Genomic DNA, 57,671 nt, shown 5'->3' with positions numbered 1-57,671 from the left:
GCCAAAAAGCATAATCTGGTGGTGATTGAAGATGCCTGTCAGGCACACATGGCCGAGATTGACCATCAGAAAGTAGGCACCTTTGGCGATGCGGGCTGTTTCAGCTTCCAGAACTCCAAAAACATGGCCATTGGGGAGGGGGGAGCCATTGTGAGCAACAACGACGCCTTTATGGATCGGTGTTTTTCGTACCATAATTACGGGAACCCCTACGGTACGGTGTCGGGTGTGATTGGTATTGGTACGCTTATTCAGGGTACCAAGTTGCGGCTGACCGAGTATCAGGCGGCCATTGGACTGGCCCTGCTCAAACGGCTCGATGCCGAAACGACCACGCGCAACGAAAATGCCGCTTACCTGAAAGCTAAAATTGAAAAAATCCCCGGCATTGTGCCGTATAAGCTGTACGCCGACGTGACGCGGGCCGCGTTTCACCTGTTTCCGTTCCGGTTCCATCAGAACGAGTTTAAGGGACTTTCGCGCGAGTTGTTTATCAAAGCGCTCACGGCCGAGGGGGTTCCGTGCCTCAAAGGGTATGCGCCCTTGAACAAGATGCCGTACCTGGACGATACCTTCAAATCGAAGAATTACCAGAAAATGTACCCGAAAGAGATGCTCGATTTCAAGGCCTATCTCGATCGGAACCAATGCCCTCAAAACGACCGCATCTGCAACGAGGAGGCCGTTTGGCTGACGCAAAATATGCTGCTCGGTACGCGGCAGGATATGAACGATATTGCCCGGGCCATCGAGAAAATTTATACACAGGCCGACAAACTAATGGCGCAGAAATGAAGCATACTTCGTTAGTTGTCAGTTTGTTGCTGACTTTTCTGTTCGCGATTAGTGCCAATGCGCAGGGCTGGAAAGCGGGCGTGGCCCGCGCCGTGATTACCCCGCAGGGGGCCATCTGGCAGGGCGGCTATGCCTCGCGTACGCACGCATCCGACGGGAAGCTGCATGACCTCTGTGCGAAGGCCCTGGCTCTGCAGGACGCCAACGGCAAGCGGGCCGTGCTGGTTACTACCGATCTGCTGGGTTTCCCGAAGCCTATGTCGGACCGGATTCGGCAACGGCTGCAACAATCGCTCGGGCTGGCCAAAGCCGACGTGATCCTGAACAGTTCGCATACGCATTCGGGGCCGGTACTGGGCAAGGCGTTGCAGGATATTTACCCGGTTGGTCCGCCCGAACAGGCCACCATCGACGCGTACACCCGATGGCTCGAAGATCAGGTGGTGCAACTGGTCACCAAAGCCTTCGCCGACCTCGAACCGGCCGAGTTGTTCAGTCAGAACGGCGTGACCCGGTTTCAGGTGAACCGACGCAACAATAAGGAAGCCTCGCTCCGCGAACAGACCGAACTGCGCGGCCCCAACGATTACGCCGTACCTGTCCTGAAGGTGCTGAACCGCCGGGGTGTGCTCAAAGCGGTAGCCTTTGGGTATGCCTGCCACCCAACCGTGCTCGATTTATATCAGCTGTCGGGCGATTGGCCGGGCTTTGCCCAGCTCGAACTCGAAAAAACCTATCCGGGGGCTACGGCTCTGTTTTTTCAGGGTGCCGCCGGTGACCAAAACCCTTTGCCCCGCCGAACTATACCCCTGGCCCGGCAGTACGGCCGCGAGATGGCGGTGGCCGTGGAGCGGGTACTCGATGAACCCATGCGGGCACTGCCCGCCCAACTGGGTACGGCCTACGCCGAGATCGACCTGAAGCTGAACCCCGTACCGTCGGATGCCGACCTGACCCGGCTCACCACCCACAAAGACGCTTACATGCAGCGCTGGGCTACCCGGATGCTGGCCGAAAAAAAGGCGGGTGTCCAGTTTATCAGCAGCTACCCGTACCCGGTGCAAGTCTGGAATGTGGGCGGGCAATCCCTGTTTAGTTTCGGAGGGGAGCTGGTGATCGAGTACGCGCTGGAGATCAAAAAACGGTTTGGACCCGATGCCTTTGTGCTCGCTTACAGCAATGATGTTATGGGCTATGTTCCGTCGGAAACGATCCTGAAAGAAGGTGGTTACGAAGGCGATTCCTCGCAGATGGTGTACGGCCTGCCGAGTACTTGGACCACCGGGCTTCAGGCGCAGATTCTGGCCGAAGTTGAACGACTGGCCGGACCTCTCGGCCTGACCAAAGCCGCCCCGAAGTAAGTTTTTCATTCCCGTTTCTATCCATCATGTCTTTACGCGCTATTCCGCATTATTCGGGCTTCCCGCTCGCTCACGATACCTACAATGCCATCACAGCCGCGAGCGACGGCAACATCTACTACGTACTTTGCTCAGAGTCGCCCACCGAGGGCGGCAAAATGTACCGGTACAATCCGGCTACGGCCACCTCCGAGTGCCTCGCCGACCTGACCGAAATCTGTGGTGAAAAGGGGGCGCAGGCCATTGCGCAGGGCAAAAGTCACGTTCGGTTTTACGAGCGCGACGGCAAGCTCTATTTCGCAACCCACATCGGGTATTACGAAATGATCGACGGTATGGAGCGACTGCCCGTCAATACGCCCGAGGGGCTATCGCTTTACCCCGGCGGCCACTTTGTTTCCTACGATTTGCAAACGGGGCAGTTCGAGAAGCTGGCTACTGCGCCCCACGGCGAGGGAATTCTGACCATGACCCTCGACCGCGACCGGGGGCATTTGTACGGCATTACGTGGCCCGTGGGCTACTTCATCTGGTACGACCCCGCCACCGGAATCCTGAAAAATCTCGGCCCGGTATCGGCACAGGGCGAGGCTGGTACCCCCGGTACGGATTACCGGGTGCTGTGCCGGAGTATGCTTGTAGACCCCCGCGACGGAACCGTGTATTTCTCGACAGCTGAGGGCGAAATTCGGAGCTACACGCCCGGAGCTGATGCCCTGAAACTGGTAGAAGAGGTCGATTTGCGGCTCGATTACTTCGGGCAGTATGATCCTACCCGTCCGGGTAGTATGGGCTACAACTGGCGCAAGATTTTCTGGTACGCCCCCGAACAGGTTGCCTACGGCATTCACGGTAATTCGGGGTATCTGTTTCGGTTCGACCCGAAAGAGCCCCGCATCGAGCTGGTGGAGCGGCTTACTTCGGAGCCCTCACGCCGAAGTGGCATGTTCGATCAGTTTAGCTACGGCTACCTGGGTTTCCAGCCCGGCCCGGATGGAGAAACCATCTACTACCTCACGGGTGGACCTATTTACGAAAATGGCAAGCGGGTAAAGGGCGTCGATCAGATTGCCAAAGGGGCAGCCAAAGGGCTCGAAAACCTGCATCTGGTCACTTACCATTTGCCTACCCGAACCTACCGCGATCACGGCCCTATTTTTTACCCCGACGGTTCCCGGCCGACGTACGTCAACTCTATTGCCGTGGGCCCCGACGGGACGGTGTACACCCTGGCCCGGTTCTGGCACGAAGGCCACGAAATTCAGGATCTGGTGCGAATTCTGGTCGATAGGTAGCCAGCCGATTAGTTGACAACCGCTAGCCAGGAGCGAGGTTACCTTACCCGGGGCCGCCGGGCGATGACCGCCGGGTGGCCCCGATCTTTCCAAACAAGATATCATTGTTTTAACAGAACCATAAGGATGCTCCGCGTATACTACAACCGTTAGGCGCATTACAGACGTAGAGTGCGTTGGATAATGGGCCGCCCGAAAGTTGCGTTTTGCGGGTAACTTTTGTTAATTTACTCGTAACACAACGTAGGTTTACCCGCGTTCGCTGTGGGTGGATAAAGGCAGTTGACTCATTTATCCATCGGGTAGAGGAGTGCAAACCTCGGGAGTCGTTTTCCCCGCGAAGAGGTCCGGTACGAGCGGGCCACGATTCCTGCCCTCACATCTGTTAGTGAGGGTATTCGGGCGGGAGCATCATGAAATGGTCGTTTATCATTGAACAAAAGCTAAAAGCTGCCGGACTGCTCTTCGGGATTATGGTTGTGACCGTGCTGACGTCGCTCAGCATGAAACACGCCATTCAGGATATGGATCAGACGGTAACGTCGGTGTATGTCGATCGGCTGCAACCCGCCATCGATATTGTGTACCTGAGCGAAAACCTGTACATCAAACGGCTCCTGCTCGACGATTTTCTGTCGGGCCGGACGGGCCTGACGGCGACCGATGTACGTCAGAAAATAAGCCAATACGACGCGCAAAGCCAGAAAATGGTCGATGAGTTTCGTAAAACCAAACTGGCCGAGGGCGAGGGTGTGCAACTGGATGGTTTCCAGAAACGCATGGCCGACTACGCCCAGTTGGAACACCGCGTGCTGAGTTTGCACGAATCGGGGCAGGCTGCGGCAGCGGTACAACTGCTGTACGGCGAAGGCAGCGTGATTTTTGGGCGGGGTATTCGGAACCTGCACGAGCTGGCGCATATTCAGGCCGCCACGGGCCGCGAAGCCGTCGACCAGGTACACCGGCAGGCCGCAGGCGGTTCTATCAATGCCATGTTGCTGGTAGCCTTAGCCCTGATTGTGGGGTTTGTGATTCAGGCGCTTATTTACAACTCGAAGCTGGTGAACCGACCGGTGCAAAATATCCACTTAAACTAACGGGAGTTAGGTATAGTGTACTGGTTTCCTGTATTTAGCCAAGTGCTGGCAGGTAGACCAAAAATGTGGCCCCCTCGCCGGGTTGGCTGCGGGCTGTGATGGCTCCTCCGTGATTTAGGGCCACTTTTTCGCAAATGGCCAGTCCAATACCGGTTCCGGCAAACTCGTGCTTGCCGTGCAGCCGCTGAAACACCTGAAAAATACGGTCGGTGTACTTATTCTCGAACCCGATACCATTGTCGGTCACGCGGATGCATTCGTACCAATCGGCCTGTCGGGCGGGTTTCAGATGGGCGGGCAGATCCCGCAAGGCAACCCGCTCACTGCGTATATTGATATGCGGTACGGTGTTGGGCCGCCGGAATTTGATCGCGTTGGTGAGCAGGTTCTGAAACAACTGACCCAGCTGCGAGCCGTCGCCCAGCACCGTAGGAAGCGACCCGATAGTAACCTGTGCTCCTGTCTCCTCAATCGTGAGCGAGAGGTCGTCCAGCACCCGGGCGGCTATGCGGTTAAGGTCGACGGGGAGGGCTGGCTCCTGACGGGTAGACAGCCGGGAGAACAGGAGCAGATCTTTGATCAGAATAGACATGCGGGTGGCGGCCGACTGCATGCGGTTGATAAAGTCGGCACCGGGACCAAGTTGGTCGGCGTACTGGTTTTTCAGGATGTCGCCAAACGACTGAATCTTGCGCAGGGGCTCCTGTAAATCGTGCGAGGCCACGTAGGCAAACTGCTCCAGGTTCCGGTTTGATCGCTCCAGTTCCTTGTTGATCTCATTTAGCTCGTGCGTGCGTTGCTGCACACGTTCGTCCAGTTCCAGCGAGAGTTCCCGGTACCGGGTTTCGCTCGCTTCGACCTGCTGCTGGGCCAATACCTGCTCCGATACATCGGTGGCTACGTTCAGAATGGCGTAAATCTGGCCGTTTTCATCCCGGAGGGGCTCGTACGTGAAATTGAAGTAGAAGCTGCTCAGTTTACCATCCACTACCAGGTCGGCCCGGTCTTTGGAGGCATGGTAGGGTACACCCGTTCGGTACACCTCGTTGAGCAGCTCGATAAACGGCTGGCCATCGAGTTCGGGCAGGGCTTCGTGCAGCAACATGCCGTTGACGTACTCGCCTTTGCCCCATAACTTCTGCATGCGCTCATTGGAGTACTCGATCACCAGATCCGGGCCCATATACAAAGCAATAGCCACGGGCGCGTCTTCGATCAATTGCCGGAATCGGCGTTCGCTTGCTTCGATCCGTTGGCGGGCGTTTACCTGCTGGGTCACGTCGGTAGCCACCACCAGAATCCCCGTGACGGCGTTTGGGGTAGCTCCGGCCGGATCGGTGCCGCCCTGAATACCACGTTGGGGGTGGTAGCTTAGGTCAACGTAGATGGTTTCGAGCCGGTCGTTTCGAACCACCCTCGCCGACATCTCATGGGCTACGTAGGCTTCGCCCGTCTCGATCACGTTTCTCAGCAATTCGTCGAAACCCTGTCCCTGTAACTCGGGTAAAGCTTCGAGCAGGGGCTTACCGGCAAGCTCTTCGGGCGTGCGCCCTACCAACTGGGCGTAAAATGGGTTGACCATGCGGAAGGTCAGCTGCGGGTCGCTATGCAGCAGGGCAATGCCGACCGGGGCCTGTTCAAACGAGTCGAGCAACTGCCGCTGGCTCTCTTCAATATGCTGGCGGGCCATAATCTGGTCGGTCACGTTTTGGGCGATCCCCGCAAACCGATATACCTGCCCCGATGCGTTGAAATAACCCCGGCCCATAAACCGAACCCAGCGGACCACACCGTCGGAGGCTCCAACCGTGCGGTAGGTCATGTCGTAGGTGCCATCGTGCTGCGGGTCCATAGCTTTATGTACGGCCTCATCAACGCCCGCCCGGTCGTCGGGGTGGATAAACTGTACGGCCTGCTCGTAGGTGTACGGCAGGTTGTCGGCAATGCCAAACAGCCCTTTGCTCCGGTTGTCCCAATGGATGAGGTTTGTGACGGGGTCGAGGTTCCAGACGCCGAGCTGGGCGGCTTCGAGCGCAAACCGCAGCCGCTCTTCGCTTTCGGCGAGGGCCTGTTGCGCCACTTGTTCGGTTTGGCGGGTCAGTACCTGATCGGTCACATTGAGGGCCGACATGAGCACCCCGTAGATGGTACCCTGGGGGTCGCGCAGGGGCTGGAACGTCAGGTTATGATACTCAATTCGGGTGACCCCGTTTTTCACGTAGGCATACGGCACCTCGCGCTGATGCAACAATTGTCCCTGTTGGTACACCTGTTGCAAAACGGCCCGTGTGGAGGCTGAAATGGATTCGGGCAGGGCTTCCTCCGGTCGTTTGCCAATAATACTCGAATCATGCCCAAGTAGGGCTAGCATCCGGGCGTTGGCGATCTGAATCTCCATGGAGTCGCCAATGAATACGGCTTTGGCGACCGGCGACTGTTCGATCACGCTCTGCACAAACAGGGCGCTCCGTTCCAGTTGTCGGTGGGCTTCGGCCTGTTGGGTCACATCGTGAAAAACCAGAATCAGTTCGTTATTCCGGTAAAGAATAGCGGTATCGTACCAGCTTTCGGTACCATAGGCCCGGTAGCGAAACACCAACCGGCGCGATTCGCCAGCCTCGGCCACTTCCCGTAGTACGTCGAAAAGCCCCAGTAATTCGGGGGAATGGTGAATAGCCAGAAACCGTTCGCCCGTCAGGTCGGACCCGGCCCGGATGGATTCGGGTGCCCAGTTAGTTTGTTTGTAGACAAAATCAACGATAGCCCCCTGTGCGTCGCGAATGGGTGACAGGAGGCTGATGCCGATCTGTGCCGAATCGAATACGGCCGGTCGTGGCTGGGGAGTCAGTTCCGTGGGAGGTGAGATCGGCAGGTCGGTAGCCGTAATCAAAACCCCAGCTACTTCGTCGTGCTCGTTGCGGATTGGACTGTAGCTCAGCGCCCAGCTTTCGTCGGTTGTTCCTCGTCGGTAGGTGTATCGGTCCAGAAAAGCCCCCTCGTTGAGGGCAAATACGCTTTCAATGTGCGGTTGGCTCACCTGCCAGAAGTGTGGCCATACCTGGGCGGTAGATTGGCCGGGGAAGGTGTCAAACTGTCCGGACGGGTCTATACGATCCCGGAAGGCATCATTGTAAAACGCAATTCGGTCGGGGCCCCAGCAGAGCAGCATCGGCACATGTGCCGTCAGTACCATCCCGACGGTGGTACGTAGGGGGAGTGGCCAGGTATCGGGCGTGCCTACTACCGTAGCCGACCAATCGCCCGAACGCATAAGCAGGCCCATTTTTCCACCACCGGCCAGAAATCGGTAAGAAGCGGTAAGCGGATTTGGTTTCATACAGGTTCATTCCATAACGTGAAGCATTCGCGAACGGGCCAGCCCTATACCGGGTTGGTGGGATGCATGCAATGTTGCCAGTAGTCGATAATCAGTTTGAGCTGTTGTTGCATACTGGCATAATCGGTAGCCTTTTTGTAAAAGCCCTGCACGGTAGCATCGTAGGCTGTTCGGATGATCTGGGGCGTAGCGGCCGTGGTCAGAAAGATAAACGGAATGTTTTTCTGAGCCAGATGCTGGTTGGCCAAAATGCGTTGCCGCAGTTCAAGGCCGTTCATCAACGGCATATTGATGTCGCAGAGAATCAGAAAAGGCTGATCGGTGGTGGTTTCGAGGTATTGCAGAGCCGCTTCGCCGTTGGGGAAAAAGCGAACTTCATTGGGAACCCCTAAATTCTTAAGTGTTTCGCCAATCAGATATTGGTCATCTTCATCATCTTCAACGGATATGATGGGGCCTTTCAGAGACATACGTTAAACAAGCGGCTACGCAAAATGCGGTTTGTGGATACCCTAGCCAGTCCGTTGCCGATGCGCGGGGCAGGCTATGCGATCACTAGTTACTCAAAACAGTGAAGCAAAGTAAAGATAATTTAGAAGAATATTTTGCGCCGGGGGGCTCAGGGTCGCCGTAACTGTTAAAAACTGATTAATAGGCCTTCCGGGCAGCTAATTCCGCCCGGCAGATGCGGCCGCGTTGCCCTGCCGGACTGGGCTGACCGGTTAGGGTTGGTTGGGGTGTTTGCACGCCTTGTCTGCCCACCGTATCTTCACTCAGTTGTTAGCGGAAATATACCCAGCGGGTTCGTCCCTAAATTAGCTAAACGTTTAATGACGTTTTCGAGTTAATCTCCCTAACTATCCCCTGTTCAACGTTTAATGACTGCCTTTCATGATTCTTATTGTTGATGACAGACCCGAGAATATCCTTCCGCTGAAGCGAATTCTGGAGCTGCATCAGTTCTCGGTCGATACCGCTGAGTCGGGCGAAGAAGCGCTTCGGAAAGTGCTGAAAAACGCATACTCCGTTATTATTCTGGATGTGCAGATGCCCGATATGGACGGCTTTGAGGTCGCCAACGCGATTGCCGGTTTTAGCAAAGCCCGCGATACGTCGATTATCTTTCTCTCTGCCGTCAATACTGAAAAGAAGTTTATCAAGAAAGGCTATACCGCCGGGGCTATCGATTATCTGACCAAGCCGGTCGACCCCGACATTCTGGTGCTGAAAGTAAGAATACTCAAAAAACTGTACGAGCAGCAGCAGGAGTTACGCACCGCGCAGGAGCAGCTTCGGCGGGAGGTGGAGGTCCGTAAGCAGGCGCAGGAGGCCCTGACCGAACGTATGCAGGAGTTGCAGGCGATGCTGTCGTCATTACCCCAGATGGCGTTTACGATCTCGGGCGATGGGCAGATCGAGTACGTGAATCAGCACTGGTTCCGGTACGCGGTCGATGCACAATCGTTTCCGGCCACCCACGCCGACGATACTATCTGTGACGATTGGAAACGGGCGCTGGGCGAGGGCCTTGAGTTTAACCGGGAGGTGCGGCTGAAAGAGCTGGCTACGGGCGATTACCGCTACCATCTGCTTCGGATTATCCCGATTGGGCAGGTCGATCAGCCTACGCGCTGGATTGGTACCTACACCGATATTCATCCCCAGAAACAGGCCGCCGAACTGCTGGAACAACAGGTGGCCGTGCGCACCAATGAGCTGCGCCAGAAAAACGCTGAACTTGAGCAAACCCACTTTGAACTCCAGCAGTTTACCTGGGTTATTTCGCACGATCTGAAAGAGCCGCTCCGCAAGGTGCAGTTGCTCAACGATACCATTAAAGAGCGGTTTTTGGGCGATAACCCCGAGGCCCGTTCGTACATTGAGCGATCTATCCGGTCATCGTCGCGGATGTCGACGCTCATCAACGACCTGCTGGCCTACTCGCAGTTGTCGGTACCCGAGCCGTTTGAACCTACCGACCTCAACGCTTTGATCGACGGGCTCCGGCATGACTTTGGAACGGCTATCGAGGGGAAAAAAGCGGTTTTTCACGTGACGGAGTTACCCGTTATCGACACGATCCCGTCGCGCATCCGGCAGGTGTTCCAGAACCTCATCAGTAACGCCCTCAAATTTGCCAAACCCGACCAGTCGCCCATAATCACGATTCGGGCCGAACGGGTGCGCCAGAAAGCCATCGATAGCCCACCCATGCCCGATGGTGACTACTGCCGGATTACGGTTGAGGACAACGGTATTGGCTTCGATGAGAAGTTTCTGGACCGGATCTTTGTTATTTTCCAGCGGCTGCACGACCCGTCGAGTTACGACGGAACGGGCATCGGGCTGGCTATTGCTAAAAAGAACATCGACAAGCACCACGGACTGATTTCGGCCCGCAGCCGCGTGAACGAAGGAGCCCGTTTTATTCTGGTTTTGCCCATCCGCCAACACCAACCAACCGATATAGCCTCTACTCCAGAGTCGCTTTAACCCCATTTGTATGCCTCCATCCACTACCACCAATTCGGTTATTCGACAGTTGCAGGCCGTGTTTACCGTGTCGACGCTGCTGCTGCTCGTCAGCCTGACGGCATCGTTTTACAGTATTCAGAAGCTGATTGAAAATTCGGAGCTGGTAAACCACACCAATCGGGTGCTGATTGAAGCCGAGAACGTAATCTCATACATCAAAGACGGCGAAACCGGGCAGCGGGGCTATATTATCACGCTCGACCCGGTATTTCTGGATATCTATAACGGCAGCTACGAGAAAGTTGAGAACAGCTATAATCAGCTACGCCAGCTTACAGCCGATAATCGGGCGCAGCAGCAGAATTTGATTGAGATCAAGCGATTGTACGAGGCCCGGTATGCACAGATGCGCCGGGTGCTGAACCTGACGCAACGGGCCGATGGCTTTGGCCGCGACACCGCCCGGCGGCATACCGAAATGACCCGGGGCAAGCTGATCATGGACGACCTGCGGAAGGTGGTTAATCAGTTGAAAGCCGACGAAAACAAACAGTTGCAGGCCCGCACCGAAGCCCAGCAGTTGTATATCCGGTACACGCCCTTTTTGCTGGTCATTGCGGCTCTTATTTCGATGCTCATCACGGCGTTTGCCTATATGCGCATCAAGCGGGACATGGATATCCGGATGGCCCAGCAGGAGGAAGCCGAAGCAAAGTACATCGAAACCAGCCGCCGGATTGCCGTGATGGAAGACCTCACTGAGCAAATTGCCGGGGGCGACTACGCAGCTCGCAGCACCGACGAGCAGGACGACGAGCTGGGGCGCATTGCCAAAGCCCTTAACCAGATGACGGCCGCGCTGGAGCAAACCTTTACCGACCTGAACCGGCGCAACTGGTTGCAGGAGGGGGCCGTGCTGGTGAGCGATGCCATGCGGGGCGAGAAAGAGGTGAAAAAGCTCGGAAACAACCTGGTCAAAACCTTGGCTGAATACCTGAATGCGCCGATGGGTACGGTGTACCTGAGCGACCGCGACGGGCGTTTCCGGCTGGTGGGAAGCTATGCCGCCGGTCAGGTCCCAGAGGTCGTGGTGCCCGGCGAAGGCTTGCTGGGGCAGGTGATTCTGGACAAAAAAACGAAGCTGATCAACGCCGTGCCGCCCGATTACAGCCGCGTGGCCTCGTCGCTCGGTGATGCGGTGCCTGTGTCGCTCCTGATTACCCCGCTTCTGTACGGCTCCGATTGCATCGGGGTAATTGAGCTGGGTATGCTGCATACGCCCCGCCCGGTTGATGTCGATTTTGTAGAAACCAACCGCGAGCCCATCGCCATCGGGTTCAATGCTGCGCTCGACTACATCCGGCTCCAGAATTTTCTGGAAGAAACCCAGGCTCAGTCGGAGGAGTTGCAGGCTCAGCAAAAAGAACTGGAAAGCCTCAACGCCGAGCTGGAGCTACAGGCGCAGAAACTACAGGCTTCGGAAGAAGAACTGCGTGTACAGCAGGAAGAATTGCAGCAAACCAATACCGAGCTCGAAGAGCGCGGCACGCTGCTTGAAGAACGCAATAGCGAGATTCAGAAAAAAGCCGACGAACTGGAGGTAGCAACCCGCTACAAGTCGGAGTTTCTGGCCAATATGTCGCACGAGTTACGGACTCCGCTCAACTCGATTCTCCTGCTCAGTCGTCTGCTGGCCGAAAACATCGATGAAAACCTCAACGACGACCAGATTGAGTACGCCAAAGTGATTCAGTCGTCGGGCAATGGGTTGTTGGGCCTGATCGACGAGATTCTGGACCTTTCGAAGATTGAAGCAGGCCAGATGAAGCTCGACTACCAGACCGTGGCCGTGGGCGACGTGGTGGAGGAGCTTCACGCTCTGTTTGGCCTGATGGCCAAAGAAAAGGGGCTGGCGTTTACGATTGAGGTAGCTCCTGACGTACCCAAGACGCTCCATACTGACAAGATGCGGCTGGGGCAGATTCTGAAAAACCTGCTCTCAAACGCCCTCAAATTCACGGCGCAGGGGGGCGTATCGCTCACCATCTCGCGCGACGCGCCCGACCCAACCCGGTTGTGTTACACCGTTCGCGATACGGGCATTGGTATTGCGCCCGAAAAGCAACCGCTGGTGTTCGAGGCCTTCCAGCAGGCCGACGGCTCTACCAAACGTAAATATGGCGGCACCGGCCTCGGTTTGTCGATCAGCCGCGAACTGGCCAAACTCCTCGGGGGCGAAATAAGCCTCAAAAGTGAACTCGATAAGGGGAGTGAGTTTACGGTCCGGTTGCCCATTGACCCGGTAGCGACGCCCGAACCTGAAACCGCGCTGCCTGCACCGGTACCCGCCCCTGTGACCGCGCCCACGGCGGTCATATCGCCCAGCCCGGCACCCGCCCGGCCCGAAAGCCAGTTTATCAGTACGGTCATCCCCGAAGCGATTCCCGACGACCGCAATGCGATTCAGGCCGGCGATAAAACGCTGCTGATTATTGAAGACGACGTGGCCTTTGCCCGTTCGTTGCAGGACTACGCCCGCAAAAAAGGCTACAAGGTGATAGTGTCGGTGCGGGGCGACGAAGGCCTCCAATTGGCGGCTACCTTCAAGCCGCTTGGTATTCTGCTCGACATTCAGTTGCCTATTATGAGCGGTTGGGAGGTGATGGATGCCCTCAAGGCAAACCCGCAAACCCGCCCGATTCCGGTGCACATGATGTCGTCGCACAAGCTTCGGAAAGAAAGTCTGCTCAAAGGGGCCATTGATTTTGTGGATAAGCCGATGGCGTTCGATCAGATGCAGGACGTGCTGGGCAAAATCGAGTACGTGCTCAACCGGAAGCATAAAAAGGTGCTTATCGTGGAAGATAACCCCAAGCATGCCAAAGCGTTAGCTTATTTCCTCGAAACGTTTGACATCAGCTCCGAACTGAAAAGCAACATACCGGAGGGCGTGGATGCGCTCAAGCGCAAGGAGGTCGACTGTGTGATTCTGGACATGGGCGTGCCCGATAGCAAAGCCTACGAAATGCTCGAAGAGGCCCGTAAAGACCCCAGTTTCGAAAACCTGCCGATTATTGTGTTTACGGGCCGTAGCCTGTCGATGTCGGAGGAGCTGAAGATCAAGAAATACGCTGATTCGATCATTGTAAAAACGGCCCATTCGTACCAGCGTATGCTCGACGAGGTATCGTTGTTTTTGCACTTAGTGGAAGAGAACAAGCCCAACGGCAACACGGCCAACACCGGCGCGGCCAAAAAGCTGGGGGCCCTGAATCAGGTGCTCGACGGTAAAACGGTGCTGGTGGTTGATGACGATGTGCGGAATATTTTCTCGCTTTCGAAGGCCCTTGAACAGTACAAAATGACCGTAGTGGCTGCGCTGGATGGCAAAGAGGCCCTGCAAAAACTGAAAGAGAACCCGGATATTCAGGTGGTTTTGCTCGACATGATGATGCCGCAACTCGACGGCTACGAAACCGCCCGCGCCATCCGCGAACACTACCAATGGCGCGACCTGCCCGTGATTGCCGTGACGGCCAAAGCCATGACCGGCGACCGCGAAAAATGTATTCAGGCCGGTGCTTCGGACTATATCACAAAGCCCGTTGATATCGATCAGCTTATTTCGCTCCTACGCGTGTGGCTTTATGATCGGCTGTGAACAATGAACAGTGAACAACGAACAGTGAACAATGAACAGTGAACAGTGAACAACGAACAACGAACAGTGAACAATGAACAGTGAACAGTGAACAACGAACAATGAACCCTAAACCCTAAACTCTAAACAGGGAGTAACCAAGTAGTAAGGAGGTGCTTATGCCAAAAAAACGAGTCCTGATCATCGACGATGATGCCCGCAATATTTTCGCGCTGAAGGCTACGCTGCGTGCCAAATCGTTCGACTGCCTCTCGTGCCTGAACGCGCAGGATGCCCTCGATATTCTCCGAACCGACGAGGTGATCGATACGGTTCTGATCGACATGATGATGCCCGACATGGACGGCTACGAGGCCATCCCGCGGATCAAAAGTCTGCCCAACCGGGCCCAAACACCTATTATTGCCGTAACGGCTCAGGCGATGGTGGGCGACCGGGAAAAATGCCTGCGGGCTGGTGCCACAGACTACATTGCGAAACCCATCGACGTAGATCGGTTGTTGCAACTGTTGGCAGCTTGAAGTAACCCCTGCCCATTTAGCAGACTCAACGTAGTAGAAACTGAATCATGATTGCCGAACACGAAGTTGATCTTTTACTGACCGATTTGCAGGAGTTGCATGGGTACGACTTTACCCATTACAGCCGGGCCTCGCTCAAGCGACGGATCAACCGGCTGGTGGCGCTCGACAAGTTTCCGAGTTTTGCCGAGTTGCGCTACCGGGTTCGGTCAGATAGTGAGTATATCAAGCGATTTGTGCAGGAACTGACCGTAAATGTGACGGAAATGTTTCGCGATCCCCTGTTTTACCGGACCCTGCGGACGAGCGTGATTCCGTCGTTGCTGGCCAAGCCGTTTGTGCGTATCTGGCATGCGGGCTGCTCTACGGGCGAGGAGGTGTTTTCGATGGCGATTCTGCTCAAAGAAGCCAACTTGCTCCACAAAACCCTGCTTTACGCAACCGACCTGAACCCCGACGTGCTGGAGTCGGCGCGGAAGGGAATCTTCATGATGAGCCCCATGAAGCAATACTCCGAAAACTACCTGCTTTCGGGCGGCACCCGCGACTTCTCAACGTATTACACCGCGCAGTACGGGCACGTCAAGTTCAACGAAGAACTGGGCGAGCGCATGGTATTTTCGACCCACAATCTGGTATCCGACCGCTCGTTCAACGAGTTCGATCTGATCCTGTGCCGCAACGTACTGATTTACTTCGATAAACCTCTGCAAAACCGGGTGCTGAACCTGTTCGATGAGAGCCTGGGGCCTTTGAGTTATCTGGCGCTGGGGTCTAAAGAGACCCTGAAATTCTCGACTGTAGAGCCTAAATACAAACAGATAGGAACCGAGAAGATATGGCGGAAAATGGGGTAGGCCGACCGGAGAAACTGGTCGTTATTGGCGGGTCAACGGGGAGTATCGATGTGTTACTGAGTGTGTTGCCCACGGTACAGGTGCCCTTGTCCGACACAGCCATTGTGATTGTGGTGCACCGTAAAAACACGGCCGATTCGGCGCTTTCGGCGGTGCTTGCCCTGCGTACAAGCCTGCCCGTACACGAAGTAGGCGATAAAGATCCCGTACTGACCGGCCATATTTACCTAGCCCCGGCCGACTATCATTTGCTGTTTGAGCACGACGGTACGTTCTCGCTCGACGACTCCGAAAAAATCAATTATAGCCGCCCTTCCATTGATGTCACGTTTGAGTCGGCCGCCGATGTGTACGGCCCGGCGTTGGTAGGCATTATTTTATCGGGGGCCAATGCCGACGGTACCGAGGGGTTCCGGGCCATCAAACAGGTCGGGGGCATTTTGGTTGCTCAAGACCCCGACACCGCACAGGTGGGGTATATGCCCAATCAGGCCATTCTGCACACTCCGGTCGACCATATCCTGAGCATCGATCAGATTGGGCCGTTTATCAATGGCGTTACGGGTTAGGAGTTTGCAGTTTACAGTATTCGGTTTTCAGTTTTTGGTTTATTTGTTTGGTAATCAGTAGACTGAATTCTGTGGTTTGTTTATCCTTTTCTCCCTAATCCGCTGATTTTCCGTCATCATTCGCGATGCGTTTTTTGGCGCGGGTAGTTTTGTTGGCGTTCATGCGTCCGAAACGCCAGTTGGCCGTTACGCGCACGTTGCGAAACGCGTTGTAGCTGCTCGCGTCGGTCAGGAAGGTGGTGGTTCTGAACTGGTTCGTGATCGTGTTGTACCGGCTCAGGAAGTTTTCGGCGTTGACCGTCAGCACTACCTTGTACTGTTTGAACTCTTTCCGGGCCGATACCCCGTAGTTATAAAATCCACCCGACTGCCCCTGTAATTGAATCCGGGCCGATTGGTACGAGGCCTGCGCCTGAAGACTGTAATTGGCCCGTAACGACAGGTTGCTGTTCATCGAAAGCCGGTAGCTCCAGTTGCGGTTCTGAATACGGAGGGCCGCGCTGTTCAACAGGTTGTAGTTGAGGTTGACGGTGCCGTTGAGTTGCCAGTTTTTGGCTGGGCGGCCGGCCGTAAACAGGTTGAGCCCGTACGTCGAGTTTTTAGCGATGTTCTGGTAGGTACTGAACGACACATTGGCCGTATCGACCGTTGTGACCCGTTCAATGGCGTTGTTGGTCATCCGGCCAAACAGGGTGGTATTGATCGAAAGCCCTTTTTTGGTGTAAATGCTGTACGTCAGTTCGGCTGAGTGTGCCCGCTCAGGGTCGAGGTAGGGGTTGCCAAACGACAGGTTTTTGGGGTCGTTGGAGTTGATGAATGGGTTCAGAAACACGATGTTGGGTCGCTGAATCCGCTGGTTGTAACTCAGCCGGAGTCGCCCATTGTTGGACATCCGCTTCGAAATAGCCACGTTGGGCAGCAATACCGGGTACTGATCGGCAAAGGTGGTTTGGCTCGACACAAAGTTGGCGTCGATCACCGTGTACTCATACCGCCCACCCAGCGTGTACGTCCATCGCTTGGAAGTTGTTATCCGAAATGAGGTGTAGGCCGACGTTACCCACTGCCGGTAGTCGAACTGATTGGCCCGGCGCGGATCATCCCGAAACCCGGTGCTGTCGGTGGCATTCTGGAGCTGGAAATCGCTCTGCACGTTGCGCCGGATACTTTTTACCCCCACTTCAAGCGTTTTACGGCCCTTTTTGAACGGGTGCGTGTAGTCGGTCTGAAGGGTAAATTCGCTTGTTTGGTTCAGGTTGGTGTTGCGTTCCCGGTAATTGATGAACTGATTTTCGGGTAACATGTACTGATCGAGAGCGTACCGGCTGTCGTTGTCGCTGTTGTTCAGTTGGGCCAGAAAGGTGAGGTCCTGCTCGGGCCGTTTGAACAGGCGGGTGTAGTTAAAATTGAAGTCGTAATTCAGGTTTTCGCCACTATTGTCGCTGTAGCGCCGAAACGGCTGCCGGGCCTGCAACCCCTCGTACCGGGTGTCGCGTACCGACGTGCCCACCCGCGACCCGGCCGACAGGCTTCCGTCGAATCCAAGCTGATTGGTAGAGTCAAGCTCGTAGTCGAGGTTAAACGACCCGAACACCGACCGGTTTTCGTTGCGGTAGGTGTTGTTCTGGCGTAGTTCGCTCACCGACTGGCTGGCCAGCAGGCTTTTACGGACCGAGGCCGAGCCCCCATCGTTCAGGTTCAGGTTGCCGCCCCCGTAGGCCGTAAGTCCTACTTTACCTTGCTTGAGGTTGATATTGCCCCCCACATTATGCGACCGATTGCCGGTGGTTCCGTTGAGGCCACCCACCAGACCCTGTAACCGGTTTTTGGTGATGATATTGATGATCCCGGCCGTACCTTCGGCATCGTACTTGGCCGAGGGGGCTGTAATCACCTCCACCGACTTGATAGCCTCGGCCGGAATCATTTGCAGGGCTTCGGCAATGCTTCGGGCCATAATGCTCGACGGCTTGTTGTTGATCAGCACCTTGATGCTCGAACTACCCTTGAGCTGAATACTACCGTCGGGGTCGACGCTCAGCATGGGTACTTTTTTCATCACGTCGATGGCCGTACCACCCGCGTTGGAGGGGTCGTTGCCTGCGTTGTACACCACCCGGTCCTCTTTGTCTTCGATCAGGTCGCGCTGAGCGGTCACGGTTACCTCGCCCAGGGTGCGGCTCGTGGTGCGCAGCAGGAGCGGAGGCAGGTCGAGCACGGTTGCCGTGGGGTTGACCGAGATTGGGTCGAGCGTACGGTCTTCGTAACCAATAAACGTGATGCGCACCCGGTAGCGGCCGGGCGTAATGTTGGCAAACGAAAAGCGGCCCGACGCGTCCGTTACATCACCGGCAATGGGTGGGCCATCGGTAGGGCCCAGCAGGGCCACCGTGGCAAATTCGACGGGTTTGCGGCTGACCGAGTCAATCACGCTGCCGTTTACCGTGAAGTTGCCTTGTCCAGAACCCGTGGTTGGGAGCGATTGGGCCCCGGCCACGAAGGCCATGAGTAAACAGGCGAGAAGTAAACACTGCTTCATTCGTTGTGGAGAGAATCCCTGAGCAAAGAGAAACAAATGCCCTCTCTTACTCATAAAAAAAGCAAGTAGAGGTAAGTGCAAGTGTACACGTTTAGAATGTGGGTTACTGCATCAGTATAAAATGATCTGTTTTGGATTTAAGTGTCAGTTGTGAAATGGCACGATTTCTTTAAAAACTGTAATTATTAAATAACTTAGAGTTTCAACTGGCTTATTTCTGACCTTCACGGGCAGGTGTAATATCCAGCTAAGCACTTTCTGTCACCGCCATAACTGCCTACTGCAAACCTTCTACGCTCAGCCTTCATGTCGACACGCAAGCCTGCCTCCATGTATAGCCAATGGGACAGTGGCCAGTTGCTGGCTGCCCTCACCAACCACGACAGGCTGGCGTTGGCCGAACTCTACGAGCGATACTGGTACGGCCTGTACCGGGTGGCATTTCAGAAAACCAACTCCCACGAGGTAGCCGAAGAACTGGTGCAGGATCTCTTCGTCGATCTGTGGCAGGGGCGGGCTACCCTTGCCGTACAGCAGGTGGAAGCTTACCTGTTTACGGCTCTGCGCTATGCCGTTATCGACCATATTCGGCGGCAGGTGCAGCGCGAGCGGTTTCAGTTTCACCAGCAACAGCAGATGGGGCAGGCCGATACCGCCACCGAGGAGCTTCTGAATTATCAGGATCTGATTGCGCTGATTGAAGAGGAGTTACAGAAGATGCCCGAGAAAACAGGGCAGATTTTCCGGCTTAGCCGCTATGAAGATCAGTCGATTCCGGTAATTGCCCAGTCGCTCGACCTGTCGGAGAAAGCCGTGGAGTACCATCTCAATAAAGCCCTCAAAGCCCTGCGTCAAAACCTGACCGTGCTGCATTACCCGCTGCCCCTGCTCGGCTGTCTGCTCGGAGAGCTACCGTAGGGTATTGACTGAATCGCTGTTTCTAACCCGTTTCGTATGCCTATATTCTGTATGCGAGAGGGCCTGCTGGGGCTCGCTCTGTTCCTATTTTCCTCCTTGCTGGCGGGAGCACAGCCCATACCGTCGGGGCGTTACGGCTGGAACGAAGCCCCCGTAACCCGCAAGCCCTACACAGAGCAGCGGACATTACTCGAAGGACGCACCACTGACTTCAGACACCTGAAAATTCATGCTACCACACTCGCCCCGAAGCAGGCTCCGCACCCGGCTCACCAACACAACGACGAAGAGCTGATTATTGTAAAACAGGGTGAGCTGACCGTCACGGTCATGGGGAGTACCACCACACTCGGCCCCGGCAGTATCGCCCTGATTATGCCCGGCGACGAGCACGGTTTTGCTAACCGGGGCGACGTGCCGGCCACGTATTACGTGATGCGGTACCAATCAGAAGCCCCGGCTGATGCCGAACGGGGCCGCCGGGCCGGTGGGTCGTTTAGTATCGACTGGAAAGAGGTGGCGTTTCAGCCGCACGACAAAGGGGGCATCCGCCGGATGTTCGACCGGGCCACGGCTATGAGCAAACGATTCGAAATGCACGTAACCACGCTGCGGCCGGGCCTTTGGAGCCACCCACCCCATACGCACCGGGCTGCCGAAATTATTCTGATGTTTGACAACTCAGCGCAGGAAAGCATCGACGGTACCTTGTACCCCGTTTCGGTGGGCGACCTGCTGTTTTTGGAGGCCAATGTGCCCCACGCCATTCAAAATACAGGGGGCAAGGCGTGTACGTACTTCGCCTTTCAGTTTGAGTAGCGGCTGGGGGAGGAGATAAAAATTGATACCATTTTTTAAAGAAGTTTTTCGCCACAAACGTTTGCAGTTGTAAACTTTCCGGGAATTCTTACAATCATTTAGGGTTTACACCCCCTTCAGACGACATATCGGGCAACTACCTATTTCCCTTCGCCCTCATGTCTGTAGACGATTTTATCCATTTGCTCCGCCGATATGGCCAGCAGGAGTGCTCTCCCGACGAGGTCGACCTGATCGATCGGTGGTACGACCGGCTCCGGGCAGAACTTGAGCCTCGCCTAACCCCCGATGAGCGATTTGCCCTTCAGCAATACCTCTGGCAGCGTATCGAACGGCGTATGCAAATCGCCGAACCTGTTGGCGAGTTGGAGCCGGCTCTGGCCTTCTCCGATGGTCCCGAACCGATCCTGCACCCATCCACTGTAAAGGCCTGGCGTCGGCCTCGATTGAGCCGCTGGGCCGTAGCCGCTGCGGTAGTGGTGGTCGGGATGGGGGCTGCCCTGTCGTATTACCTCAATAACCGTGACCTGACCGTGCGGGAAGCCTTACCCGCGCTGACCGAACTGGTTGTGCCCAAAGCCGACGGTACCGACGAATGGCGCAATACAACCCGGAAAAGCCAGCAAATCAAGCTCGACGACGGCAGCACCGTACAGCTCGAACCCGGTAGCCAACTGCATTTTGCGGCCCCCGAAACGGGTACCAAACGCGAGGTATGGCTCACCGGCCGGGCATTCTTCTGCGTGAAGCGCGACGAAAAGCGCCCGTTTCTGGTCTACACCGGTGCCGTTGTGACGCGGGTGTTGGGTACCAGTTTCTGGGTGAATGCCCCCGCCAATGCGTCGGCGGTCGATGTGTCGGTTCGCACGGGGCGGGTGTGGGTGTCGCGGTCGACGGGTGGGGCGGTGCCCGAAACCGGATCGATCACCGGTGGGCATGGGGTAGTACTGACGCCCAACCAGCAGGTTACGTTTTACACCGACAAAAGCCAGTGGGATACCGGTCTGGTGGCCCGGCCGCAACCCCTCAAGGTGGACGGGGCGGCCCCGGCCGAGGTTCGGTTTGGGTTTGAAGAAAGCCCGCTGCCCGATGTGCTCAAAGCTTTTGCGGACCAATATGGTATCGAGATCACGGCGGGCGATAATCTGCTCGAAAACTGCCGGTTTACCGGCGACATCAGCGGTCAGCCCTTCTTTACTCAGCTCGAACTCGTGTGCCGGGCCATCAATGCCAGCTACGAGGTGGTGGGTACCCGAATTCAGATCAGCGGCCCCGGCTGTAATCCGTACTGAGCGAAGGGTTTTCTTTAGTTTGATCAAACAAATAATTGATTTACAGTAGTTTGCTTCTAATTGATTCATTGTCGGCAGCACTCTTTCACTCTTTCACTCATTCGCTCTTTCACTCTTTCTCTCTTTCTCTCTTTCACTCATTTGCTCATGTCAATCAAACCGTTTTACCACATAATCCCTTCTGCCAATCTATGATGTTTTTCTACCCCACTCGACCGGGCCTGCTGGGCAGGATACTGACGTTGAGTTTGTCCCTGTGTCTACTGACGCTGCTCACGGCCGTTGCGTATGGCCGCGAACCCGGCGGTCAGGATTTGCTGCAACGGCCCGTGACTATAAACGTGCAGGCCGTACCGATGAAAACGGCGCTCAAAGAGCTCGAACGCCTGACCGAAGTCCGAATTGTGTACAGCCCCAATACGGTGCCGGCCAACCGGCGGGTGAGCCTGGCCCTCACCAATCAGCGGTTGGCCGTGGCCCTCGAAACCCTGCTCAAGCCCGTTGGCCTGAACTATCAGGTGCTGAGTGGGCAGGTGCTCATTACAACCCAGCCTCCGGCACCTCAGCCAACCCCCGACAATGGGCAGGCGCTGAACGAGTCGGTGGCCCCCGCCGAACGTATCGTGACGGGTACCGTCACCGACGAGAAAGGCGAACGGCTACCGGGCGTAACGGTAGTGGTGAAAGGTCTGCAACGCGGAGCTACCACCAACGTGGAGGGACAATACCGGGTGAGTGTGCCCGATAACGTGAATGAGCTGGTTTTTAGTTACGTTGGCTACCTGACGAAAGAAGTGACGATCGGCAACAAAACGGCCGTGAACGTGGTGTTGCAAACCGACGAAAAGTCGCTTGAAGAGGTGGTCGTGGTGGGGTACGGTACGCAGAAAAAAAGCGAACAAACGGCCGCCATCAGCAGCATTGGAGGAGATGAAATCGTAAAAGCACCCGTAACCGATGCATCAAACGCACTCGTAGGTCGGGTGCCGGGCCTGTTTGCCCAGCAGATCAGCGGTCGGCCGGGTATCAACGGGGCCAACATCACCATCCGGGGCCGGGCGTCGACCAACTCGGCGGCCCTGATTATTGTGGATGGGGTGGAACGCCAAAGCTTCGGCGACATTGACCCGAACGAGATCGAGTCCATTTCGGTGCTTAAAGATGCGTCGTCTACGGCTCTGTTCGGTATCAAAGGGGCCAACGGGGTTATTATCGTGACCACCAAAACGGGTAAAACCGGTAAGCCACGGGTGTCGTACTCGGGCAACGTGGGCCGCGTCAATTTCACCCAGGTGCCTGAGTTTCTGGATGCCTACGAGAGTGCCATGTTGCACAACGAAGGCGAAGAAAACCTGATTAAATATGGTCTGGTGCCGCCCAGTTTTCAGAAAGTGTTCACGGCCGAAGACCTCCGCATTTTCAAGGAAGGTACCGGCGACCGGCTGCTGTACCCCAACACCAACTGGTTCAAGGCCGTGACGCGGCCGTACTGGTTCCGTACCCAGCATAACCTGAACTTTACCGGGGGCTCCAAAGCCATCAAGTACTTCGTGTCGATGGGCTATCTGTTTGAAGATGGCGGGTTTAAGGATTTCGACACCCCGTCGGGCTACAAAACCAACCCCTCGTACACCCGCTACAACTTCCGCTCCAACCTCGACCTGAACCTGACCAAAACCACTACGTTGAGCCTGCGTTTGGGTGGTCGTCTGGAAGGGCGTTACTCGTTTGTGGCCAACTCCGGTCAGGGCGATTTGCGGCAGCGGTTCGAGAGTGGGCCGGAGTACCTGCTCACCCGGATGTACGCCATCCCGGCCTGGATGATCCCGTTCTACCCCGAATACACCAACCCGAAAACGCCCGAAGATCGGCGGCTCGACAATACCCTGAACCATATCGAAGACTTCGGGCGGGCGGGTGTCAATACCTTCAACCCCTATGCCGTGATGAAGCGGAACGGGTATGCCGACTACCGCAACAATGCCATCGAAAGTGTGTTTGTGCTCGATCAGAAGCTCGATTTCATCACCAAAGGACTTGGTTTCAAAGCCACGTTCGGGTACGATGCCTACATTGCCGGGGTGCGGGGCCAAACGGGTGCCTACGCGGCCTACAACGTCGACCGGGCTACCGGCACGCTGGTATTGGCTCGTAACTCGTTTGAGGATCCGCTCGGTGGGGTAACCTCTCAGAACTACGGTTACATCAAAACCAACCTGCAGCTGGCGCTCAACTACGCCCGGTCGTTTGGCAAGCACAACGTGTCGGGGGTAGCGGTGGCTCAGCGCGAGTTGCGCGGTGCCGAGGGCGCTCAGGCTCCGTTTGCCAACGAAGGACTCGTATTGCGGGCTACCTACAACTACGCCAGCAAGTATTTTGTCGAGCTGAACGGGTCGTACAACGGCTCTGAAAACTATCCCAAGGCGGAGCGGTACGGCTTGTTCCCGGCTATCTCGGCCGGCTGGACCGTGAGCGAAGAGTCGTTTATGAAAGGAGCCAAGTGGATCGACTACCTCAAACTGCGTGGTTCGTACGGCCTTATTGGGTACGGCAACGTGGGTGGAACCCGCTTTATCTATCTCGACGAGTACTCAAACGGCGGCAGCGACCCCGATGCCAGCGCCAACTCTATTCCGAACCGGCGCGTGCGTTTCGGTACGGCGAGTGCCAACGTACTCTACCCGGTGGTGTGGCATAGCCGTTCGGGCAACCCCGATGTGACCTGGGAGAAGTCGATTAAGCGCAACTTCGGGGTCGAAGCGGCCTTTTTGCGCAACCGACTCTCCATCACGGCCGATATTTTCGACGAAAAGCGGTACGACATTCTGCTTGCCCGCAACAACTCGGCCCTGGTGATCTACGGCGAATCGCTGCCGTCGAGCAACTACGGTGAGAACTACAACGCGGGTTACGAGTTCGAAACCAGCTTCAAAGACGCCAAAGGCAATTTCCGGTACGGTATCAACGTGCAGTACACGCACGCCAAAAACCGGATTGTGCGCACCGATGAGCCCATCAATCTGCCCGAAAATCAGAAAAACACGGGCCAGTCGATCGGGCAGTTCCGGGGCTATAAGGTGATCGGGTTTTACCAGAGCCTCGAAGACATTGCCAACAGCCCGCAGAGCCGGGTCAACGGGGCCGTGATTCCGGGCGACTTTAAGTTTGCCGACCTGAACGAAGACGGTATCATCGACGATCAGGACCGGGCCCCCATTGGCTACGCCGATGTACCCCAGAATGTGTTCGGTATCGAGCCCAACTTTGGCTACAAAGGGTTCACGCTTTCGGCCCTGTTTCAGGGGGTGACCAAGGTTAACTCCAACGTGTTTTTTGCGGGGGGTAACTACTACTCGGCCATGTTGAACCGCTGGACGCCCGAAAACGCCCAGAACGCTACCTGGCCCGCTATTCGGCCTCGCTCAACGGCAGCTCCCAGCTATTCGTTCAACGATTATCTGATGCAGGACGCCAGCTACCTCAAACTCCGCAACGTGGAGATAAGCTATGCCGTACCGGCCGCCTTTGCCAAGCGCCTGAACATGGAAACCCTGCGGATTTACGTGACGGGCCAGAACCTGTTTACCTGGACCAAGTTTGTGGGCCTCGACCCCGAAAACAACCAGAACAGCACGGTAGCCGGCTCGTTCTTCGCGGGTCCGAACAACGCCATCCCCGTAAGCCGGACGTTTAACCTCGGTGTAAACATCCAATTCTGACGACTCATGAAATACCTTCATTATACTGTACTGATTTGCCTGGGGCTGAGTTTGGGGGCCTGCAAAGAAGACTTTTTGCAGCGTGACCCCGGTGTGGCCATCACGCAGGACGACGTGTTTGCTGACCCGGTGCTTGCTACCCGCTTTGCCGACAATACCTACAATTACCTGATCGATGACTACGGCCGCCTGAGTGTGTTGCAGAACTACAAAGGCACCACCGGTCAGTTTACGGATGAAGCCATTTTTGCCGAACCCAACACCGGACATGGCGTATTGACCATGAACCAGGGCAAGTTTCTGGATGGCTCCTCTACCGACGTGGTGTCGGTGTACACGCGTATGTATCAGGGCATTCGCAACGCCAACGTGATGCTGGCCAACGTAGACAAGGTGAAGTGGACTGAAGCCCAGAACGGCCCGCTCATTAAGGCGCAGCAATTGTTTCTGCGGGCGTTTTTCTACTTCGAGCTCATCAAGCGGTTCGGGGGGGTGATTCTGCTCGATAAGCCGCTCGCCCAGACCGATAACTTCGATTTGCCCCGCAACACCTACGACGAAACGCTGGCGTTTATCCTGAAAGACCTCGATGCCGCCGAAGCCATTCTGTCGACTGAGAGTTGGGGGACGTTTTACACCCCGGCTACCGACTGGGGCACGGGCAACGGGGGCCGGGCTACCGTGGGAGCCGTGAAGGCACTGCGGGCGCGGTTGTTGCTGATGGATGCCAGCCCGCTCAACAACCCGACCAACAATACCGCCAAGTGGCAGAAAGCCGCCGATGCCGCCAAGTCGATTATGGACATGGGCCGGTATTCGTTGCACGCCCAATACGGCACCATTCTGAACCAGGCAGCGTCGCCTGAGTACATCATGATCAAGGTGCGGGGGCCGCGTTCGGGCAATGGTAGCTTCCTCGGCGACTTTATCATTCCGCCATCGTTTGGGGGTGCGCAGGGGCAGCTTAACCCGACCCAGAACCACGTAGACCTGTACGAAATGGCCAACGGTAAGCCGATCACCGACCCTACGTCGGGCTACAAGCCGCAGGACCCCTACACCGGCCGTGACCCGCGTTTCTATGCCAACATCATCTACAACGATCAGACCTGGCAGAACCGGAAAGTGGCTATGTGGGCCAATAACGCGACCAATCCGGTTACGTTTGGGGTCGATTATCAGCCTGCTTCCAATAGCTATACCCGTACCCGCTACTACGTCAAGAAGCTGTGGCCGGAGTCGGTGCGGGGTGGTACCGGGGGCGCATCGGCGATTCTGAACTTCGTGTTTTTCCGGTACGGCGAAGTGCTGCTGAACTATGCCGAGTCTCTCAATGAAGCCCAGGGGCCGGTGGCCGATGTATACGCGGCCGTGAACCAGATTCGGAAGCGAGCCGGTATGCCCGACCTCCCGACGGGCCTCACCAAGGATCAAATGCGGGCCCGGATTCATAACGAGCGGGCTGTGGAACTGGCCTTCGAAGAGTTTCGGTGGTGGGACATTCTGCGCTGGAAAAAAGGCGTCGAGATCATCCCCAAAACCATCACCGGTATGGACGTAGAGCGCCTGACGGCCACGACCTTCAAATACACCGTGATTCCGATGCCGGGAACCTACCAGCGGGTGTTTGAAGACCACATGCACCGGTACCCGATTCCCCGCAACGAGATTTTCAAGAGCAACGGCATTCTGAAACAAAATCCGGGCTGGTAAAGACCTATTCACGCAATCGTTTCCGATGAAAACATTTATAAATCCGCTTCTGGGTCTGTTGTTGCTTAGCAGCACCGGCGTATTGGCCCAAACCAAAGCAACCCTGTCGGGCAGCTTTTCGGGCGTGGTCACCAGCTCCGATGGCAAGCCGCTGTCGGGGGCCGTGGTGGCCGTGCAGGAAGTGCGCACCCAAACGGTTACCGATGCCGAAGGGCGCTTCGCAATCAACGCGTCTCTGGGTGATGTGCTCGTTATTCAGAAAAAAGGGTATCTGGCACAGACCAAAGCCGTGGGCGACGGCACCGCTTTTCGGGTTGAACTGCCCACCGCACTCACCGAAGCTGGCGACGACGATATTGTTCCGATTCCGTTCGGCACCCGCAAAAAGCGCGAGGTCAACATGGCCATTGGCACGTTTAGCACCCGCAACCTGCCGCAGATTCCGGTAGCTACCGCCAATGCCACATTGGCCGGTCGGTTGGCGGGCCTGTACGTGCAGCAGTCCGGCTCGGCACCCGGCGCCGACGGGGCCAACTTCTTCGGGCGGGGAGCCTCTACCTTTGGCCCCAACTCGCTGAGGGCGCTGGTGGATGGGGTACTCCGGCCGTTCAACGACATCGACATCAACGAGGTCGAGAGCATTACGGTGCTCAAAGATGCGGCTTCGCTGGCGTGGTATGGTCTGCGGTACGGCAACGGCGTGGTGCTCGTAACCACCCGCAAGGGCAGCGCCACCCGCTCCAACCTTCAGTTTGATGTGCAGGGCGGGATTCAGGTTCCCGAAAAAATGATTCGGCCGCTCAACTCCTACGATTTCGGGCGGCTCTACAACGAAGCCCTCGTGAACGACGGGAGCCAGCCGATTTACGACGAAGCCACGCTGAACGCGTACAAGACCGGCTCTGACCTGTTTCGGTTTCCCGACAACAACTATGCTGAGTCGTTTCTGAACAAGCAGTCGGCCACGCAGCGGTACGTGCTCTCGGCCGATGGGGGTAGCAACGGGGTGCGGTATTTTGCCCTGCTGAGCTATTTCAACCAGGACGGGCTGTTCAAAAACGCCAAAACCGACGATTTCAACGCCAACATGGGGTTCAACCGGTTCAACTTCCGGGGTAATGTTGATTTCGACGTGAACAAGAACCTCACCGTGGGGCTCAACGTGGCGGGGCGGTCCGAAAACCAGCGGCAGCCCGGTAGCCAGGAAGCCGGTACGTTGCTGAACTTGCTCTACAACACGCCACCCAACGCGTTTCCGATTCAGAACCGTGATGGGTCGTACGGGGGCAGTGCCCAGTTTCAGAACAACCCGCTCGGGATTCTGCGCGACCGGGGCTTTACCAGTTTTGTGACGCGGGTACTGATGGCGACCATCGACGTGCGCGAGAAACTCGATTTCTGGGTGCCGGGCCTGTCGGCGAATATCAATTTCAACTACGACATCCAGGGCACGTACTCGTCGGGTCTGAACCGCGACTATCAGGTGATCGACGCAACGGGCGCTAACCCGGTTATTTTCCGCAACCAGACCCCTCTCAGCTACCGTTCGGCCGCGTTTGGGGGCACCGCTCAGCGCAACGAAGCCTGGGCCGGTTTCGACTACGACCGTCGGTTCGGGCAGCACTCGGTAAAAGCCTCGCTAAAGGCACAGCGCAACGTGAGCTACACGCCTTCGCAGCTCGATTTCCGGGGGCAGGGCCTGTCGTCGCGGCTCGATTACTCGTTTAAAGACCGCTACTATTTCGGGTTTGTGGGTGGCTACTCCGGCTCCGAAAACTTCCCGCCCGACAAGCGGTACGGGTTCTTCCCGGCTGTTTCGGCGGGCTGGGTCGTGTCCGACGAGTCGTTCCTGAAACCCAACAAGCTGCTGAGTTACCTCAAACTGCGCGCATCGTACGGGCAGGCAGGGAGCAGCGATATTGGCGGCAGCCGGTTCCCGTTCGAGCAGTTCTTTGCCCGTAACACAGGCGGGGGCGGCTACACCTTCGGAACGGGTTTCTCGGCGACCACATCGGCCAACGAGGTGTCGATTGCCAACCCCAACATTACCTGGGAAACCCTCACGACGCTCAATGCTGGCGTGGATTTTCACTTGTTCAACCACGCGCTTACGGGTTCGGTCGATTATTTTGTCAACAACCGCCGGGGTATCCTGACCCCCTCGGCTATTCCGAGCGTGCTGGGTAAAACGCTGGTTGTGAATGAAGGCGAAGTGGAAAGCAAAGGCGTTGACCTGACTCTGAACTACGATAAGCAGCTGGGTCGGCTGTCGCTGTCGCTGTACGGCAACGCCACCATCACCGACGACCGCGTACTGGCCGAAAACGGGCAGGCGGGTTTGCCCGGCTACCAGAGTACGGTGGGCCGGATTGTGGGCAGCCGGTTTGTGTTCGTGTCCGACGGAATCTTCCAGAGCCAGGCCGAAATCGACGCCAGCCCCCGGCAGGTACTGTCGGGTCGGGTGGTGCCAGGCGACATCAAGTATAAGGACATTGGTGGTGTAAACGGCACACCCGACGGCATCGTGGACAACCTCGACCGGGTTCGGATCGACGAGCGTGACCGGCCGAAGTCGTACTTTGGTTTCGGGACGGTGGCCCGCTACGGCATTTTCGATATGCTGGTGCATTTTCAGGGGGTAGCCGGTCGCACCATTGATATTCAGGGTATTGTCAATTCCGGGCCGTTTAACTTCAATCAGGAGAGCCTCAACCGCTGGACGCCCGAAACGGCCGGTACGGCTCTGTACCCACGTTTGGGGATTTCGGACCGGGCCAACAACACCTCGGCCTCGGATTTCTGGCTGGTACCGGGCGATTATGTGCGGCTCAAGAATGTAGAGCTGGGGGCCACGCTGCCCAAGGGCCTGCTGTCGCGCTATCGCATGAAAAATGCGCGGGTGTACATCGGGGGCTTCAACCTGCTTTCGTTCGATAAGCTCAACCTCGACATCGACCCCGAGTTACCGGGTGCAGGGCGGGGGAGTGCCTACCCGTACGTAAAAACGTTTTATGCCGGTATCCGAACGTCGTTTTAAGCCTTTGACCATGAAAAAAATAGTATCGATTCTCTTTTCGGTGGGCATGCTCAGTACGCTGGTAGCCTGCAAAGACGACTTTCTGAGTTTTGATTTTACGGACGGAAACATCCGGGACGAAACCGAGATCTGGAGTTCGGATCGGAACGCGCGGGGCTTTCTGAGCAACGTGTATTTCGGGACGTTTAACCGGTATAACCTCGACGGCAACGGCTCCATGTTTTCGCAGGCCACCGACGAAGCCGTGAACTCAAACCTGAGCTCCAACATCAATATTTTCAATAATGATACCTGGGGCTCGCTGCGGACCAACGACGATCAGTACGCCAACATGTACGATTATCTGCGCCGGGCCAACATCTTTCTGGAGAAGGCGGGTGAGAGTGCCATCAACCCGGCGTCGGATATTCCACGGCTACGGGGCGAGGCTTTCTTTCTGCGGGCCATGTTTCATTTTGAGCTGATGCGCCGGTATGGGCCTATTGTGCTGGCAACCCGGTCGTACACGCTGGCCGATAATCTGGACCTGCCCCGCAACACAGTCGAAGAGGTAGTGGCGCACATTGTACGCGACTGCGACTCGGCTGCGGTGATGGTGACGCCCGGCGGTCTGGTCGATCAGGCGGCTGGCGATAAAGGGCGGGTGAGCCAAACGGCGGCTTTGGCCCTGAAGGCCCGCACGCTGTTGTACGCGGCCAGTCCGCTCAACAACCCTACCGGCGATGTGGCCCGGTGGCAACAGGCGGCCGATGCGGCCCGGGCGGTGATGGTGCTCAACAAGCACGCACTGCTGACCCAGGCCCAGCTGCCAAACCTCTGGAACTACGGTACGCTGGCCTACAACAACGAGGTGATTTTTGCGAGCCAGACCGACAACAACAACACGCTGGAGCTGAACAATGCCCCCGTGGGGTACGATGGGGCTCGGGGCCGCACCAACCCGACGCAGGAACTTGTGGATGCGTTTGATGTGCGGTCGACGGGTAAGCCCATCACCGACCCCACGTCGGGCTACAACCCGGCCAACCCATACAACGACCGCGACCCCCGGCTGGGGCTGTTCATTATCGTGAACAACGCGTCGTTTAAAGGGCGTCCGGTCGAGATTTTTGAAGGTGGCCGCGACAACGTACCGACCAACGTGAACAACACCAAAACGGGCTACTACATGCGTAAATTCATGAGCGAGTCGGCGTTTTGGGGTGTGGGTACGGCCATCAACGTCCGGCGGCCGTGGGTCATTTTCCGGTATGCCGAAGTGCTGCTCAACTACGCCGAGGCTCTCAACGAAGCCCAAGGGCCAGTGGCCGATGTGTACACGGCCGTGAACCAGATTCGGGCGCGGGTAGGTATGCCCGCTTTGCCCACGGGCCTCACCAAAGACCAGATGCGCGAGCGGATTCAGAAGGAGCGGCAGGTGGAGCTTTGTTTCGAAGACCACCGGTTCTACGATGTTCGGCGGTGGCGCAAAGGCGAGCAGTTATTTAACCGGCCCGTAACGGGTATGCGGATTGTGCGTAACGGCACCACGCTGACGTACACCCGTTTTCAGGTGGAGAATCGGATTTTCTCCGAGAAAATGTACCGTTTCCCTATTCCACAGGCCGAGCTTAACCGCGCTCCCCGGAACCTGAAGCAGAATCCGGGTTGGTAATCTAACCAGTTGATGCACAAATGATAAACCGGCCTGACTTACCGAACAACTATGTTCGGTAAGTCAGGCCGGTTTATGTTCAGACCCTACGTTTTGTGCTTACCGCTCGCCGGGATGATAGGTTTTCTCGACGTGTTTCTGCACGTCTTCGGGGTAGAAAAAGACGTCTTTAAACTTGCCTTCGCAGTACAACGCTGCCTGGTCGGTAAAGTGTTTATCGCCGGGGCGGCTGCTTTGCCCGCCCGTCACCACCGACCGGGCTTTGACCCGCTCGCCAAACTCAACCACGGCCACAAAGCTATTGCCTACGTTGCCGTAGCGTTTTTGGGTGCCGGGATAGCTGCGAGCCCCGTAGGCCGCCAGCGACCCCCAGGCCGACGAGGTGAACCCAACGGGTAAGCTCGGCTTCTGGTCGTCGTAGGTTTCGGTGATTTTGCCGGTCAACCGTTGGTAGCGGTTTACCTCGCCCCAGGGCATACGCCAGGTACCGAACTGACGGCTCAGGTCGCTCATGACCTCGGCAAGGGTTGTTACTTTTTCCGCTTCCGAGGTGTTTTTCAGGATAAAATCGCTCAGGCCGAGGTTGTCGAAGCGGGTATCGGCTGCTGCACGGGTACGGGCCAGACGTCCAATTTTTTCGCCCCAGTAAATGGCAAGGGTCTGCGCAACAGACTGAATACCATACCCGCGGTCCCAGTTTCGGAGAATCTCGATGGCCTCGGTCAGGTCTTTTGTGTTGTATTTCGGGTCGCCCGAAACCGACCCATAAGCTGCCAACAGGGGCGGCAGCAAATCGTCGAACGCGGCCAGATGGGGGTCGTTGGCAGCCGCAATCAGGGTGTCGAGCGTAAATACCGATTTCCGGCTCAGCACGCGCACGGCATTGATGCCCCGGTAGTTTTCGGCATCGGGGGCCATGTAAGCGGGGAAATTAGCTTTGTTTGGGCTACTCGGCCCTGATACTGTAAACGGCGTTGCGTTGCAGTTCTGAATCCAGCCCGAAGCCGGGTTGCGTACCTGAACCAGCTCTGTAATGGGGTGTAGCCCTTTCCAATCGGTGGCCGGGTTGCTGCCGTCAACGGGTTTACTCCAGTCGAATTGGGTATCCCGGCGGGGCATAAAGTTGCCATGCCAGTACGCAATAGTGCCGTTGCGGTCGGCAAAAACGGTATTGTTCGAGGCATTGCCGTTCAGTTTCATCACCTCCTGATAACTCGCGTAGTCCTTTGCTTTGGTGCGCAGGTACGATTGCGAAAGTGCGTTGAGCGGGGTGTTCATCATGGCCACGGCAATCCATTTGTCGCCCTGTTGGCCAGCTGTAGGGCCGTGGTGCGTGAAATACATCGTAAACTCTTTGTACTGCACGCCATTGCCCGATTTGTAGGGCAGCCGCACGGTTTGTGTCCGAACCGGTTTGGGCTTGCCGCCGTGCTGGTAGTACAGTTTCCCGTTTTTCTTCTGGATGGTTTCGAGGTATTCGTCCATCGAATCGGCATAGCTTGACGTGTGCATCCAGCCGCAGTTTTCGTTAAAACCCTGATAGATAAAAAACTGCCCCCAGGTTACGGCCCCGTACGCATTGAGTCCGGTCTCACTCACCATATGCACCTCCGACCGGAAATAAAACGAGGTGTGCGGGTTGATCAGCAGCAGAGCGTTTTTGGTGGCACTTTTCGACGGGGCTACGGCAAACCCATTCGAGCCGATGGACTCGCGCTCGTAGTAATCCTCGCGGGGTACCCAGGAGGTTTTGGGGTTGCCCTCGTAAAATGCCTTGATCCGGTCAATGGGCACCACGCTGATGTTGCCGCCGATGCTGCCCTCGCTGAACATCAGGGGCATCCAGGGCTGAAACCGACTAATTAGTCGGGGCTTTACCTCGGGGTGGGTGTAAAGGTAGTAGTTGGTGCCGTCGGCAAAGGCTTCGAGCAGTTGTTTCATCCAGGCGGGGCTTTTTTTATACACCGCAATGGCCTGTGTCGTGTCCATAAACAACCGGGCCCGAAGGTCGTGGTACAGCGCCGATTCGCCTTCTACTTCGGCCAAACGGCCAATGGAGGTGATGTAGTTGTCTTCGACCCGCGCAAAATCATCTTCGCACTGCGTGTACATGAGGCCAAACACCACATCGGCATCGGTTTTGCCGTAAATGTGGGGTACCCCCCAGGTGTCGCGGGCGATGGTAACCCCTTTGGCCCGTTGCTGCCACCGGCCTATGTCGGACTGAGTAAAGGGCTGTGCATAAAGGGAGTAACTGCTTAGGAAGAGAACCAGGTACGGGAGCAGCGCCCGGAGTCGGTAGGCGAAGTACGACATGCGCATGGGTTTGATGACGAACAGGCTAAATAAACAACAGCTCCCGGAGGAGCTGCTGTAAGGTAAAAATAAAGGTTCGGGCGCAAAAAAAGCGAGAGCGATGCCGTCTTTAGCGATGACATCTCGTTTGGAGCGATGGTATCGCTTCTGTTGAGATGGATTCCGCCCGGGGAGTTCCAAAGATGACATCTCTCCAAACGAGATGTCATCTTTTCCGTTGGTGCATCTTACCAAACTACACCGTGGTGGGTACCAGGTACGGAGCCCGGTACTTGCGGGTGAGCATCGCGTTGGCTTCTTTATCGTTCACAAACACCTCTTTCTGCGGATCGAAATGCAGGGTACGCCCGAGCCGGTACGAAATGTTGCCGAGGTGCGCCAGCGACGAGGCCAGATGACCCGTTTCGATGGGGCCGTTGAGCAGTTTCTTGTCGTGCGCCCGAACGGCATCCACAAAGTTCTTGTAGTGGTCGCCACCGGCATTGCGGGCAGGGCCGGGCTCGCGGTTACGGCCCAGAAACGTTTTGTAATCCGAATAGCCGTTGATAACCATGTAGCCTTTGTCGCCGTAGAAGATATTGCCGACTTCCACGCCGTCTTCCTTGTTGGTCATCCAGGGGCGTACCTCAAACTGAATCACTTTGCCTTGCTTGGGGTAGTGGTACGTAGACGTGAGCACTTCGGGGGTTTCTTTGCAATCGTTCCAGAGAAACTTTCCCCCCGCCGACGTAATGACCTCGGGGAGCCCCACGTCGAGGCCCCACATGCAGAGGTCTGTTTCGTGAATGCCCTGATTACCAATGTCGCCGTTGCCGTAGTCCCAAAACCAGTGCCAGTTGTAATGCACGTAATTTTTGCTGAAGGGCCGGGTTTGGGCCGGGCCCTGCCACAAGTCCCAGTTGAGGCCGTCGGGCACGGGCGAGTTGCCCAGATTGCCAATATCAGGCCGCCATTTGTACACCGTGCCGCGGGCCATGTACACTTTACCAATGAGGCCATCGCGTAGGTGTTTGATCGCTTCCTGAATGGCCACCGAGCTGCGCAACTGCACCCCATGCTGCACGATCCGGTTGTATTTGGTAGCCGCTTCGACCAGCTTACGACCCTCAAACAGGTTGTGGCAGGCGGGTTTCTCTACGTACACGTCTTTGCCGGCCTGACACGCCCAGATGGTAGCCAGTGCGTGCCAGTGGTTGGGTGTGGCAATGCTCACCGCGTCGATGTCTTTGTCTTCGTACACCCGCCGGAGATCCTGCTCGGTTTTTACCTTGCGGTTGTACTTGGTCTCGAACTCGGTTGCTGACTTTTGCAGCACCACGTTGTCGACATCGCAGAGCGTGGCAACTTCTACATTTTCCAGTTTGGAGAAACCGGAGATGTGGTCTTTGCCACGTCCGTTGATACCAATCACGGCCACCCGTAAGCGGTCGTTGGCCCCGAAGGCGCTACTCGGAATAAGCGTAGGCAGCCCCAGCGCGGCCGTTCCGAGGGCGGTTGTCTGGATAAACTTCCGCCGGGAAACAGAGGAGTCTTTCATGAAGAAATTAGGTAAGGATTATAGGAAATTAAAGATAAGGTAAAGAGTTGGTTATGTGTAGTTGACCACCCCCCGGCCCCCTCCTTGAACTAAGGAGGGGGCCGGGCTTACCAGACGACTCAAGTGTAATTCTAAATTTTTTTGTTAATCAAGTTCGACGTTTCCCTAGCCCCCTCCTGAACTCTGGAGGGGGCTAGGGAAAGCTGACCGCTACTGCTGGTCGATGCCGACTCCACTAACCTAAAATAAGCACTCAGAACAAACCAAAAACTATTAACCAAAAACTATAAACCCACCTACAGCCGGGCGAGCGTCAGTCCTCCATCGACCATAAACACCTGTCCGGTTGAGTAGGGGAATCCTCCCTCGGCAATGGCGGCCACGGCCCGGCCTACGTCGTCGGGTAAGCCCCAGCGGGGTTGTATGGTCAGTCCATCGGCAATCAGTTTGTCGTACTTATCGGTAACGCCCGCCGTCATATCGGTTTTGATAATGCCCGGCCGCACTTCGTACACCGGAATCCCGAACGCACCCAGCCGGGCCGCAAACAACTGTGTCGCCATGCTCAGGCCGGCTTTCGACAGGCAATAGTCGCCCCGGTTTACAGAGGCCACCGTGGCCGAAATAGACGAAACCGTGATGATACTGCCTTCGAAACGGGCGTTCGCTTCTTGCTGGGCAATCATCCAGTTGGCAACGGCCTGCGTCAGAAAATAAGGCCCTTTCAGGTTGACGTTCAGTACCTCGTCAAAGCTTTCTTCGCCTGCTTCGAGAATATCAGCCCGGACTCGCGGGGCAATGCCCGCATTGTTTACCAACAGGTTCAATCGCCCAAAATGGCCCTGAATCTGATCGAGCATCTGGCGTCGGGCGTCGGCATCGGCTACGCTGCCCCGGCAGTAAATCACCTCGGCTCCCAACGCCCGTAACTGGCTCAGAACCTCCGTCACGGCCGACTCCTCGCGCACGCCGTTGATAGCCAGATCAAACCCTTTTCGGGCCAGATGCTCGGCAATGCCCAAGCCAATGCCCCGGCTGCTTCCGGTAATAAACGCAACTTTTTTAGGTGTCATGAGGCTCGGTGCTTTGGGTAAAAGAGTGAAAGAGCGAAAGGGCGAAAGAGTGAAAGAGTGAAATAGTGTGCCCGTTCACGCCTTAAAACTTGAGTTCTTTGAGCTGTTCGGCTTCGGGGAGTTTTTTGTAGAGGGTGTCGAGTGGGTAGCAACCCGAAATGAGCCCGTTGCGGGGGGCGGTGGTGCAGTCGGAGAAGGTGCGGCAAATCAGGTTGCGCGTCAGCGCCTTACCCGTCAGCATGTCAGCGGGCATGGTGGGGTACGACAACACCATCCGACCGAAACCTACGCTGTCGGCCATGCCCTCACGCAACACGTACTGGGCCACGTTGGGCAGCCATTCCTGCAGGTACGAGTACCCCGACCCGATGATCACCAGCTCCGGAAACGCCTTTTTCAGTTCGTGTGTCACGTCGATTTGCCGTTTTACGCCCAGCAGAGGATCTTCGGGGGGCAGGTAGCCATCGGAGGGCGGAAACAGGGCCGGGCGCATCAGGTGGGGGTTATAGTACGGGCTACCCCCCGTGATACAAATCATCTGAATTCCCAGCGATTGCGCCAGCTCCAGAAATGCCTTCGGTTCGCTCAGGTCAATGTTCAGGCCCGATTCTGCCCCGCCAAACGCATACGGATACGTGTCGGTCGGTTCGGGCATTCCCACGTCGCCCGGGCCTTTTTTGAACGGCAACAGATCAAACGCACTGAGCCGAATGCCCATTTCGAGCCCCGGCGCAGCCTGCCGAATACCGGCCACAATGTTGCGCAGAAACCGGGTCCGGTTTTCAAAACTACCCCCATACCGGCCCTCGCGGTTCACGGCACTCAGAAACTCATGGCCCAGATACCCGTGGCAGTGCTTAATGTCGACAAAGTCGAAACCGGCCTTTTGTGCCAGCACGGCCGCAGCTACGTAGTGTTCAATGATTTCGTCGATTTCATTGTCGGTGAGTACCGGATAATCGGCGTCCATCCCAAACTTCTGGTTCAGGTAGGGGTGCGCGTACAGAATTTTCGACTCAAATTGGCGGTGGCTATTGGGCTTGCAAAACCGGCCCGAATGGGTGAGTTGCAGCCCGATAACTAAGTCGTCGGTGCGGTTGAATTGCTCGGTATGTTTATCGAGAATCAGCTGGCGCAGGCTAACAAACTCGTCGAAGTTTTCGGGATTGATAACCAGCTGATTGGGGTTTGCCTTGCCCGCGTGGCACACGGCCACAGCCTCGCACCCGAACAGGAGCTTAGCCCCGCTCTCGGCAAATTTAAGCCACCGCCGACGGGTAAAATCGGTTGGTTTGCCATCGGGGGTGCCGTCCCAACCTTCCATGGGCAGAATACACAGGCTGTTGCCAATGGTTTTGCCCGATTTCAGGACGATAGGCTTTCCAAACGGACTTTGATCGGGGGGGAGCAACGTCTCGTCGTACGGCAGGTCGATTTGGTGGGTTTGTAGGTAAGTTGATAGGTCGGAGGCCGTTTTCAGCTGGGCCATCCGGGTATATTTGGGTTTGTATTTGCCGCTCATGGTTTGGGTATTGGAACACAGATGAAACGGTTTAAACGGATTTGGGTAGCGCATCGGATGCCCCCAAAATGGGCCTGAATTCAGGCCTATCCAGGCCGGACCCATCCAGACCGGACCTATCCAGGCTGGACCTATCGTTTAAACACAATTGAAGAATGCGTAGTACGGCCCACCGTCGATCAGGCGCTGTACGTACAGAGCCAGCTCGCGGATATGGTAATCGCCCCACATGCTCGACTCTCCGCACGGAATCTGACTGCCTTCGGGGGTGTAGTCCCAACCGTTGGGCCGGTGGTAAATCGAGTGCAACAACAGCCCCTCATGCGCCGGGTCGGTACTCAGGTAGGGTTCCTGAAGCAGGGTATCGAGTACAGTAAGGCCCGCTTGCCAGTACCGCCGTCCGGCTTCAACATCGCGGCCGTTTTGTTGCAGATAATGGCCCAGTCGGAGCAAGCCCTGCGCCCCGATGGCAGCCGCCGAGCTATCCACCGGCTCGTGGTCGTTGTAGGGTTCGGCGGGCCGGTCCAGATAATCGCCCAGCTTGTAAAGGTTCGGGGCCCCGGTGTCCCAGTAAGGCACACCGTCGGTAGGGGTATGTTGCAGGAAAAAATCGCAGGTAGCGCGGGCTCCTTTGAGCATCATGGCCTCAATAGCCTCCCGTCCGCCGAGCCGGTCGAGGTCGGCGTCGGACAGCAGCGGGAGGGCTTCCAGCTCTTCGGCAAACCCGCACATGGCCCAGGCCAGGCCGCGGGTCCAGGTGCTGAAACCCGTGTAGCCCTGTTGCGAGTTGGGGCAGCGGTAGTTACCGTCGGTGATGTTGAAAACACTCTCGTGGGCTGTGCGCCCCCATATATCGTACGAATCGCGACCTTCACCGTAGTACACCGAGAAACGGGCCGTTGCGTCGATGTGCAGCAGTGCCCGCTCGAGCAGGCTGATACGCCGGTCGTTTTCGGCCTGAAAGGTATGGCCCAGCCTATGGCTCACCACCAGCGCCCGGCACGACCGGATGGTGTCGACAAACAGCGAGTGCGGACCGTTGAAGGAGTGAATAAAACCGGCCTCGGGCATTCCGGGAGCCACCGCCCTGATGGGTGTCCAGCGATTGGCCTGCACCGCGCCCGAAATTTTAAGGGCCAGCGTGTAGAAGTGGCTTTCCCACTCGTTTGTCGGAATTTTACCCTCGCGCATGAGCCGCAGCAAGTTGCCGTAGGTGCTCACGTTGTTGAACCCGTGGTCGTGCACACCCACGTGGCTTACGTGCGGGGCCATAGCTTGCAGGGTTTGTGCGCGGCCAAGGTCGAGAAACTCCGCATCGCCCGTGGCATCGAACTGTAAAATAGCCGAGCCGTACTGAAAACCCTGCGTCCATTCGGTCCAGCCGCGGGTGGTGTACCGACCCTGAGCCGTAAATACGGGTGAGCCCTTACTGGAGTCGTACTGCTTTTCAATCAGCCGGATTTTTTGGGCCGACAGCTGCCAGAAGCGCTGTAGTTTGGCGGAAAGGTGATGGGGCGTAAGCGAATTGTTGGACTGAACCATACGAAGTAGAATGACGGAATAGGCGGCAGGCTTGCTGCTCAAGGCAGAAAGCAGCCGTTTTGGCTTATTCTACTTTTACCGCTGACAACCAGCTTGCCCCATACGTGGATGCGGGCCACCGCCAACGAGTAATTGGTTGGTCTTCGACGTGTTTCAATCGGGACCTGAGCGTGTTGAATCAGCGGGAGATGGTCGGCAGTTCGGCAATAAGATCGGGTAAAAACGAAGCCAGCGTTGGGTAGCGTTTTCGGTTGGCTTCATAGCGGGCCAATTGCTTCTCGAAAAAGGGAAGATACATCCAGTTGGCATTGTCGGTGCGTAACTGCTGTGCTACTTTTGGTAAACCCAACGCGAGGGCAATGCGTACTTCGCCCGCCCGAACGAGGTGCTCATTGAAGGAGGTTTCCCAGTCGGAATATTGCCCTTGGCCCGGAATGGATCGGAACAGATTTTTGTGGGCGGCAAGGCTCGGCGCAATGCCTGGCAGTGCTGTGAGTGGGTTGACAAACGTATGTCCAAATTCATGAACCGACAGGTTTCGGATCTGCTCCGGATTGTCGAAACCGGCATCCGTAACTCGGTTAGCCGTTACCGTTTGTTCGCCGAGGGGAGCTGCAATTTGGTTGGCAACCCGGCCGTTTGACGTTGTTACTTCCCAGGCCATACCCCAGTTTGCCTTGAAAAAGGGGTTAGTAATCAGGCGGTAAGCTATTTTACGGGCGCCGTAGTAAGCCTCCATGGTGGGTATAAAACCAGCAGGAGGTAAGTTACGCTTAACCTGCGCCAACGCTTGTGTGTAAACGTACTGGTATTTTCGTTGAAAGCTGGCAAAACCGGCGTCGCGGTAAAATGCGCTCGCCAGCTGCATATACTCGTCAACCAGTTGCGCGGCCGAGTCGACCTGAGGATGAATCGCCTGCAAAATTTCGGGCGAAACGGGCGTATGCCGGCGAGGCCGGGGGAAACCTTCGTAAAACAGCGGCAAGAGGTAAATGCCCGTCCCGATTTTTTCGGTCATCCAATGGGTACGCGTTACGGCCGGGTGTTGCCGAAACGGAGTAAAGAACTCGTAACTGATGCGCATCAAACGAGTGGTTCGGTACAGGTATGGGTCGGCGAGAGAGTCTTTCAAAAACTCGGCAGCGTTCTGGACTTCGAGTGCGTTGATAAGCTCGACGCCCAAATCGGTTTCAACCTTAATCCGTTGTTTTTGCGCCCAAAGTGAGTGGGTAGAAAGAAAAGCGGTGAGCACAAGACTCATCAAAAGGTAGTTTGCTTTCGGCATAATTTTTTGGAATAGCTTTACAATATACAATTTTCGGTACAGTATACACTAAAGCGCAGGCCGGGCGAGCCGGATCGGTTGTGGGGCTGTAAGGCCCAAATTGCCCCCATTCAGGGTTGTTAAATCGAATGGGGGACGTGTTTTATCCGATACAACACCGTTAGGGATACCCGGCTTGACCCTTTTGCGGGTATGAAACACCTTCTTTCCCTTCTCCTCCTGTGCACATTGGGCGCGTCGGCGCAGGTAGTACCGCGCAACGTACTGGTGAGCCGGTATTCAGCCGAGGCTGTCCGGTCGGCGTTGGTACCACGAACCGCCTGGACACCCTACCCGCGGACGCCCGACGCCTGGCAGAAAGCCCTACCTGACAGCCTGCGGCTCAAACTGGTCCGGGCGGGCGAAGAAACGGCCGCACAACCGATTCCGGCCTTGCCCGCAACCCTTATACTCGAGTTTGTTCGCACGGCCAACCGGAGCCACTACGAGGGCGTGTCGTTTGCCCGGAGGCATCAGCTCATGGATCTGGTTTTGGCCGAATCGGTAGAGGGAAAGGGGCGGTTTATCGACCCGATTGTAAACTACGTTTGGGCCATTTGTGAAGAGAGTTTCTGGGGGATTCCGGCTCACCTGAGTGTGCAGAAAACGGGTAGTGGCCTGCCCAATGTAGAAGACCGGATTGTGGATCTGTTTGCCGCCGAAACCGGTGCGGTGCTGGCCCTGACCGACTATCTGCTCGGCGACCGGCTGGCAAAGGTGTCGCCCCTGATTCGCCCGCGTATTTACCACGAAACCAACGAGCGGATTTTTAAACCTATTGCGCAGACAAACCGGTACGTATGGCTTAAGCGGGATGCCAAGGTGAACAACTGGAATCCGTGGATTATGGCAAACTGGCTGACGGCCACCCTGCTGCTTGAGCCCGATGAGCAACGCCGGAGTCAGATGACGTTTGCAGCCATGGACGGACTGGATATTTACCTGAACGGGTTGGGCGAAGATGGCGGTTGCGACGAAGGGCCGAGCTACTGGTTTGCCGCCGGGGCCTGCGTGTTCGATGCACTCGATCTGCTGCATAGCGCCAGCAATGGCAAAATAGACGTGTATCGGTTGCCGCTTATTCGAAACATGGCTTCGTACGTCTACAAAATGCATATCGACGGTGGGTATTTTGTCGATTTCGCTGACGCTGATCCCACGCTCAAACCCGACGGGCTGATGCTGTACCGGTTTGGTGAACAAATTGCCGACGATACCCTCAAACGGTTTGGACAGTGGGCATACCAGACATTTACCCAACCCGAACTGAAAGGAAACGCTTTTCGGCAACGCGGTTTTCACCGGCAGCGGCAGGTGCAAAATCTGCTGGCTATACCCCGGCTGGGTACTGCCCGGACTTCATTTACGGGCGTACGTGACGTCTGGTTTCCGGATGTGCAGGTTATGACGGCCCGTTCTGACAAGGGGTTGTATGTGGCTACCCACGCGGGCCACAACAACGAGAGCCATAACCATAATGATGTGGGCGATTTTATCCTGTATGCCGACGGCCGACCGGTGATTATCGATGCCGGCCGGGGAACGTACACCGCCAAAACGTTTTCGTCGAAACGCTACAGCCTTTGGTGGACGCAATCGGCTTACCATAACCTGCCCACCATCAATGGGTTAGGGCAACCAGCCGGTCGGAAATACGAGGCTCAGGCTGTGCGCTACACCCCTTCGGCGCGGGGGGCTTCGCTCAGTATGGACATCGCCAAAGCCTATCCGGCCGATGCAGGTGTGCAAAAGTGGCTGCGGACGGTAGCCCTCGACCGTAAAAACGAAACGGTTTCGGTGGCCGACGAGTACGTGCTAACGACGGCACCCCGCTCGTTGCAACAAAGTTTTATGACCACCTGCCTGGTTGATACGGCTACGCCCGGTCGGGTGGTGTTTCGGTGGAGCGGTGCCGAAAAAATGCAACCTGTGGTACTCTATTACGATGCAAAGCGCTGGCAGGTCGCCATAGAACCCATCGCCCTTACTGAACCTGACGATGAGGGTTTCAAGAGTAAATGGCCTAATCAAACGATTCAGCGGGTACTGTTTACCGGCCTCGACCCGGCGGCATCCGGGAAAGTTCAGTTTCGCTTTACCCGGCAATAGAATGAGTACGTAGCGCGGGCCTAGTTGGGCAATCCAAACGCCTGTTGCACCGATTCGTACCGGCTCCAGTTTACGGCCATGCGCCCACCTACGAGCAAACTCGCCGGGACTACCACTACCCGAATGGCGTCGAACTGCTCGGGACCAAGTCGGAAGTTGGTGGTTCGTTTGAGAAACAAGGCGGCCCCGAGTCCTGAGTTGCCCGGAAATAGATAATAGCTGTAGGTATTGCCCGAAAGGGTTTGACCCGGCACCGCAAACCAGTAGCTGAGTTGGTTGGTGGGGGCATCGGTGGTGGTTTGTTTCACATACACCTGAAACAGGCTTTTTTCAATCTGATCGAACGTGAGCGAACTCGACGCCGGGAACGTCAGTCGGAGGTCTTCACTGCCTGTGTGGGGCCGTGCCGAATACGTAATTTGCAGAACATTGGCGGCTCCCTGCACAACGGTCACCACCGTGCTCGAACCCGGTGTGCCGTTCTGTCCGGGGGCTCCGTTTTGCCCGGCAGCTCCGGCAGGCCCCTGTGGCCCGGCGGGTCCCTGCGGGCCAACCGGCCCCTGTGGACCTTCGGGGCCCCGGCATGCCAGCATCAGGATGAGCAATCCAAACAGTGTAGACAGAATTGGTACGGATAGACGCATAGGGATAATTGAAAACGGTTTACCTACAAACATAGCCGACCCGGCGCGTTTGTCCAACGTTTGGTTCGTGTGTGGCCCGGCCAATCCGTCAGCAAACGGCCTGTTGCGTGGTCAGTTGCGTAATGTACAGGTGCTGGAGCAGCATAATCGTTTTGCCGTCCTGAATCGCGCCCGACCGGATCATCTGCATGGCGTCGGCAAGCCGAATTTCGAGCACGTCGATTTCCTCTTCCTCAACCCCACCACCCGCGCTTCGTTCGGTGTTGGGGTGGTAGTGCGCTACGTAAAAAAACAACTTCTCGGTTACCGAGCCCGGACTCATGTAGGCTTCCATTACCTTCGTGACGTGATGAATACGGTAGCCGGTTTCCTCTTCGGTCTCGCGACGGATAGCTACGTCGGGCGTGTCATTGTCGAGCAGGCCAGCGCAGGTTTCAATCAGCATTCCGTCGGGCGTGTTGCCGTTGAGGTAGGTGGGCATTCGAAACTGTCGGGTCAGAATCACCGTATCGGCCTCGGGGTTGTAGAGCAGAATGGTCGCTCCGTTGCCCCGGTCATAAGCCTCGCGCGATTGCTTTACCCACTGACCGTTTTTCTGCTGATACTCAAACGTGATTTTGTTCAGAACGTACCAGTTGTCGGATAAAACGGTGCGCTCGATATGGCGAATTCGGTTACTCATGTTTGATTTTGTTTGAAATTGTTTGATATTGTGCAAATGAACTACCTTTGAATGAGCTTTCAAATTCGTAAGGCAAAAATTTTAGGACTCCTTGAGCAAGCGGGAGGTGCGGTCGACGTGCGCCAATTGGCGGCCTCACTCGATTTGTCGGATATGACCGTTCGGCGCGACCTCAACGCGTTGGCCGAGCAGGGGTTGATTATCCGAACGCATGGTGGGGCTATGCTCCCCGGCCTCGCCGACCGGCCGGTTTCGTTTGCCGGTAAATCGGCGCAACAGCACGAGGCTAAGGAGCACATTGCCCGGCGGGCGGCCGCCGAAATTGTCGATGGCGACGTCATTTTCATGGATTGCGGCAGTACCGTGTTCGCCCTATGCCCGTACATCCGGCAGAAGCGCATCACGGTCATTACCAACTCGTTGCCGGTGGTGGCTGAGCTGATGCGCTCCACGGTGACCCTTAATCTGGTGGGTGGAGAGGTAGACAAGGAGCGTCAGGCAGTTCATGGTCTGACGGCCGAAAGCCACATTGCCCGCTACCGGGCCGACAAAGCCTTTGTGGGCGTCGATGGCGTCTCGGTGGGCAATGGCTTGAGTGCCAATGGTGAAAAAGAGGCTACACTTACGTTGGCGCTGATGCGGCAGGCTAACACGGTTTATCTCCTTTGTGATGCCAGCAAGCTTGAACAGGACCGGTACCTCCAATTCGCGCCCCTGTCGGCAGTCGAAGTGCTCGTTACCGACCCGAGCGCGCCCGATGAGGTTGTACAGACTTTTGTCGATGCTGGGGTACGGGTCATTCGGTAAAATGGGCGGGGCGCTTTGGGACGTTGCGGGTTGATAGAGCGGAATCCATTGTACAACTAAAGCCCGGACTCATGGACAAGTCGGATCGTGCCTTTAACTATGACCTCGATTACCGCAACCTCGACCTGCGCCAACAGCCCGAGCTGTACCGGGTAGGGAAGGGCGAAATGGGGGTGCTGCTGGTGCGGCCGTACAAAGACGAAATTCTGCCCTATTGGCGTTTCAAAACGCCCGAAATCGCCCGCGAGTCGTCGGAGAAGATTTACAGCCTTTTTCTTGACTACAAAGCCAAAGGCGATTTTGTGGGCATGGACATGGCTCGCAAATTCCTGCAAATGGGCTACACACGGTCCAGAAGGTACGCTAATCACCGCACCGGGCAAAAGTACAAGGGAGCCGTGCCCGATGATAAAAAGGGGCAAAGTGGGGCCCATGGCCGCGAGCAGCTTCCCCTTGACGAAGACCCCGTCAAAGCCGAATCGGCGCGGATTTTCTACGCCAAATACGTTCAGGCTCGCGAAGACCCCGAGTACAAAACCCTGCGCAAAGACTGGCAGGAGAAGTACGGTTAAGTATGAATTTTGTAAAACTATCCGTAGAGCTGGGGGTTATTATATAGATTACAATACCTATCAACATTATGGATAAACTGCAAAAGTTTGAGCTGATGAACAAAATTGTTCGCGAGCTCGAAGACCTTCAGAACAGCCAAACGGCCATCATCACCAAAATCAGCCAGATTGAAGTTGATAACATGAATGGCCTTAACGACAAGTATCTGGAAGACCACCTGGGCGATATGCACAGCAAGATTGCCGAAAGCGTAGACGCGGTCAACGAAATATTTGCGCACTTCGAGGCCCAGCGCGACGAGTACGCCGAGAAAAACAAGGGCGCTCTGGAAGCCGCACAGGCCGCTGCTGCGGTCGAAGCCGCCAATTCATAATTACTTGCTGACTGTTGGTTAGCCCGTTTGGGCATAACCAGCACAGGCCCGGATTACCCCGCGTAATCCGGGCCTGTTGTTTAGTAGAGTATGCAGAGTCGGGTGGTAATTGCGACCTTTGCCCGACCAAGTGGTTTATCGGTTTCGGTTGAAGGGCTGTTTCGGTTTCGGGTTGAATGGATCATCAACCAATCCAAAACGATGAACCCGAACGCCGGCCGCCAATACCCTACACTCTTTATGACCCTGATTGCCTTACAAAACGCAACCCTCCGCCGACCTAACGGCTTTACCCTTACTAACCTCAACTGGACGCTCGAACCCAAGCAGCACTGGGCCATTATGGGGCCGTCGGGCTCGGGCAAAAGCCTCTTTCTTGAAACGGTTGCTGGCCGCTTGCCCGTGGCCGGTGGCCGGTTGTGGCTCTCCGACACGGCCCTTCGTCCTCAAATCGAACTGGTAGCGCGTGATTATAGCTTCGACTGGCGCATTGCCGGGGCTGTGCAGTTTTACCAGCAACGGTTCAACACCCAAACCGTCGACGATGGCCCCACCGTTTGGGACGTGTTGCAGGGGCAGGTGCGTCCCGTGGGTACCATTGACCCCGCATCGGTGCCCCTGCCGCCCCCGTTGTACGCCGAAGATTGGCTCCGTAACCGGGCCGATGGGCTTCGCATCACCCACCTGCTCGACCGGCGGCTTACCTCGCTCTCTAACGGCGAAACCCGGCGCACCTTGCTCGTGCGTTCGTTGCTCAAACAGCCCCGGATTTTGTTGCTCGATAACCCGTTTTCGGGCCTCGACGCCGATAGCCGGGCTCAACTGCACGAAACCATTGAGCAGGCCGCGCAGACCGGGGTTTCTCTCGTGATGGTGGTCGACGAACGCGACATTCCGGCCTGTATAACGCATAGGTTGGTGTTGGGGGGAGGGAGAAAGGAAAAAGGAGAAGGGAAAAAGGCAGAAGGAAAAAAGGAGAAGGTAGAAGGGATAAAGGGAAAGGCAGAAGAGGGTAGTGTCGCCCCTTCTCCGTTCTCCCTTCCCCCTTTACCGCCTTTTTCGATGGCCATTCAGATGGAGGATGTGACGGTGCGGTACGGAGCCAAAACGGTGCTCGACCGGGTCAACTGGACGGTACGGCGGGGCGAAAAATGGGCGTTGCTGGGACCCAACGGGTCGGGCAAAAGCACCCTGCTGAGTCTGATTACGGGCGATAACCCGCAGGCATACGCCAACAAGCTCCATCTGTTCGACCGCCGGCGGGGTACGGGCGAAAGTATCTGGTGGATCAAAAGCCGCATCGGGTTTGTCTCGCCCGAACTACATCTGTATTTTCCGCGTCAAACCCGGGTTTGGGATGTGGTCGCGTCGGGTTTGTTCGATACGATGGGCCTGTTCCGCAAGCTGGATGCCGAACAGCAGAATCAGGTCCAAAAGCAGTTGGAGGTACTCGGATTAACCGCCCTGCGCGACCGCCGACTGGCCGATCTGTCGGCCGGGCTGCAACGGTGGGTGTTGCTGGCAAGGGCGTTGGTGAAACGCCCCCCGCTGCTTATTCTCGACGAACCTACGCAGGGGCTCGATACCGGGCAAGTGGCCCAATTTCGGGATCTGATCGACGAAATGGCCAACCAAAACCCTGAGCAAACGCTCATTTACGTGACGCATTACCCCGACGAACTGCCCCGCTGTGTCATGCAAACCCTCCGATTGGCCGAAGGGCGGGTCGTGTAACGCGACAAACGGTTATCTTTGCCTTTTCTTTTTTCTCTCCAGTTTCATGCAACTCTTAGACGGTAAACTTCTCTCGGCACAGATCAAAGGGGAAATCGCGGCCGAAGTCGCTCAAATCAAAGCCGAAGGCGGAAAAATTCCGCACCTGGTGGCTATTCTGGTTGGCAATGCGGGTCGGTCGGAAACCTACGTAGCCAGTAAAATGAAAAGCTGCGAAGAGGTGGGTATGCACTCAACGCTCATCCGGTTTGAAGACGACGTGACCGAGGAAGAACTGCTCGCGAAGGTTCAGGCCGTCAACGAAAACCCTGATATGGATGGGCTGATCGTACAGCTTCCCCTGCCTCCGCACGTCAACCCCGACCGCGTGATGGAAGCCATTGCGCCCGCTAAAGATGTGGATGGATTTCACCCGATCAATATTGGCCGGATGGCAAAAGGGCTCCCTGCCTACGTATCGGCAACACCCCAGGGGATTCTGGAGATGCTCAAGCGTTACCAGATCGAAACGAGCGGCAAGCACTGCGTGGTGGTGGGCCGGAGTCAGATTGTGGGCCTGCCCATGTCGATTCTGATGCAACGCAACGATTACCCCGGCAACTGCACCGTAACCCTCACGCACTCCAAAACCCAGAACCTGGCCGAAATCTGTCGCTCGGCCGATATTCTGATTGCGGCCCTGGGCCGGCCCGGCTTTATCAAAGCCGACATGGTGAAAGAAGGGGCCGTGGTGATCGACGTTGGGCTCGAAAAAGTGGCTGACCCAACCAAGAAAAGTGGTTTTGCCCTGCGGGGTGATGTGGATTTTGAGGCCGTTGCCCCCAAAGCCGGGTATATTACGCCGGTGCCCGGTGGAGTTGGCCTGATGACTATCTGCTCACTGATGCAGAATACCGTCAAGGCGGCCCGGCGCGAAGTCTACGCTGACTAATCAGTGGGGTAGCGTTAACCTATACAGCATGAGCACTCAGGCAAAAGCAAATTGAATTATTCATGCCAGACATTTTTGTCATCACAGCGGCAGGGTCAACATCTTTTGCCCCATCGGGGCTGCCTGTCAATAGTTTAGGTCAGATGCCGACCCGGTTTTACCCCGTCAGGGGTTTTCCAATGACAAATCAAAGTTTAAACTGATTCTGCTTAAGTACTTAGTCTCAGTTGGGTCAATGCCGGTTCTGTGGAGTGTATGACCAGTTATGTAACCCTGGCCTTTGGCCGGGCCGCTTCGGGTATCCGGCCAAAGGCCAGGGTTACATAACTGGCATTGCCCCGAATGATGATACCAGCTGGCGTAAATTTCCTCCCCGAACTACGGTATAACGGGTTCACCGATTCATTTTAGGTATTCAGACCTTTGGCGTAGACAGGTAATGGGTCTACTAACCAGATTGTTATGTTGCTGCAATGAATCTGAGACACGTTTTACCCTTCCTGGGGCTGCTAGTGGCCCTCGCCCGACCCGATGCCCTGAGCCAGCCCGACGGTATTGCGTTTAGCCATTTGACGGTCGAAGAAGGGCTGTCGCAGAGCAGCGTGTACGCCATTGTGCAGGACACGCAGGGCTTTATGTGGTTCGGCACCCGCGATGGTCTGAACCGGTACGACGCCCGCCGGGTCAATGTGTACCAATACCCGAGCGGCCGAAAAGGGGGCTTTGCATCGAATACCATCAATGCCCTGCTGCTCGACCGGAGCGGCCAACTGTGGGCTGGTACGAGCAAAGGGCTCACCCGGTACCGCCCTCAGCAAGATGATTTTGAGCGCATTTCGATTGCTCCCGCCGATTTTGCCGAAGTACCCGACTCGCTCGTAAACGCGCTACTCGAAGACTCACACCGGAATTTGTGGGTTGGTACGCAGCGGGGTTTGTACCGGCTCCGGCGCGAATCACTCCGGTACGAGTCGGTGAAAAAACTGATTCAAACCGGTGCTGACCTGAGCAGCCGACAGATTCGGACGCTCTACGAAGACCCGCACGGTATTTTGTGGGTGGGTACCGCCAATGGCCTGACCCGGCTCCGCCCGACTCCTTCGGGGCGGTTTGAGCTGACCAACTACTCGCTCGAATCGGGGAGTGCCGTGTACCAGAATGCATTTAACGGGGTCAATGCCGTGGCCGAAGACCGGCAGGGCCGTTTGTGGCTCGGCACCGAACGCAACGGGGTGCTGCTGTTCGACCGGCAACAGGGGCGGGTTATTTCGCATAATGCCGTACCCCGGTTAGACCTGAGCACACAGGCTGTCCGCAGCATTCAGCCCGACGGTAAAGGGGATTTCTGGATCGGAACCATGTCGGGCCTGTTTATTGTGGCGCAGGACGGCAGCCGGTTTCGGGCTTTAATGAATCATCCGGCTGATCCTAACTCGCTCAACGACAATTCAGTCCGATCCATCTTTCGCGACCGCGATGGCTCCATGTGGGTAGGGACGTACTACGGGGGCGTGGACATGTACAGCCCTCTGGCCCGGCAGTTCAGTGCCTTTCGGCCCGTAGACCGGCACGGTAGTGTGCCGTTCAAAACCGCGAGCGCGATGTTGCCCGCGTCGGGTGGAAAACAGCTATGGCTCGGTACAGAAGATCGGGGCCTGTTTCTGATCAATCCCGACAAAACCATTGCCCGTCATTTTTTGCATGACCCGGCCGACGCCCGGAGCCTTTCGAGTGACCGGGTGAAATGTTTGCTCGCCGACGGGGCACAGGGGCTCTGGATTGGCACCCTCAAAGGGTTGAACTACCTGAACCTGACCGACGGCCGGATTAGCCGGTTCTCGCATGAACCGAATAACCCCAATTCGCTGCCCAACGACCGAATTTACGACATCAAACGCGACACCGACGGGACGCTGTGGATTGCCACGAACCTCGGGGGGCTGTGCCGGTTTGACCCGCGTACGCGCACATTCGAAGCATTCAAGGCTCGCCCGCAGGACGCCAATACACTCAGCGCCAACGGGACAACCTGCCTGCTGCTCGACAATCGGCATCAATTGTGGGTGGGAACCGTGAACGGCTTGAACCGAAACGTTACCGGGCAGAATACGTTTGTGCGAATGGCCCACCGCGACGGAGATACTACCTCGCTCAGCAGCAATCATATCACCTGTTTGTTTCAGGACCGGAAAGGCCGTTTGTGGGTGGGTACCCGCGACACCGGCCTGAACCTGCTCTTGCCCGACGGGCATACGTTTCGGCATTTTGGCCGGGCCGATGGGTTTGCCAGCAACATGATTGTGAGCATTCAGGAAGACAGTCACGGGCGCTTGTGGATCAGTACCGACAAGGGCCTGACCGAATTTGAACCCGACGACGGCTACCGGGTGGTATCGTACAACCGCTACGATGGGTTGGTGTGTAAAGAGTTTACGCCCTACTCGTCGTATCAGGACCCCGCCGGGCAGATGTACTTTGGTGGTTTCAACGGCATTATCACGTTTCACCCAGACAGTATTCGGCCAAATCGCACGGCCCCCAGGCTGGCCTTTGCCCAACTTCGCCTGTTCAACGAACCGGTGGCCGGCCTCCCCCTGGGTAGTGCGGATGAAGGGCTCACGTTTACGCACGAGCAAAACGTGTTTTCGATTGATTTTGCGGCTTTCAACTACGTCAATTCGGCCAAGAACCGGTATGCATACCGGCTGGTGGGTTTTGATAAGGACTGGAACTACGTGAGCGAGCCCCGCGCAATGTACATGAACCTGAGTCCGGGCCATTACACCTTGCAGGTAAAAGGCAGCAACAACGATGCCGTCTGGAATCAAAAACCGCTCGAACTAAGCATTGACGTGTTGCCGCCGTTCTGGAAAACACCCTGGGCCTATCTGCTCTACGCGCTGGTATTTGTGGGGCTACTCCGGTTGTGGTCGGGCTTTAATCAGAGTCGGCTGCAACTGGCTCACGAGCTGGAGGTTGAGCATCTGGAGAAGCTGCGTCAGCAGGAGTTGCACCAGACCAAGCTCAACTTTTTTACCGAAATTGCCCACGAAATCCGAACTCCTCTGACCTTGGTTTTGGGGCCTGTGGAGGTGCTGACCGACCGCTACGCCGACGATCCGTTTGTACAGAAACAGGTAACGCTCGTACGAAACAGCACCGGACGGCTGTTGCGGTTGCTGAATCAACTCCTTGATTTTCGGAAGCACGAAACAGGCAATATCCAGCTTCAGCCGACCGAAACCGACCTGGTGGTGTTTCTGCGGCAGATTACCGATTCGTTTGGGGAACATGCCCGCTCGGCGAATGTGCTGCTGACTAACGAGGCTGAGGTGGATACACTACCCGCCTGGATCGACGCGGGCGAGCTCGAAAAGGTGATGTACAACCTCTTGCAGAACGCCTTTAAGTTTACACCCGCCGGGGGGACCATTTCGGTGCGGCTTCAGCAGGATTTTGGCCTGACCGAAAACGCTATCATCGTGGTGGAAGATACAGGCTGTGGTATGCCGGCAACCGATCTTCAGCATATTTTCGACCGGTTTTATCAGGCGGGCAAGACCCAAACCCGCGAATTGGGCTTTGGCCTGGGTCTTGCCCTGAGCCAACAGATTGTGGCGCAACATCAGGGGCAGATTTCCGTCGAGAGCCGCGAAGCCAATTCCAGCGGGCCGGGCTTTACGCGGTTTACGATCACGTTACCGGTTCGGCAGTTGGCCGGGTCGGCTCCGTTGCCAACTACCGGCCCGGTGGCTCTTCTGGCCGATCTGCCACCCGCCGATACCAGCCCCGACACCCAGATTCCGAGTCCCTCTGTTCCGCGCAATTCTCTCCAATCTGTAGCCGATAAACCGATCATACTGGTCGTTGAAGATCAGGACGATATTAGGATGTACGTGCGCGATTTGTTTACTGATTCGTACCAGGTGTTCGAAGCGGCCGATGGGCAAGTGGCTTGGGAAAAAGCCGCACAGGTGCTACCCGATCTGATTATTACCGATGTAGCAATGCCCCATATGGACGGCTTTGCGCTGACGCATAAGCTCAAATCAGACCCCCGCACAAGCCATATTCCGGTGATTATGCTCACGGCCAAAGACTCGATGGAACATCAGCTAACGGGTCTGCAAACCGGTGCCGACGATTACGTGGCCAAGCCGTTTCATCCGTTGCTTTTGGTGGCGCGGGTGCGGAACCTCCTGCTGGTACGGGAACAGCTCAAGGCCAAATACCACCGTCTGGTGACGCTACAACCGCAAGCCCCGGAGTTGGAACACCCTGATGCTAAATTCCTCAATCAGCTGATGGCTGTACTCAACGCCAATCTGGCCGATCCGGAGTTCAACGTAACGAGTCTGGTGGGCGAAATGGGCATGAGCCGACCCGTACTGTTCCGTAAGGTGAAGATGCTCACCGATATGTCGGTGATTGATTTGCTGCGCACGACACGGCTCAAAAAGGCCGAGCAACTACTTCGGCAGCGCAAAGCATCGGTGGCCGAAATTGCCTTCGCGGTAGGCTTCAGCGACCCCAAATATTTCAGCCGGGCGTTCCGAAGTCAGTTTGGTCAGACACCGTCGGAGTACAGTGCACAGGCAGCTGTTGAGTGATTCGGTTGCCATAAATCAATGCCGAGGGAGATGTCATCTTGTTTAGAAAGATGACATCTCCCTCGGCATTGATTTTACAATTATTTATGTTGGGTCACCACTACCTACTTTCGGGCGCGGAGAAGGGCTTCCAGATAGTAGTAATCCGCGTAGATGAGCGGCACATCGCGCTCGAACGTCTTGGCACCGGTGCTGTGTAGTAACAGAAAACCGCGATTTTGCCCCACCGGCGACGCGTAGGTTTTGGCCAGACTCGCCATCACAACATCGGCTTTGGCGCGGTAATTCGACTTCGGGACGTAGGTGCTCAACTCATACAGAGCCGAGGCCATCACGGCTGCCGCCGATACATCGCGGGTTTCGTTGGGAATACCGGGCGCGTCGTAATCGTAGTAAGGCACCAGGTCGGCGGGCATATTCTTGTGGTTGAGCATAAACCGGGCAATCGCTTCGGCCTGCTTCAGAAACTGCGGGTTTTTGGTTTCGCGGTAGCAGAGTGTGTACCCGTACAAGCCCCAGGCCTGCCCCCGCGACCAGGCCGACTCATCGTTGAAGCCCTGATGCGTATTCTTCTTGATCACCCGACCCGTCAGCGTGTCGTAATCAACCACGTGGTACGAGCTATTGTCGGGGCGAAAATGATTTTTGAGGGTCGTTTGGGCGTGCGAAACGGCAATTTTGTAGAACGAGGAGTCGCCGGTGAAGCGGGTAGCCGCAAAAAGCAGCTCCAGGTTCATCATATTGTCGATAATGACAGGGCATTGCCATTTGGCCGTGTTGTGATCCCACGACCGAATGATCCCTGCCTTCGGTTTGAAGCGTTTGGAAAGGGTTCGGGCGGCCTGCACCAGAATGTCTTTATAGGCCGGGTCGTTGGTGAGTCGGTAGCCGTTGCCGTAGCTGCAATACAGCTTAAAACCCATGTCGTGCGTACCCGCATTCATTTTTTCGGATTCGAGCCGGGCCGTGAACTGCCGGGCCAGATCGGCCCATTCTTTGCGGCCTGTAAACTCGTACAGGTACCAAAGCTGACCCGGAAAGAACCCACTCGTCCAGTCGCGGGCGGGCACCATGTGCAGCTCTCCCGCGTCGGTGAGGGTGCGGGGCGACACCAGGGCCGGTTTGCCCGCCGGTTGCGTTTTGGTGGCTTCGGCCACCTGGGCCAGCATAAGCTCCGTTTGGGTTTCGGCTTTTTTGAACTGATCGCGTACAAACCGGTCGGGGAGGGCACTTGTCAGCAGGGTGCCGGCCATCAGGGCCAGCGAGGTAATCATGATGAGTGTTTTCATGCTATTGAACGGAGGAGACGTGGGTTTATGGCGTTCCGGCTTATGGTTTATGGTTTATGGTTTGTTGTTCATTGTTTGTTGTTCATTGTTTGTTGTTCATTGTTTGTTGTTCATTGTTTGTTGTTCGTTGTTTGTTGTTCGTTGTTTGTTGTTCGTTGTTCATTGTTTTGTGTTAGTACCAGATAATGGGGTTTCGAATGGGCAGGTTTCGGATTACCTCCTCAACCTCCGGGCTGTGGTTCGCTTTTTGCCAGGTTTCAAGCCAGCGCGGTTCGTTGAAGGCCACCGCCCCGAACACCAGAAACGGTTGCGCCACGGGCCAGTCGTTCCAGTACATCACATCGGGTTTGAGGGGCCAGGTGGTTTTATCGGCCACATACGGGTATAGGTATCGGATGCCCTGCCGAATGCCTCGGCCATCGGGCGTTTGGTACGTCCAGAGGTTATCGGTCGGCGTCGACAGAATCTGGCAGATAGTCGCCATCGCATCAAGATTAAATAGCGAGTAACCGTAGGGTTTGGTACGCCGGAGTTCGAGCGGAAAGCTACCGTCAGCGGCCATCTGATCGGACAATAGCACGGTTTTGTACCGGTTTCGGCAAAATGCCAGCAGCGAATCGTTACGAGTGAGCCGGGCAAAGGCGGCTACCTGCATCACCCAGCAGGTGCCGTGGTTGTTTTTGGCGTTCATCTCGTCGGCACCGTAGGGGTGCGTAGTGAGCCAGTCGAGGTAGTCGGCAAACCACTGCCGAATAGCCGCGACCATCTGCCGGTCGGCACTTTTGGCCGATTCCATCACCTGTACGGCCTGTGCTACCTCCATCAGATGAATGGTGTCGATAATGCCAATGCCCCGGCCGGTATGCCGCCCTTTGATGGCCTGCGCGTACAAGAGCGACGGGTTCATGCGGGTTGCAGTATCAACAAACCAGGCGTTGAGGTGTCGGAACGCGTGCCGTACGTAGGCTTCCCTGCCCGTTAGCCGATAGGCCGACGCCAGAGCGCCCACCACCCGGCTAAACCGGATCATAGCCTGCCGGTGGGCCACAAAATTGTCGGGGTTGGTCATCCCGTCGCGCTGAATGTAGGGCCCCTGTGGATTGGCCGGGTCGGGCCACCAATAATCACCTTCCGAGAAAAAATCATGCACCCCGCCCGCACTCCGGGCCGACGTATGGGCCGTCACGGTAACCGGTTGCTGCTGCATAGCCCACCGGGCTTCGGTGCGTATGTAGGGCTTCAGGGTAGCCCGTAGGGTGGGGTTTAACTGCCCGAAGCCCGGAGCGGCTGCACTCACCAGAATAAGCAGGATCCAGAAGCGACCAAAAGGTATCAAAGCAGAACAGAAAGAAGGTACATCAGGAAAAGGGTCAATAAAGCCAGAGAACCGAGTTCGGCCAGGGTCAACGTAAAGCGGTCGCGTTTCACGAATAGGGTTTGTCATAGTAGAATGCAAGTTTACGGGAGTCTGAGGTAAGTAGGGGAGGCCGCTGGTATCTAAAAGGTGGACGAATCGTTCGGGAGGGCTAAAAAGCGTTCAAAAGGGTGGATTGAGCGTTCAGTTTAGATTATTCCGATATTTTTTGTTCACATAGCCACTATAATTGTCTGATAAACGGGCGAGTACGGCACCTGGTTGGTGACTACAACGCTCCCGTAGTGAATCGTTCAATACTATGTGTAAACCTTTATCTCTAACACTTCTCCTGCCTGCGGGCTGTCTGGCGCTGTTGCTCATGAGCAATAATGCCACGGCCCAGGCTACTCCACCGGGTGGGGCTCGACCTGCATCCGGGCAGCAGGTAGCCAACTACCGACTCAACGGTCGGGTGCTGGACGAAAAGAACACCGGTTTGCCCGGCGCCACGGTGGTGCTCAAGGGCAACGACAAAACGGGCACAACGTCCGATGCCGATGGTAAGTTTGTGATCAACATACCGACCGGAGGAGGTACGCTGGTGGTTTCGGCAATCGGGTATCTGTCGAAGGAGGTAGCGGTCACGAGCGAATCAACGCTCGACATAGCCCTCGCGCCCGACGTGAAAACCCTCAACGAAGTGGTGGTGGTGGGGTACGGTACTCAGAAGAAGGAAAACCTGACGGGTGCCGTTGCCGCGATCAACATCGACGAGAAAATTTCGAGCCGGTCGCTGTCCAACGTGTCGTCGGCCTTGTCGGGCCTGGTGCCGGGTTTGGCCGTGCAACAGTCAACGGGGCAGGCCGGTCGGAGTGGGGCATCGCTCGTGATCCGGGGCCTCGGAACGGTCAACAATGCCGGGCCGCTCATCGTAGTCGATGGAATTCCTGATGTCGACATCAACCGGATCGACATGAACGACGTGGCCAGTATTTCGGTGCTGAAAGATGCGGCCTCGGCCTCGGTTTACGGGTCGCGGGCGGCCAACGGGGTTGTGTTGATTACGACCAAAAACGGTTCGCAAAGCAAAAAGGCGCAGATCAATTATACGGGTACGTTCGGCTTGTCGCAGCCTACCAATTTCTATAATTATTTCGACGACTACGCCCGTTCGCTCACCATGCACCTGCGGGCGTCGGCAGCGGGGGCGTCGGCCACTACGTACCGCTACGGCACCGTCGACGATTGGCTCTCGAAAAGCCTTATCGACCCGATCAACTACCCCAGCACCAACTGGTGGGACGTGATTCTGCGCGATCAGGGCCGGATTCAGACCCACAACCTCTCGGCGTCGGGGAGTACCGATAAGGCCAATTTTTACCTCTCGGCGGGTGTGCTCGACGAACTGGGTATTCTGATCAACCACGATTTTAAGCGGTACAACACCCGCTTCAACATGGACTACAAAGTGCGCGACGCCATCAAGGTGGGCGTGCGGCTCGATGGGCAGTGGTCGAAGCAGGATTACGCCAACGCCGAAGGTCTGATTACCTATCAGGGTACGGCGGGCTACGATATTCGGTATGCCG

37 protein-coding genes (2 of these 37 only partly in view) are annotated in these 57,671 nt (G+C 56.3%); 24 read left to right on the top strand and 13 right to left on the bottom strand.

Annotated features, from left to right (window positions below; genetic code table 11):
- The 4 genes from RUDLU_RS0105385 to RUDLU_RS0105370 form a co-directional block, all read left to right on the top strand.
- A protein-coding gene (locus RUDLU_RS0105385) for a DegT/DnrJ/EryC1/StrS family aminotransferase (protein WP_019987331.1) crosses the window boundary here: on the top strand, positions 1 to 795 show its 3' portion. The gene continues 603 nt to the left of window position 1, outside the view; the window shows 795 of its 1,398 coding nt (coding positions 604–1,398); its start codon lies off the left edge, out of view; it ends in the stop codon at positions 793 to 795.
- On the top strand, positions 792 to 2,156 hold the full coding sequence (locus RUDLU_RS0105380) for a neutral/alkaline non-lysosomal ceramidase N-terminal domain-containing protein (RefSeq protein WP_019987330.1): 1,365 nt from the start codon (positions 792 to 794) through the stop codon (positions 2,154 to 2,156). Before RUDLU_RS0105385 ends, RUDLU_RS0105380 begins: the two co-directional genes overlap by 4 nt.
- Positions 2,157 to 2,182: 26 nt before the next feature.
- Complete coding sequence (locus RUDLU_RS0105375; protein ID WP_019987329.1) at positions 2,183 to 3,451, top strand: hypothetical protein; 1,269 nt, start codon at positions 2,183 to 2,185, stop codon at positions 3,449 to 3,451.
- A gap of 413 nt (positions 3,452 to 3,864) precedes the next feature.
- Positions 3,865 to 4,548 carry an MCP four helix bundle domain-containing protein gene (locus RUDLU_RS0105370; RefSeq protein WP_019987328.1) on the top strand — a complete coding sequence of 228 codons (684 nt, stop codon included), beginning with the start codon at positions 3,865 to 3,867 and terminating at the stop codon, positions 4,546 to 4,548.
- Positions 4,549 to 4,582: 34 nt separating this feature from the next.
- On the opposite strand, the gene RUDLU_RS29180 is transcribed toward RUDLU_RS0105370, so the two are convergent.
- Entirely contained in the window at positions 4,583 to 7,885 is a 3,303-nt protein-coding gene (locus RUDLU_RS29180) for a PAS domain-containing protein (protein ID WP_019987327.1), read from the bottom strand.
- A 44-nt stretch (positions 7,886 to 7,929) separates the two neighbouring features.
- Positions 7,930 to 8,355 carry a response regulator gene (locus tag RUDLU_RS0105360; RefSeq protein ID WP_019987326.1) on the bottom strand — a complete coding sequence of 142 codons (426 nt, stop codon included), beginning with the start codon at positions 8,353 to 8,355 and terminating at the stop codon, positions 7,930 to 7,932.
- Between the two features lie 421 nt (positions 8,356 to 8,776).
- Between RUDLU_RS0105360 and RUDLU_RS0105355 the strand changes: the two genes are divergently transcribed.
- The 5 genes from RUDLU_RS0105355 to RUDLU_RS0105335 all read left to right on the top strand — a co-directional run bounded on the left by RUDLU_RS0105355 (position 8,777) and on the right by RUDLU_RS0105335 (position 15,968).
- A complete protein-coding gene (locus RUDLU_RS0105355) occupies positions 8,777 to 10,378 on the top strand; it encodes a sensor histidine kinase (protein WP_019987325.1) in 1,602 nt (533 codons plus the stop codon).
- A gap of 10 nt (positions 10,379 to 10,388) precedes the next feature.
- Positions 10,389 to 14,021, top strand: a complete 3,633-nt coding sequence (locus RUDLU_RS0105350; RefSeq protein ID WP_019987324.1) for a response regulator — start codon at positions 10,389 to 10,391, stop codon at positions 14,019 to 14,021.
- A gap of 158 nt (positions 14,022 to 14,179) precedes the next feature.
- On the top strand, positions 14,180 to 14,542 hold the full coding sequence (locus RUDLU_RS0105345; RefSeq protein WP_019987323.1) for a response regulator: 363 nt from the start codon (positions 14,180 to 14,182) through the stop codon (positions 14,540 to 14,542).
- Positions 14,543 to 14,589: 47 nt separating this feature from the next.
- Positions 14,590 to 15,399 (top strand): CheR family methyltransferase, encoded by an 810-nt coding sequence (locus RUDLU_RS0105340; RefSeq protein WP_019987322.1) that lies wholly within the window; start codon positions 14,590 to 14,592, stop codon positions 15,397 to 15,399.
- Complete coding sequence (locus RUDLU_RS0105335; protein ID WP_019987321.1) at positions 15,381 to 15,968, top strand: chemotaxis protein CheB; 588 nt, start codon at positions 15,381 to 15,383, stop codon at positions 15,966 to 15,968. The genes RUDLU_RS0105340 and RUDLU_RS0105335 overlap by 19 nt, the downstream gene beginning before the upstream one ends.
- 94 nt (positions 15,969 to 16,062) lie before the next feature.
- On the opposite strand, the gene RUDLU_RS0105330 is transcribed toward RUDLU_RS0105335, so the two are convergent.
- The gene (locus RUDLU_RS0105330; RefSeq protein ID WP_027302785.1) at positions 16,063 to 18,507 is read right to left on the bottom strand and encodes an outer membrane beta-barrel family protein; all 2,445 of its coding nucleotides are present in this window, start codon (positions 18,505 to 18,507) and stop codon (positions 16,063 to 16,065) included.
- Between the two features lie 306 nt (positions 18,508 to 18,813).
- On the opposite strand from RUDLU_RS0105330, the gene RUDLU_RS0105325 reads away from it, so the two are divergent.
- The 7 genes from RUDLU_RS0105325 (at position 18,814) to RUDLU_RS0105295 (ending at position 31,659) form a co-directional block, all read left to right on the top strand.
- Complete coding sequence (locus RUDLU_RS0105325; protein WP_019987319.1) at positions 18,814 to 19,425, top strand: RNA polymerase sigma-70 factor; 612 nt, start codon at positions 18,814 to 18,816, stop codon at positions 19,423 to 19,425.
- Between the two features lie 36 nt (positions 19,426 to 19,461).
- Positions 19,462 to 20,244: a cupin domain-containing protein gene (locus RUDLU_RS0105320; protein WP_342663122.1), complete on the top strand. Its 783-nt coding sequence runs from the start codon at positions 19,462 to 19,464 to the stop codon at positions 20,242 to 20,244.
- Between the two features lie 158 nt (positions 20,245 to 20,402).
- Positions 20,403 to 21,536: a FecR family protein gene (locus RUDLU_RS28640; RefSeq protein WP_019987317.1), complete on the top strand. Its 1,134-nt coding sequence runs from the start codon at positions 20,403 to 20,405 to the stop codon at positions 21,534 to 21,536.
- A gap of 191 nt (positions 21,537 to 21,727) precedes the next feature.
- Positions 21,728 to 25,255: a TonB-dependent receptor gene (locus RUDLU_RS0105310; protein WP_019987316.1), complete on the top strand. Its 3,528-nt coding sequence runs from the start codon at positions 21,728 to 21,730 to the stop codon at positions 25,253 to 25,255.
- A gap of 6 nt (positions 25,256 to 25,261) precedes the next feature.
- On the top strand, positions 25,262 to 26,968 hold the full coding sequence (locus tag RUDLU_RS0105305; RefSeq protein ID WP_019987315.1) for a RagB/SusD family nutrient uptake outer membrane protein: 1,707 nt from the start codon (positions 25,262 to 25,264) through the stop codon (positions 26,966 to 26,968).
- 25 nt (positions 26,969 to 26,993) lie between these two features.
- Positions 26,994 to 30,005 carry a SusC/RagA family TonB-linked outer membrane protein gene (locus RUDLU_RS0105300; RefSeq protein WP_019987314.1) on the top strand — a complete coding sequence of 1,004 codons (3,012 nt, stop codon included), beginning with the start codon at positions 26,994 to 26,996 and terminating at the stop codon, positions 30,003 to 30,005.
- 10 nt (positions 30,006 to 30,015) lie between these two features.
- The gene (locus RUDLU_RS0105295) at positions 30,016 to 31,659 is read left to right on the top strand and encodes a RagB/SusD family nutrient uptake outer membrane protein (protein WP_027302783.1); all 1,644 of its coding nucleotides are present in this window, start codon (positions 30,016 to 30,018) and stop codon (positions 31,657 to 31,659) included.
- A gap of 99 nt (positions 31,660 to 31,758) precedes the next feature.
- Here RUDLU_RS0105295 and RUDLU_RS0105290 read toward each other — a convergent pair whose 3' ends face one another.
- From RUDLU_RS0105290 to RUDLU_RS0105265, 6 genes are all read right to left on the bottom strand, one after another.
- Positions 31,759 to 33,975, bottom strand: coding sequence for a penicillin acylase family protein (locus RUDLU_RS0105290; protein WP_019987312.1), 2,217 nt, complete (start codon positions 33,973 to 33,975; stop codon positions 31,759 to 31,761).
- A 235-nt stretch (positions 33,976 to 34,210) separates the two neighbouring features.
- Positions 34,211 to 35,512, bottom strand: a complete 1,302-nt coding sequence (locus tag RUDLU_RS0105285) for a Gfo/Idh/MocA family oxidoreductase (RefSeq protein WP_019987311.1) — start codon at positions 35,510 to 35,512, stop codon at positions 34,211 to 34,213.
- 296 nt (positions 35,513 to 35,808) lie between these two features.
- Complete coding sequence (locus RUDLU_RS0105280) at positions 35,809 to 36,585, bottom strand: 3-ketoacyl-ACP reductase (protein ID WP_019987310.1); 777 nt, start codon at positions 36,583 to 36,585, stop codon at positions 35,809 to 35,811.
- A gap of 82 nt (positions 36,586 to 36,667) precedes the next feature.
- Complete coding sequence (locus RUDLU_RS0105275; protein WP_027302782.1) at positions 36,668 to 38,107, bottom strand: oxidoreductase; 1,440 nt, start codon at positions 38,105 to 38,107, stop codon at positions 36,668 to 36,670.
- 138 nt (positions 38,108 to 38,245) lie between these two features.
- A complete protein-coding gene (locus tag RUDLU_RS0105270; RefSeq protein WP_019987308.1) occupies positions 38,246 to 39,649 on the bottom strand; it encodes a glycoside hydrolase family 88 protein in 1,404 nt (467 codons plus the stop codon).
- Between the two features lie 178 nt (positions 39,650 to 39,827).
- Positions 39,828 to 40,934: a DUF4932 domain-containing protein gene (locus RUDLU_RS0105265; protein WP_019987307.1), complete on the bottom strand. Its 1,107-nt coding sequence runs from the start codon at positions 40,932 to 40,934 to the stop codon at positions 39,828 to 39,830.
- A gap of 192 nt (positions 40,935 to 41,126) precedes the next feature.
- Here RUDLU_RS0105265 and RUDLU_RS0105260 point away from each other — a divergent pair, with 192 nt between their 5' ends.
- Entirely contained in the window at positions 41,127 to 43,082 is a 1,956-nt protein-coding gene (locus RUDLU_RS0105260; RefSeq protein WP_027302781.1) for a heparinase II/III domain-containing protein, read from the top strand.
- Positions 43,083 to 43,102: 20 nt separating this feature from the next.
- Here RUDLU_RS0105260 and RUDLU_RS0105255 read toward each other — a convergent pair whose 3' ends face one another.
- Together RUDLU_RS0105255 and nudK are read right to left on the bottom strand one after the other, a co-directional pair.
- A complete protein-coding gene (locus RUDLU_RS0105255) occupies positions 43,103 to 43,726 on the bottom strand; it encodes a collagen-like triple helix repeat-containing protein (RefSeq protein WP_157580095.1) in 624 nt (207 codons plus the stop codon).
- Between the two features lie 88 nt (positions 43,727 to 43,814).
- On the bottom strand, positions 43,815 to 44,408 hold the full coding sequence (nudK, locus tag RUDLU_RS0105250) for a GDP-mannose pyrophosphatase NudK (protein ID WP_019987304.1): 594 nt from the start codon (positions 44,406 to 44,408) through the stop codon (positions 43,815 to 43,817).
- Positions 44,409 to 44,459: 51 nt separating this feature from the next.
- On the opposite strand from nudK, the gene RUDLU_RS0105245 reads away from it, so the two are divergent.
- The 6 genes from RUDLU_RS0105245 (at position 44,460) to RUDLU_RS0105220 (ending at position 53,436) form a co-directional block, all read left to right on the top strand.
- Positions 44,460 to 45,215: a DeoR/GlpR family DNA-binding transcription regulator gene (locus tag RUDLU_RS0105245; protein ID WP_019987303.1), complete on the top strand. Its 756-nt coding sequence runs from the start codon at positions 44,460 to 44,462 to the stop codon at positions 45,213 to 45,215.
- A 71-nt stretch (positions 45,216 to 45,286) separates the two neighbouring features.
- The gene (locus RUDLU_RS0105240) at positions 45,287 to 45,787 is read left to right on the top strand and encodes a DUF4385 domain-containing protein (protein WP_019987302.1); all 501 of its coding nucleotides are present in this window, start codon (positions 45,287 to 45,289) and stop codon (positions 45,785 to 45,787) included.
- Positions 45,788 to 45,855: 68 nt separating this feature from the next.
- On the top strand, positions 45,856 to 46,161 hold the full coding sequence (locus tag RUDLU_RS0105235) for a hypothetical protein (protein WP_019987301.1): 306 nt from the start codon (positions 45,856 to 45,858) through the stop codon (positions 46,159 to 46,161).
- Positions 46,162 to 46,251: 90 nt separating this feature from the next.
- Positions 46,252 to 47,895: an ATP-binding cassette domain-containing protein gene (locus tag RUDLU_RS0105230; protein ID WP_019987300.1), complete on the top strand. Its 1,644-nt coding sequence runs from the start codon at positions 46,252 to 46,254 to the stop codon at positions 47,893 to 47,895.
- A 46-nt stretch (positions 47,896 to 47,941) separates the two neighbouring features.
- Positions 47,942 to 48,826, top strand: a complete 885-nt coding sequence (locus tag RUDLU_RS0105225; protein ID WP_019987299.1) for a bifunctional 5,10-methylenetetrahydrofolate dehydrogenase/5,10-methenyltetrahydrofolate cyclohydrolase — start codon at positions 47,942 to 47,944, stop codon at positions 48,824 to 48,826.
- Between the two features lie 473 nt (positions 48,827 to 49,299).
- Positions 49,300 to 53,436 (top strand): two-component regulator propeller domain-containing protein, encoded by a 4,137-nt coding sequence (locus RUDLU_RS0105220; protein WP_019987298.1) that lies wholly within the window; start codon positions 49,300 to 49,302, stop codon positions 53,434 to 53,436.
- Between the two features lie 104 nt (positions 53,437 to 53,540).
- On the opposite strand, the gene RUDLU_RS0105215 is transcribed toward RUDLU_RS0105220, so the two are convergent.
- The gene (locus tag RUDLU_RS0105215; RefSeq protein WP_019987297.1) at positions 53,541 to 54,725 is read right to left on the bottom strand and encodes a glycoside hydrolase family 88 protein; all 1,185 of its coding nucleotides are present in this window, start codon (positions 54,723 to 54,725) and stop codon (positions 53,541 to 53,543) included.
- A gap of 172 nt (positions 54,726 to 54,897) precedes the next feature.
- A complete protein-coding gene (locus RUDLU_RS0105205; protein ID WP_019987296.1) occupies positions 54,898 to 56,061 on the bottom strand; it encodes an alginate lyase family protein in 1,164 nt (387 codons plus the stop codon).
- A gap of 340 nt (positions 56,062 to 56,401) precedes the next feature.
- Between RUDLU_RS0105205 and RUDLU_RS0105200 the strand changes: the two genes are divergently transcribed.
- Positions 56,402 to 57,671, top strand: partial view of a SusC/RagA family TonB-linked outer membrane protein gene (locus tag RUDLU_RS0105200; protein ID WP_245581627.1) — the 5' portion only. Its footprint extends 1,877 nt past the window's final position; the window shows 1,270 of its 3,147 coding nt (coding positions 1–1,270); it begins with the start codon at positions 56,402 to 56,404; its stop codon lies beyond the right edge, outside the window.

Source organism: Rudanella lutea DSM 19387 (assembly GCF_000383955.1).
Taxonomy (GTDB): domain Bacteria; phylum Bacteroidota; class Bacteroidia; order Cytophagales; family Spirosomataceae; genus Rudanella; species Rudanella lutea.
The sequence above is the reverse complement of the archived record's forward strand: the minus strand, read 5'-3'. Positions and strand labels throughout refer to the sequence as shown.

What these genes read in the sequence shown, in the direction of transcription:
- RUDLU_RS0105325 (WP_019987319.1), top strand. Translation starts at nt 18,814, where the DNA reads ATGTCGACACGCAAGCCTGCCTCCATGTATAGCCAATGGGACAGTGGC.
- RUDLU_RS0105295 (WP_027302783.1), top strand. Translation starts at nt 30,016, where the DNA reads ATGAAAAAAATAGTATCGATTCTCTTTTCGGTGGGCATGCTCAGTACG.
- nudK (WP_019987304.1), bottom strand. Translation starts at nt 44,408, where the DNA reads ATGAGTAACCGAATTCGCCATATCGAGCGCACCGTTTTATCCGACAAC.
- RUDLU_RS0105335 (WP_019987321.1), top strand. Translation starts at nt 15,381, where the DNA reads ATGGCGGAAAATGGGGTAGGCCGACCGGAGAAACTGGTCGTTATTGGC.
- RUDLU_RS0105285 (WP_019987311.1), bottom strand. Translation starts at nt 35,512, where the DNA reads ATGAAAGACTCCTCTGTTTCCCGGCGGAAGTTTATCCAGACAACCGCC.
- RUDLU_RS29180 (WP_019987327.1), bottom strand. Translation starts at nt 7,885, where the DNA reads ATGAAACCAAATCCGCTTACCGCTTCTTACCGATTTCTGGCCGGTGGT.
- RUDLU_RS0105245 (WP_019987303.1), top strand. Translation starts at nt 44,460, where the DNA reads ATGAGCTTTCAAATTCGTAAGGCAAAAATTTTAGGACTCCTTGAGCAA.
- RUDLU_RS0105230 (WP_019987300.1), top strand. Translation starts at nt 46,252, where the DNA reads ATGCAGAGTCGGGTGGTAATTGCGACCTTTGCCCGACCAAGTGGTTTA.
- RUDLU_RS0105330 (WP_027302785.1), bottom strand. Translation starts at nt 18,507, where the DNA reads ATGAAGCAGTGTTTACTTCTCGCCTGTTTACTCATGGCCTTCGTGGCC.
- RUDLU_RS0105300 (WP_019987314.1), top strand. Translation starts at nt 26,994, where the DNA reads ATGAAAACATTTATAAATCCGCTTCTGGGTCTGTTGTTGCTTAGCAGC.
- RUDLU_RS0105310 (WP_019987316.1), top strand. Translation starts at nt 21,728, where the DNA reads ATGATGTTTTTCTACCCCACTCGACCGGGCCTGCTGGGCAGGATACTG.
- RUDLU_RS0105240 (WP_019987302.1), top strand. Translation starts at nt 45,287, where the DNA reads ATGGACAAGTCGGATCGTGCCTTTAACTATGACCTCGATTACCGCAAC.
- RUDLU_RS0105320 (WP_342663122.1), top strand. Translation starts at nt 19,462, where the DNA reads ATGCCTATATTCTGTATGCGAGAGGGCCTGCTGGGGCTCGCTCTGTTC.
- RUDLU_RS0105380 (WP_019987330.1), top strand. Translation starts at nt 792, where the DNA reads ATGAAGCATACTTCGTTAGTTGTCAGTTTGTTGCTGACTTTTCTGTTC.
- RUDLU_RS0105275 (WP_027302782.1), bottom strand. Translation starts at nt 38,107, where the DNA reads ATGAGCGGCAAATACAAACCCAAATATACCCGGATGGCCCAGCTGAAA.
- RUDLU_RS0105255 (WP_157580095.1), bottom strand. Translation starts at nt 43,726, where the DNA reads ATGCGTCTATCCGTACCAATTCTGTCTACACTGTTTGGATTGCTCATC.
- RUDLU_RS0105375 (WP_019987329.1), top strand. Translation starts at nt 2,183, where the DNA reads ATGTCTTTACGCGCTATTCCGCATTATTCGGGCTTCCCGCTCGCTCAC.
- RUDLU_RS0105350 (WP_019987324.1), top strand. Translation starts at nt 10,389, where the DNA reads ATGCCTCCATCCACTACCACCAATTCGGTTATTCGACAGTTGCAGGCC.
- RUDLU_RS0105355 (WP_019987325.1), top strand. Translation starts at nt 8,777, where the DNA reads ATGATTCTTATTGTTGATGACAGACCCGAGAATATCCTTCCGCTGAAG.
- RUDLU_RS28640 (WP_019987317.1), top strand. Translation starts at nt 20,403, where the DNA reads ATGTCTGTAGACGATTTTATCCATTTGCTCCGCCGATATGGCCAGCAG.
- RUDLU_RS0105370 (WP_019987328.1), top strand. Translation starts at nt 3,865, where the DNA reads ATGAAATGGTCGTTTATCATTGAACAAAAGCTAAAAGCTGCCGGACTG.
- RUDLU_RS0105270 (WP_019987308.1), bottom strand. Translation starts at nt 39,649, where the DNA reads ATGGTTCAGTCCAACAATTCGCTTACGCCCCATCACCTTTCCGCCAAA.
- RUDLU_RS0105260 (WP_027302781.1), top strand. Translation starts at nt 41,127, where the DNA reads ATGAAACACCTTCTTTCCCTTCTCCTCCTGTGCACATTGGGCGCGTCG.
- RUDLU_RS0105340 (WP_019987322.1), top strand. Translation starts at nt 14,590, where the DNA reads ATGATTGCCGAACACGAAGTTGATCTTTTACTGACCGATTTGCAGGAG.
- RUDLU_RS0105360 (WP_019987326.1), bottom strand. Translation starts at nt 8,355, where the DNA reads ATGTCTCTGAAAGGCCCCATCATATCCGTTGAAGATGATGAAGATGAC.
- RUDLU_RS0105215 (WP_019987297.1), bottom strand. Translation starts at nt 54,725, where the DNA reads ATGAAAACACTCATCATGATTACCTCGCTGGCCCTGATGGCCGGCACC.
- RUDLU_RS0105290 (WP_019987312.1), bottom strand. Translation starts at nt 33,975, where the DNA reads ATGTCGTACTTCGCCTACCGACTCCGGGCGCTGCTCCCGTACCTGGTT.
- RUDLU_RS0105305 (WP_019987315.1), top strand. Translation starts at nt 25,262, where the DNA reads ATGAAATACCTTCATTATACTGTACTGATTTGCCTGGGGCTGAGTTTG.
- RUDLU_RS0105220 (WP_019987298.1), top strand. Translation starts at nt 49,300, where the DNA reads ATGAATCTGAGACACGTTTTACCCTTCCTGGGGCTGCTAGTGGCCCTC.
- RUDLU_RS0105225 (WP_019987299.1), top strand. Translation starts at nt 47,942, where the DNA reads ATGCAACTCTTAGACGGTAAACTTCTCTCGGCACAGATCAAAGGGGAA.
- RUDLU_RS0105280 (WP_019987310.1), bottom strand. Translation starts at nt 36,585, where the DNA reads ATGACACCTAAAAAAGTTGCGTTTATTACCGGAAGCAGCCGGGGCATT.
- RUDLU_RS0105345 (WP_019987323.1), top strand. Translation starts at nt 14,180, where the DNA reads ATGCCAAAAAAACGAGTCCTGATCATCGACGATGATGCCCGCAATATT.
- RUDLU_RS0105235 (WP_019987301.1), top strand. Translation starts at nt 45,856, where the DNA reads ATGGATAAACTGCAAAAGTTTGAGCTGATGAACAAAATTGTTCGCGAG.
- RUDLU_RS0105265 (WP_019987307.1), bottom strand. Translation starts at nt 40,934, where the DNA reads ATGCCGAAAGCAAACTACCTTTTGATGAGTCTTGTGCTCACCGCTTTT.